Below are 56,763 nucleotides of genomic sequence, written 5' to 3'. Positions count from 1 at the left end.
GTATCACCGAACTAACCGGAATTAGCGCGCACGATTTGGTGGGCGCACCAAGCCTAGCTAGCGTTTTGGAGCGGTTTCGACTATTTTTAGGCGACGCGATTTTCGTAGCGCACAATGTCAAATTTGATTATGGTTTTATCGACGCAAGTATGCAAAAATGCGGGTTTGGCATGCTGCTAAACCGCAAAATTTGCACCGTCGAGCTAGCGCGTCGCACGATAGAGTCGCCTAAATACAATCTCGGCGCACTAAAAGAGCTTTTGGGTATCGAAAACACCCACCACAGGGCTTACAGCGACGCTATTTCGTGCAAGGAAATCTTCGCTCACGCCATAAGCGCACTTCCATGGAGCGTGCAAAGCACGGAGGATTTGATACTATTTTCCCGCACAGCAGGGCTGAAAAATACAACGAGCAAAAATTGTAATTCATAAACAAAAATTTAAATTTGATTTTATAACGATATATTTATAACTTATAGAAATTTTAGACATAAAAAAACGGACAGGCGAACCTGTCCGTGAAATTTGACAAAATTTAGAAAATCAAATCCTAGAATAATCCAAATTTGCCGTCTTTACGTTTGTATAAAACGCGCATTTTAGCGTCCATATCGTTGAAAACTAGGAATTGATCGGTGCTTTCTTTTAATTTATTTAGCGCCTCGTCGATTTCTAGCGGTTTGTAAAGATCTAGCTCTGTTGGGACGATTTCATCGACATTATCGTCTAAATTCGGCTCGCTAGCCTTGATGATTTCATCTACTGCGCTTTGTTTCATATCATCGCGGTTTTTGTGCGAATTTACCTTGTCGTGGTAGCGACGAAGCACTTTTGCAAGGCGATTTGTTGCGTTATCTACCGCTGCGTATAGGTCTTTGTCTTTTTCGCGCACTACGATTGTGTCTTGGTGAGCCAAATTTAGCGAAAAATCCATGACGAAGCCCTTGCGACCTTGTTTTTCATCTGCTGATACGACAGCGCGACCTGATATAATGTCAAGGTTGTATTTTTTTAGACTATCAAACGCTTGTGTGATATAATCCTTAATAGCGTCTGTTAGTTCAAACTGTTTTCCTACTATACTTAAATTCATTCTTTCCTCCATTGAAATTAAGGTTTTTGTATTGTTCTTCTATGGTATCTGATTCTTGGTTCGCCAAGAGCATTGGTAGATGTAACAGTAACATCGATTAATGCTTGATGGCTTTGCACAACTCCACTATTTATTTTATTTCCAGGATTAGCAGGATCATCAATCATAGTGTTTTGTAATGGTATTTGTCCTATGGTATTAAGATTACATGCGCTTCGAAAATTCATATCCAAATAATCTATTCTCACATTTATATTAAACAATGGATTTTGTGCATTTGGATAGGTAATATTTATAGTTTGTAAGCAATTTTCTGTTGCAGCACAAGGAGCAATGCCACTATTACACGCTGGATACTGATGCTTTTGCATAGCCAAAACAGCATACTCTGTCGCACTTTGCGCTAAAAGCACAGCCTGCTCGCGGTTGTGAGCATTATTTGTATCGCGGGCTGTCATCGTAGCGATAGAAAGCGCAGTAATAGCCGTAGTGGCAACTAAAACGATAAAAAATATTGCGGCTATCAAGCCAAAGGCTCTTCTCATCTTTTTCATTAGTACACCACCTGAGATTTACACATAACCATATCTAATTGATTAGGGTCAAAATTTCTACCATTATCTCTCATACATAGTTTCATAGCAATCGATCCCGCCTCATCTCTAAGCCTAAACATAAACACATCCTCGGCCAAAAGTGCATTACTTGTAGTGGCACCATTGTATGTTTCACCAAGCCATGGTCTGTAATTATAAGCCAACATAAGATTGAAATTTTGACTTGCTTGGCCACCATAATTTACATTTGCGGTCCCAGTCGGATAAATCGTGTAAGCAGAATGAACCAAATAATACTGTTCCGAAAATTCTCTATCTCCACTTGCATTTGCAGGATAATTAGTGATAGTTAAAGTTTCATTTGCACCTGCATTTACAGTAGCATCTGCCACAAATATCCTATCAGCCGCCAAATTTGTCCCACTATAACCAAAAGCAGTATTAATCTGGCCACCATAAAAATCACTAGCCACACTTTTAAATATAACCGCGAAATTATTATATCTGCCAGCAGCACACCCTCTTGCGGCGCATGTTAGATTACTAATTATACCGCCTACGCTGGTTAAATTACTTCCTTGGGAATTTATATTGTTGTTGCCAGCAGCCCAAGGTGTTGGGATTGATTGTACATCTACAAATCCACTCCAACCAGGTCTTTGATTATTTATATCCTTAGTCTCTATACTTTGACCAATCCACTCTAAAATATTGTGTGCTGATGTAGTGCTAGGAAGCTCTAAAAATTGATTGATAGGTTGTCCATCTATCCTGCCTATTGTAGTGCCAGGCACACGATATTCCAATCTATTTGTTATCAAAGTTATTGCATTTTGCGTTCTTGATTCTAACTGATTTAAAGCACGGGTATGCAAATATGATCTATATATCTGAGAATACAAGTCTGCACCAAACATAGAGATTATACCCAAAATCACTATGACCATTACTAATTCTATTAAAGTAAAACCCTTTTTCATGTTCAATCCTATCTATAAGCAACGGTTTGGTTTTCTACGCCAATGTTAAAAGTATAGTATCTAAGAACTACACTAGTTCCATCTGCTGCATTTGTCGATGTTACTGAAACCAATTTGACATCAGTAGGATTTCCATTTGCAAAGGTATCACTAAAATTTGCCACTAAATTTTGGCTATTAGCATAATTAGATCCAGCATCTATTGGATCTGCTACATAATCCACTCTAACAGCTGTATTTGTAGTCAATACAAAATCGCCAGTTACCAAATCATCCACATTTAAAACATGAGCAAAACCATTGTAATCATCTACATCGTTGTAGTTAGTAGCATCTCCGAAAGATATCGCATTTGCTCCTGTACCGAAATTGGCGTATGGCGTAGGAGTAGCTAAGCTGATTTTTCTCATACCAGGATCAATACCACCACCAGTGACCGTATTATACCCCTTGTTAATTCCTGGCCTAGCTGCCGCTTCATCAGCTGCTACGGTATGTATCATCGGAGGTAACTTACATGCAGAATCGCTACCACAATCCACTACAATATAATTGCTATCCCACTTCGCTGGCTGGATACGGCTCATCATAGATTTAGCATTATAAACAAGCTCCTGTTGCACGGCAAACATATTCAAATTTACCGTCTGAGCGACTATACGCGGTATGGCCATTGTAGTAATAGCCAAGATTACGATGGTAAAGACCAACTCAATCAGAGTGAAACCCTTTTTCATCTCGCCTTCCTTAAATTTTACTCATGGATACTCAATATCCACTGCTAGACGCATAATTATACAACGCAAAACCTTAAATTTGCTATTTTTACGCATACAAAATGAAATTTTTAAAATTTGAGTGAAATTTTGGTGTATATTTACCTAAATATTATAGAATTGCGGGTTAAAATTTCACAAGGAAAAAATATGCAAAATTTAATCAAATTTCTACTTTGTGCCTTATTTGTCGCATTTATCAGCGGTTGTAGCTCGAAGGGCGATGGCACACTTTTTAACCTCAGCCAAGAAGCATGGTATGCGCAAATCCTAGACGATTTAAACTCGCTTTCATACGATGATGCTGAGACGCACTACACGAGCTTTGCTAGCGAGCACATCGCTTCACCGCTTTTGGAAGAAATGACGCTGATTATGGCACAAGCCTTCGTCGATGACGAAAATTACGAAAAAGCAAACAAATATCTAGACGAATACATCCGCAGATACGGCACCGCGAGAAAAATCGAATATGCAAGATACCTAAAAATCAGAGCAAATTTCGACTCATTTTCACGCCCAGGTCGCAATCAGCGATTAATGCTAAATAGCATAGACGAAATTCGCAAATTTATCATCGAATACCCTCAAAGCCAGTATAGACCGCTATTAGAAACCATGATGACCAAACTTCGCTTAGCCGAACACCAGCTCAATAAAGACATAAAAGACCTTTACGAGCGCACTGGCAAGGACGAATCAGCCAAAATTTATGAAAGTAGAATCGAAAATTCGCCGATGAACAGCACCGAGATTATCAAACCGCAATCCCCATGGTATCGTGCGATATTTGAGTAGGAAATTTCTAATGCAGTTATCACAAAATAAAAAATTTCCCACAGATTTGCCAATTTTGGTCGAGGACGAACTATTTTTATATCCGTTTATGATAACTCCGCTTTTCATAAGCGATGAAAAAAACAAAAGAGCCATCGATCTTGCCATAAAAAATGAATCTATGATAATGGTAGTAAGCTCGACGCCCGAATTTAACGGCGACAGAAGCTTCGGCGGGATTTATCATATCGGCGTAATCGGCACTATCATGCGCACAGTGCCACTTCCTGATGGCAGGGTTAAAATTTTATTCCAAGGCTCTGCAAAGGGCAAAATTCTGCACGAAATTTCGCAAAACCCGCTATTTGCCACTATCGGTATCGTCCATGACGAGCGAGGCGACGAAGCGAAAATCGACGCATCAATCAATGTTTTAAAAGAGAGAGTCAAAGCCCTAAGTAGCCTAACACACTTTTTCCCAAACGATCTGCTTAAAACTATCGAGGAAAACACAGACGCATCGCGAATTTGCGATTTAACACTAAGCGCGCTCAGGGTCAAAAAAGAGATAGCGTATTCGTTTTTTTCGCAGTTAAATTTAGAAAAAAGAATTTTCGATCTCATCGCCTACATTGCCGATGAAATCGAATCTTATCGCCTCGAAAAAGAGATCAAAAGCAAGGTTCATAGCAAAATCGATCAAACCAACAAAGAGTATTTTTTAAAAGAGCAGTTAAAACAAATCCAAAAAGAGCTTGGCTCAGATAGCGACAGAGAGGTCGAAATCGAAGAATATAGAAAAAAACTAGACCTAAAAAAGCCATTTATCAGCGATGAAGCCTACAAAGAGATAAAAAAGCAAATCGACAAATTTGCGCGCCTTCACCCAGACAGCGCAGACGCAGGGCTTTCGCAAAGCTATCTCGACTGGGTTTTGGAAATCCCATTTGAGCAAATAGCAAAGGAAAAACTCTCAATCCAAAGCGTAAGCAAACAGCTAAACAAAGACCATTATTCCCTAGAAAAGCCAAAAGAGCGTATCGAAGAGTATTTCGCACTAAAAGAGCTTTTAGAGCTTCGCGGAAGCGTGGATAAAGAGGGCAAACGCGTGAATAACGGCGCGATTTTGTGCTTTTACGGACCTCCTGGCGTGGGTAAAACCAGCCTAGCAAACTCAATCGCCACTGCGCTAAAACGCAAATTAATCCGTATTGCGCTTGGCGGATTAGAAGATGTCAATGAGCTAAGAGGGCATCGCCGCACCTATGTAGGCGCCATGCCAGGGCGTTTGGTGCAGGGTTTAATCGGCGCAAAACAGATGAATCCAGTCGTCGTGCTAGATGAAATCGACAAGGTATCCACCTCGTATAAAGGCGATCCGACCGCTGTTTTACTCGAAATTTTAGATCCAGAGCAAAATTCAGCATTTAGGGATTATTACCTAAATTTCGATATCGATTTAAGCAAGATTATTTTTATCGCCACAGCGAACGATATTTCCCAAATACCTGCCCCACTTCGCGACAGAATGGAGTTTATCGGGCTTAGCTCATACACCCCGCAAGAGAAATTTCAAATCGCAAAAAACTATCTAATCCCGCAGGAATTAGAGCGACACGGGCTCAAACCAGCCGATATCAGCTTTCACTCTACTGCGCTTGAAAAAATCATCGCCGAATACACCAGAGAGTCAGGTGTGCGTAACCTGCGCCGCCAAATCGCAACGATTTGCCGTAAAATCGCCGTTAGAATTCTAAAAGATAGCGAATTTAAAAAACTTGCCATAACAACCAAAAATTTAGAAGAATTTTTGGATAAAAAGGTTTTTGAAATCGACGCCGTGAAAAAAACGAACCAAATCGGCATTGTAAATGGCCTAGCTTGGACGAGCGTAGGTGGCGATGTCCTAAAAATCGAAGCGATTAAAATCAAGGGTAAGGGTGCGATGACGATTACCGGTCAGCTTGGCGATGTGATGAAGGAATCCGCTCAAATCGCATTTAGCGTGATAAAAGTCCTAATCGATAATGGAAAATTAAAATTTGAAAAAAGCGCAAATTTGGCAAAAGACGAGCAAATTTATAACAAATTTGACCTGCATATCCATGTCCCAGAGGGCGCCACGCCAAAAGACGGCCCAAGTGCTGGAATCACGCTAGCAACGGCGATTGCGTCGATTTTAAGCGAGAAAAAGGTGCGTTTCGATGTGGCGATGACGGGTGAGATTACGCTAAGTGGGGCTGTGCTTGCAATCGGCGGATTAAAGGAAAAATTAATCGCTGCGCACAAGGCCAAAATCACCCACGCCCTAATCCCGCGCAAAAATTTCGAGCGCGATTTGGACGAGATTCCAGATGAAGTCAAAAACGCCATGCAAATCACGCCAGTCGATCACATAGAAGATGTGCTAAAAATCGCATTGGTCTGAATTTAGCCTTTTAAAGGAGATGAAATGATAAGCAAAACTAGAAAAACGAAAGAGACCGACATAAGCTTAGAGCTTGAAATTTACGGCTCAGGCAAGGCTGAGATTAGCACAGGAATTGGCTTTTTTGATCACATGCTAACAGCTTTGTGTAAGCACTCGCTAATGGATATAAAGCTTGTTTGCAAGGGCGATTTGGAAGTGGATTTTCACCACAGCGTCGAAGATTGCGGAATCGTGCTGGGTGAAGCGATAAAAGAAGCGATTTATCCGATTCAAAATGTCGAGCGATACGGCGATAGCGTGGTTGTCATGGACGAAGCAGCGACTAGCTGTGCTTTGGATTTATCAAACAGAGCGTATTTAGTTTATGAAGGTTTGAAAACCGGCAAAATCGGCGAATTTGACGCTGAGTTAATCGCTGAGTTTTTCAGAGCCCTTGCGTTTAACGCTGGTATCACACTACATCTCATAAATTTGCGTGGCGACAACGCTCATCACATAGCAGAAGCGTCGTTTAAGGCATTTGCAGTCGCATTTAGACGAGCCGTCGCCAAAAACTCACGCACAGGAACGCCAAGCACAAAAGGCGTGTTGTAGCGTATGGATACATTACTTTGGCTTTTTGAATTTTTTTGGATACTTTCGTATTCTTTATTTATCCCAATTAGTATAACAATAGTTTTGTTAATCATTTCATTATATGGTTTTATTGAGCTAAAAAGAAGCGATAAAGAAAATTTGGATTATAAAAATTTGAAAAAAGTAGTCTTAAAATTTGCCATTATAACCTGCATTTGTGCAGTTATTACAATTGATTTATATATCACAAATTTAATATTCCAAGAGCCAATTTTTCATATGTAAATTTAGGAAAGTTTTAAAATGGGCGATTTATTTTTTACAATACTTTTATGGGGAATTCCGATTTTATTGCTTGTCGGAGTTGGAATTGTCGATAAAAAAATTAAAGCCTATCTTAATACAAGAGGTGGCTCAAAACTTACCAACACATTGATTTATATAATTTTATCTCTTGTAATTGTAGCGATTGTCCTTATTTCTTCTTTTGTGGTGTTTATGATTTTAATGTCATTGCCCGGTGCTACAATGTAAGGAAAATTTATGAGTGATGAAAAATTTTATAAAATAATCCTTGCGATTTGCGTTATTTGGGCATTTAGCGTGGCTGGGCTAATTGCTTATACTTTTGATTTGCAAAGCAAATGTTCGATTATTTCGTATATCGCAAACGGGAAATGATCCGTGAAAAAATCTCAAATTTTAACAATCATTTCGCTCATTTTAGCGTTTTTGGCGTTTGATTTGGCATTTTATCACGGCATTACCAAACGCTACAAAAACTCCACAAACCCAGAAATGCAGGCAAAATCAATCGAAATTAGCAAATTTTTGCCCTTTGATGAGAATTCACACATTTACAAAACACAGGCAAATTTAAATTTGCAAGGCGACTTGCCAGTTATAGACGGAGCGGCGGCTTTGTTTCCCGTATTTTCAGCTTTTGTGAGTGCGATTTATCCAAAAGAAAGCGTCAAATTTGACGGAGCAAATTTTACCGAGCAAAGCAGACTTCACTACACAAACACTCGTGGTGCTTACAAGGCAGTGGCTGACGGCACGGCTGATATTATCTTTGTCGCAAAGCCCTCAAAATCGCAACTAGAATACGCCAAAAGCAAAGGAGCAAATTTAGAATTTGTCCCAATCGGGCTTGAAGCCTTTGTTTTTATCGTCCATAAAGATAATCCTGTGTCAAATTTAAGCACCACTCAAATCAAGGAAATTTATAGCGGAAAAATCACAAAATGGTCGCAAGTAGGCGGGGCAAATTTATACATTGACGCTGTGCAACGAAACGAAGGCAGCGGTTCGCAAAGTGCGATGAGTGCGTTTATGAAAGATGAAAAAATGAAGCGAAACACGCTTGGATTTTTTGGCTCAGCCATTGGTTTTTCGTTTCGCTACTATGTGGAGAGTTTGGTTGCAAACGGTAAGGTTAAAATACTAAGCTTAAATGGAATTTACCCAAATAAAGAAAATATCAAAAACCGCTCGTATCCGATAATAGGCGAAATTTATGCTGTGTATGACAAAAATAACAAAAACGAAAATATCGCCAAAATTTTAGAGTGGATTTTAAGCAACCAGGGGCAAGAAATCATCGAGCAAAGCGGATATGTGGGGGTAAAATAATAAATTTAACAATTTTAATCCTATCTCGTTTAATAAAATGTCTAAATTTTAGCTATAATCCACGGATTAGATTTTTTAAAAGGGGCGATGATGAGCGAAACTCAATTTTCCAACTCCGTTACCTTGCGCGACAACCGCAATGGCGCGACATACGACTTCCCAATCCTTGATGGCACAATGGGTCCTAGCGTAATTGACATTTCAAATTTTTACAAAGACACTGGAATGTTTACCCTAGATAGGGGATATACCTCCACAGCCATGTGCAAAAGCTCAATCACATATATAGATGGCGAAAAGGGCGAGCTCATGCACCGCGGATACGATATCGCGTGGCTAGCGCAAAACAAACGCTACCTTGATGTCGTGTATCTACTGCTAAATAAAAAACTGCCTAGCAAGGACGAATACAACGCGTTTTTATACGAGCTAAAAACCCGCTCATTTATCAACGAAAAAATCCTAAAACTTTTCGACGCATTTCCAGATCGCGCCCACCCTATGGCGGTTTTGCAGGCATGTATCGCCACGCTTAGCGCGTATTACTCCAAAGATATGAGCTTTGATGATCCTAGCGAATACATGGAAATGGCAAAACGATTAGTAGCCAAAATGCCAACATTAGCAGCATTTTATTATCGCCACTCCAAAGGCTATCCTATCATTTACCCTGATTTGGCGCGCGGATTTACGGAAAATTTCTTGTATATGATGCGAAGCTTCCCACACTCGCATGTCGATCTCAAACCAATCGAGGTCAAAGCCCTAGATAGCGTGCTTATGCTCCACGCTGACCACGAGCAAAACGCCTCAACGACGACTGTGCGCACGGTGGGTTCTACTCACGCTCACCCTTATGCGTGCATAAGCGCAGGTATCGGCGCGCTGTGGGGACACGCGCATGGCGGGGCGAACGAAAGCGTAATTCGCCAGCTAGAAATGATAGGCACACCAGAAAATGTCGATAAATACATCGCCAAAGCCAAGGACAAATCCGATCCGTTCCGCCTAATGGGCTTTGGACACCGCGTCTATAAAAACTACGATCCGCGCGCCAAGGTGCTAAAAGGTCTGCGAAATCAGCTCATCGAAGAGATTGGAATCGATACGAATTTAATCCGTGTGGCAAATAGATTAGAAGAAATCGTGCTAAATGACGAATATTTCGTATCTCGCAACCTCTATCCAAATGTCGATTTCAACTCAGGTCTAATCCTAAAAGCGCTCGGAATTCCGACAGAAATGTTTGCCGTAATCTTCGTAATGGGACGAAGCCCTGGCTGGATGGCGCAATGGATAGAGCTCAAAGAGCAAGAGAGTATCAAAATAGTCCGCCCTCGCCAACTCTACATTGGCCCAGAGCGCATAAACGAATAGCCCAAATTTAGGGCAAATTTTGGGTTAAATTTAAATGCAAAATTTAACCCAAAAATTTTACGATAATTTAAAATTTATTAAAATTTTACGCTATAATCTTGTGTTTTTATGAAAGGGGTAAAAATGAAAAGAAAATTGTTTTTAATATCTTGCGCGGTATTTTGTTTGGGCTCTTTGTCTTACGGGGCACCAGAGCTCACGGTAGAAACCATGCCAGACGCGGCGAATTTGGATTTAGGCGCATATATGACTCCTGCTAATGCAAGCGAAACAAACGCTAATAGCGAGGTCGCAGCCGAGGCAAACGCGACTGCTACCCAACCAAGTGCAGAGGCAAATGCTACTGATGCGGCTGAAACCACAGCTGATACAAACGCAACCGCAGCCGCTCCTGCGCCTAGCGTAAGCCCAGAAGTGGCAGAACAAGGCGCATTGCTGTATAAAACCTGCGTAGCTTGCCACGGCGCAAAAGGCGAAAAAACCTACACAAAAGTCCCACCTATCGTAAATTTATCTAGCGAAGAGAGATTAGAGAAGCTCCACGCCCTAAAAGACGGCACCGCAAACGACGGCAAGGGTTACTATGGTATGGGCGCAGTGATGAGAGGCCAACTTCGCATAAGCGACGATCAAATCGGCGTTTTAAACGCATATATCGAATCGTTTAAAAACTAATTTAACTCAAAATTTTGCTAAATTTGGCCTTTGGCTAAATTTAGCAATCCTAAATTCCTTCAAATTTTAAAATTCGGAGTATTTATGCAAATACGAAGCGCGAAAACCGCAGATTTGGACGCTATCAAAGCCATAGAGGACATTTCATTTCCGCCAAATCAAAGGGTTAGCAAAGAGGCTTTTGGCGAGTTTTTGGTGAAATTCGCTGATGATATTTTCGTAGCCTGCGAAAATAATCAAATCATAGGCGAGATTGTGTCGCTATGCACAAATGAGCGAGATTTCGATGATGATATGTTTTTTGGCACTAAATTTCACGACAAAGACGGCGCGTGGCTAATGGGGCTAAGCCTTGGCGTGGTGCCAGAATTTAGGGGTCGTGAGATCGGCTCTGCGCTGATAGGCACCCTACAAAGACACGCCCTAGCGCGCGCAAAAAGCGGAATCGTGCTAACCTGCGAAGAGCGTTTGGTGAAATTTTACGAAAAATTTGGCTTTGTAGATGAGGGAATTTGCAAATCAAAATTCGGCGATAAAAGCTGGTATCAAATGCGCTGGGAGAGTAAAAAGGGTTAAATTTGGGTAGAAATTTTAGATAGGGAGAACATAAAATTTAGTTAAATTTAACCCTTAAATTCGCGCTAAATCGCGCGTTTTTTGCTTTTTATTAGCGCAATAATGCCAAAAAGTCCAAAAATAATGCCAATCACGCTAAGTAGCCCTTGATATTTCGCAAAGGCTAGCTCATCGTATTTGCTAACGCCGAAATTCTCATCAATATCCACGCTAAATTCGCTTCTGTGCTCGCCGTGATCACTCTGCGCACTTATTTCGACGCGGTATTTCCCGGGCGCAGGTGGCAAAAAGGCTAGTTTGCCGTTTTCGTCCGTCTGTGCGATTTGCATAGCAAGCGCACTTTCCCCTTGGTAAATGCGAACTTTGGCGTTTTTGGCTGGGATAGAAGTGGCAAAATTTGCATTGATTATCACAGCCTCGCCACGCGTGATATTGTAGCTAATACCATGCGCAAACGCCAAAATAGCGCAAAACAAAACGCTGATTAAAACTCTCATTTTCGCTCAAATGTGATTGAGGTTTGGATTAAGAGTTTGTTGGCATTTGGGTCTGAATACTCGCTCCTAGCGCTTTTGGCAGCGATTACATTTAGCCCTTTTTCGACAGGGATTAGCGCGATACCAAATTCGTTTGTGCTAAATTCCCAATCCTCATGCACGCCGACTTCAAATTTGGTTTTTGGCGATGGTTTGCCGTTTTTGAGCACCAAAACAGGGAGTTTGTCGCCGTCTTTTAGCGAAAAAGGATTTGCCAAAGCAACGATTTCGAAATCAAGGCCTATCGGGCTTAGCATTGCTTCGTTCCACGAAAAGTAAGTTTTGCCGATTTTTAGGCTTCTTGAATTTGCAAAAACTGCGCCTTTAACGCTCTTTAATCCGCCTTTGACGAAGCTTCCGCCCTCATCGGTTTCTATCCAATACCCAGCGTCGTAAATTCCGCTCATTACAGCTGGTTTGCTTGCTGTTAGCACGACAGGTGCGGCGTTCGCATCGTCAAATTTATAATCAATTCCTGTTTTGATAGGTTTTAGATTTTCATCGTAGCCGTTAGCTGCGATCAACTGCTCGCTTTCGTATTTTTCATACTCGCCATGAGCCCAAAATTTGACCTCGTATCTGTTCGTGTCGATGTTTTGGATAACGATTTGGTGGGCATTTGCACACATACAAAATGCAACGAAAAGAAGTGCTTTTTTAAACATAAAATTCTCCTTGAATATTATTAAAAATGGATTAGTATTATAGCGACTAAATTTTAATATTAATTGAATTTTGGTGTTACTAATATAAATTTTTTCTTTCGTTGCAATATATACGAATTTTAAGCCCTTTTATGCTAGACTAGTAGGCTATTTCAAAGAAAAGGATATGTTATGTTTCACGAATACAGAGATTTAATCACTGAACTTAAAGGCAAAAATGCACGCTTTGATGCGTTGTTTGAAAAACACGATGATTTAGATCATCAAATCGCAGCCGCAGTCGAGGGCAGAGTGCATATGAGCGATTTAGAAGTGGATTCTCTAAAAAGAGAGAAACTTCGTGTAAAAGATGAAATCGGTATGTTTTTGGCTAAGATTAAAGCTGAAAAAGAGGGCAAATAAAAAGGTTGCGCACTCCGCGCAACCACAAATTTAATATCAAATTTATAAAATTACAAAAATAATTTATCTTCCAGGCTGTGTAAGCGTTGTAATCCGATATCGATGTATTCCATTAATTTTTCGTTGTTTTTGACCAAATCGTCGTAGTAAGCTTTGGCTTTTTCCTTCGCTACGAAGTCAGGTTCGACATATTTTATGCCTGATTTAAACAAACCCTTTGTTTCGACAAAATATGTGCCCCAGATCTTATCACAATGCTCAATGCTAGATTCTGTAAAGCTCACGATCGAATCATACGCGACATTTCCAAGTAACTCTTGCAATTTATTAGCAGGATTTTTCAAAAACGAGTAAAAATCCTTAAACGGAGCAAATACCTGCTCTAAATTTTGCGCTGAGTCCTGATAAATCCCCTTTTTGACGCGAAACATCATCATTTCTTGCGAATTTACAAATCTCTCAACGGCTTTTATAGTATCCGCTTTATTCACTGGAAATTTCCTTTGGTTGAATTAATTAAATCGCTATTATAACACAAATTTATAAAATTTATGTTAAAATACCAGAACAAAAAGGATAATATATACAAAAATAGGAGGTAAGTATGGAAAGACCTGTTCCCATAGATGAACAAATCGAGCTGGATTTCAGCAAAATCATCATCTCAAAGACGGATCCTCGCGGTATCATTACCTATGTCAATGATTATTTTTTGGAGGTTAGTGGGTATAGCGAGGGCGAGCTCATCGGCAAACCACACTCTATCGTCAGACACCCAGATATGCCAAAAATCGCATTTAAGCTAATGTGGGATAGCATTTCTAAGGGCAGACCATTTACGGCTGCGGTGAAAAATCTAGCCAAAGACGGCAGGTATTACTGGGTCATCGCCAAGCTCGATCAAGTCATCGACCCGCATACCAAAAAGGTCGTCGGACACACGGCTATATCGGAGCATACGGCATTTCGCACGCCAGCACCAGCCGAGATAATCCAGCAAATCGAGCCGATTTACAAAAAACTAGTCGAGATCGAAAATAGCTCCGGCATAAAGGCTAGCTATGAGTATTTGGAGGGGTTTTTGCACGCCAACAATACGACTTATGACGAATTTATCGACGGAATCGTCACCAAAAAAGGCTTTTTAGACAAACTCCAAGCCAAATTTGGCAAAATTTTTGGAAGATAAATTTAGGTGAAATTTAGCGTTTGGCGAAATTTTGTAAATTTAAATTGCCAGACGCTAAATTTGTAAATTTTTAAGGTTTTTATTTTGTAGCATTTCACACGCTTCTTCGTTTAATTTATAAAATTCATCGCGAGAATATAAATTCGAAAAATATTTTTCATACATTTTTTCTACATTGCAAATTTCAGGGCGAGTGTCGTAAATATCGCACTCGTGGTCACGCAGATATTTACAAACTCCATCGCCTCTGTCAAATTCGCTAAGCTGGGGAATATTTGCGATATGCCTGCAACACTCCCCACATTTAGAACAATTAAAGCTCATTTTATCTTTGATTTTCTAGTTCGTAAATTTCGTCAGATTGTTCTAACGCCACTCGTTGTGAATCTTGCGTTAATTCGCCTTTTTCGTTTAAAAGTGGAGTATCAAGCACGGCTTTCATAGCCCTTAATACCGCGCTACTCTGGAAGAGAACTTTACGCTCATTGGTATCAAATTTCTCAGAGTCTGCCTTGCCAGTGCTTGGGTCTTTGTATTTTTGGGCTATGGCAAACAACTCCTCGTTTATCGGCATAGCTAGCGCGCCTAGTCTCACAAGAAGCCTATAAAACATATCCGCCCGTCTTCTTATGCCGTCGCACGCCACACTCGCAGTTTTTAGCTCCTGCGCATATTTTTCGGCTTTTGATAAATTTGCATAGGCTTCATCTTTTAGAGCACTTGCTTTTTCACTAGCTATAAATCCAATCACCGCTAGTGCTGGACCAGCTACCAAACCACCAAGTACAGCAGTTCCACCAGCTACTCCTAAGCCACCAGCTGCCAAGCTTCCGCCACCAAAAAATGCCAAAGTAGCGTTTGTAGCAGCCGCGCCACTAAGAGTGCTAATCGCCGTTCCCGTGCTAGCACTAGCTAACAAACCAGTAGCTCCATACGCGCCAAAAGCTGTCAAGGCCCCACCCATAGCACCTGCACCAACTCCGCCTAGTATAGATGAAGCAAAACTACTCATCTCTTTTAAACCATCAAATTCGCCTTTATCTATCTTGAATTTGCTTAACTCTTCAAGTCCTACACTATCTTTAACTTTGATTTTTTCAATCGTATCGACTAAATTTTTTATTTCGTTATTTAAGATAAAAAGTTTTTTCTCGCCCAAATTTTCAAGCGCTTTTCCACTTGCTTTTCTATGAGCTTCGATAAGCTTTTTCGCATCTTCGATAGTTTCGTTTGCTATATCATTTACTTTATTGGCATCTTCGTTATCTTCATAAGCGTCATAGCCTTTTTTAACACCATAAGCAGCACTTCCTAATGCTGCTGCTCCTAATAAAATTGGTATAAATGGTAATGGCATATTTTCTCCTTTATTTTAATGTAGATGAGAGTGAAATTATCTCCGATATGCTATTTTCTAACACAGCTTGATTTTTGTTTAACTCGCTTTCAAAAACTTTCATTTTATCGGAACTCATTTTTGAATTTTTCAAAAATTCCTTTTGCTTTACGATCGCACTCATAGCCTCGGCTGTATCTTCTAGCTCCCTAGCAAAAACTTTATCGATTTTGGCAATTTCGCAATAAATATCGACTAAACCTTGCTCGTATTCAGAATAATCTTTATCGATAAAGCCCATATTTATCAGCGTCCAGAGAAACTGCATATTGCTTTTTTTGTAATCTGCATCTATGCTTTTTTTTGCATACTTTTCAAAAATATCTTCATAATATTTATCATCTGATGATAGAAGTTCTTCGAATATCTCCTCAACCTCATCTATTTCATCAGAATTTAAACCGTATTCTTCGGCAATTTCTGAAAAAAGATTAACTTCTTCATCTTTTACACCATCGATATCCATTGCTAATCGCAATAAAACCATTTTTGGAACTTTGTTATCACTCATAGATGTAGCATATAGAGAATTTAATTTTTGCTCCGCATGCGATAATTTTTTCAAAGAATTATTCATTTCTTTGATTATTTCGTCTAAATCTTCCATATTTTTCCTTTCATTTTAGATTTCAATAATTCCGCCTGAATTAATCAGGTCATTAAATTCATCAAAATTTTTAAATTGCACTTCGCCTCCTAATTTTTGTGTAATACGATTAGCATTTTTTATAAAGCCGTCAGTATCGCCTAGCTTATACATATCGTCCATATTTTTTAACGCTACGCTAAATTCGGCTATATGGTCGCTCAAATACTCATTGATATAGCTCCTAAGTTCGCTTTCATAAATTTGCAATAGTTCTATGATTTTTCCACAAATTCGCTCCATATCAGCTCTATATTGTTTAGCTAACTTGGCATGAAATTTCAAATCATCCAACACAGCCAAACAAAGTCTTGCAACACCTATAAAATTCACACGCAAAATATTTGCTTGTTTGTATGCGTCAGCTAAATCTATGGCAGTAAAAGTTACAGATGAAATACTCAGCATTCGTTTAATCGTGCCGTTATTAAACGGCAAAACAACTTGCCAATCTATTTGTTTTAAGTCTTGTAAATTTTTAATTTCTTTCTCACTTATCTCCATAGCAAAACGGCGAATAAAATAAAACGCCCTAACAACACACTCGTTTATGATTACAGGCACTGCTTGACGAGCAAGTTCATAGGTTACGCCAATTTCGCCCCTTAAATCAAACGGTTTTATGCTCTCTTTTATAATTTTTCCATTTTTATCACGCTCGGAAAATAATGTGCCGTTAAATAATTTTGAAATAAACACAGAAAATTCAGAATTTCCGCTTTCATTTTTAAAATTTTGAAAAATAGGCAAAGATGAAATTTCTTTTAAAAGCGACACAATAGGTCCAGGAAGTCCCGTTCCAGCCCCAGCTGTGGCACTAGAACCAGCCATATCGCTAACCATGTGAAAAAACCAATAAACTACTCCAAAAAGAATTTTTTCATATATATCTTTTCCGATAAGCGTAGTATCTTTTAACGGAACTATCATAAAAGCTCCTGTTGTGTCTGTGCCATACACATTGCCAGTAAATTGCGTAAGCAAAGAAAACATTAGCCCGATTGGCGTAGGGTGGTGTGAAAAATCACGCAAATGGTGCCCTAAGCCACCGCCAAATTCAGCCGTAGCTTTATCGGCAACAATAGGAAATTTATCTTCTAAAAATTTTATAGCACCATCTAATTTATCGCCTTTGTATCCTTGCCACTTAGCTACTTTTTGCACAAAGTCATTGACTTTTTCGCTACCCCACTGCTTACCCCTATTAAAATCAAACGCTCCGACCCAAATTATATCAATAGCCCCCGCAATAGCACCACTAGCAAAAGCAACCATATAATCTAAGCTATCAGCATTATTTTTTAACTTACCATAACGCCTAATTATACTATCTGCTTCAAATTGTAAATCGCTTATTTGTTGCTCCAAAAGTCCTAAATTTTGCAATCTTGCAATTTGTTTTTCACCAGCAAATGAATACTCATAAGGAAATAAATTTGTCATTTTTTCTTCTTTATAAAATTTACTTTTTTAAATTCTTACAATTGCTTTCTTCATTTTGTTGCAATTTTTCTAAACTTTCCTGTTGTTTAGATAATTTTTCTACTAATTGTCTCTTTTGCTTTTTCAAATTTTCATCCAATTTATCATCTGGTGTTATTAATAAACGCATCATCATATGCATATACTTTTCATTTAACATATTTTTCCTCCTACTCCTGCTATCGCACCTACGCCTAAACCTAAGAAAAACTTCCACATTTTTCATCCTTTCGTAAAAATTTATGGTATTTTACGAAATGGCTGCGACAGGGTTTGTCGTTTCTTATAAATTTCCGCCATTTTTTAGATAATCTTGCAAAATTTTTTCAAATTTACTTTGCAAACTCGCTGGTTCGATGATTTTGATATATGGCAGATAGAGTTTTGCGAAATTTAAAATTTCATCTTCAAACGCCGCCGTTACGGCGAGTGTGGCGAATTTGTCATTTTGATTTATGATTTCTTGTTTTATAAAAAATTTCTTGTGTTTTAAAAATCCAAGCGCAGTATTATCCACACGCAATCTCGCATTTATGGGACTAGATGAAAACCAGTGGTTTTTGTTTTCTTTGATTTGGGCTAGTTTTTTGATTTCTGGCGAAAAGGTTTGCTCCAAAACATCTAAATTTGAAATTTTCTCAAATGTAAAAGTCTTTAAAACCCCCATTTCATCGCACAGCACATACCACACCCCAAGACGGAAAATAAAGGCATAAGGCTTTGCGGTGCGCTCCTTGCCCGAGTAAGTGAAATTTAAAATATTGTGATTTTTGATAGCATAGCAAATCTCCTCAAAATCCCTTTTGAGCGTGGAATTTGGGGTAAATTTGTCAAATTTGGCGTCGATTTTATAAACGCCGTTTAGTAGGTCTGTGATTTCCTCGCTTCCAAAGCTAGGGAAAATCTCGCTAACGCCTAAATTTCGCGCTAGACTAAGCGAGCAGGTATCTAGAACCCCCCCCCAACGCAGTTTGCGCGGATTTCGCCACCACTCTTTGCGAACTCAAATCCATGATTTTCCAGCGCCTTTATATCGCGTTTGAGCGTATCTGCGCCCACGCCTAGCTCTTTGCTAAGCTCACCAAGAGTGAAGCTTTGCGCGCTAAGTGCCAAGGTGCAAAATTTCGCCATGCGATAAGCGATATTATCACGGGTTTTGCCTGAGTTTTTTGCGTAAATTTCTAAATTTTTTATCATATTGCTTTCTTTTGGGGTTATAATAAAATCGTTATTATAACCCCCCATTAAATTTGGCTAAATTTATAGCGATGCGTAGCGCACCATGAGGCAAGTGTCTAGTTTAGCGAGCTTTTCGAGGACTGATTTTTGCACCTGAGAATCGACTAAGATCACGGCTAGTGCGTTGCCGTCCTCGCCTCTGCCTAGGCGGAAGTCAGCGATATTGATATTCTCATCGGCTAAAATCGTGCTTATGTTTTTGATGACGCCCGGGACATCGGTGTTTTTGAAGATTATCATCTTGCCTTTTGGCTTGAAGTCAGTTTTAAATCCATTGACATTGACTATGCGACCCTCTTTGCCGTCAAAGACCGTGCCCACGACGCTCGAAGTATCCTTGTCAGTGATAATCGTAACGCCAATCTCATTTTTATAGATACTGCCCACGCACTCTTTATACTCGGTTTCGATACCCTTCTCATCGGCTAGGAATTTCGCATTGACATAATTTAGCGAATCGCCCAAGCTATCGTGTAGTGCGCCCACGATAGCGAAAACTAGCATTGAATTTAGGTATTGTGAAATCTCGCCGCTACCCTCGATTTTGATAGATTTTATCGGGCCTTTGTTGATTTGGGCGGCTAGATATGCCATTTTTGATATCAAATCCACATACGCTTCGATTGAAGCTGGTAAATCCTCGGACTTGATAGGCAAATTTAGCGCATTTGGGTAGCTGATACCGCGTGCTGCGCTGATAGCTTGCTCAGCAGCTTCGACTGCGATATTTCTTTGTGATTCCAAAGTATTTGCGCCAAGGTGCGGAGTAGCGGTTAAATTTTCGATATCTAAAAATTCATGCGAAGTGGCTGGTTCTTTGTCGAAAACATCTATGCCTAGATATGCGATTTTGCCTGATTTTAGGTTTTTTACTAGGGCTGCTTCGTTGTATAATCCACCGCGCGCGCAGTTTATGAGGCGCACGCCGTCTTTCATCTTGGCAATTTGTGGCTCGTCAATCATATTGATAGTTTCGCGGTTTTTTGGTGTGTGGATTGTGATGAAATCGCACGCTAAGATATCGTCGAAATTCGTAGTGTATTTCACGCCTAGTTTCGTGGCCTTTTCTGGATCGATGTATGGATCATACGCGATGACACTCATACCAAAGCCAAGTGCGCGCACACCCACGCGAGAGCCGATATTTCCGAAGCCGATAATACCTAGGCTTTTTTTGTATAGCTCGGTGCCATACCATTTTTCTCGTTTCCAAATGCGATTGATTTTCAAATCATTGCACGAATTTACATATTTGCGGGCGGCATTTAGCAGGTGGCACATAGTCATCTCCACAGCGGCGATTGTGTTTGCCGTAGGGACATTCATAAGGATAATTCCGCGCTTAGAGCAGCCGTCGATATCGCAGTTATCCACGCCCACGCCTGCGCGCACGATAGCTTTGAGATTAGTTCCTGAATTTAAGAATTTCTCATCTACCGCAGTCGAGCTTCTAGTAATTGCTACATCTGCATCGCCAAGCATGCCGTAAAGCTCGTCTTTTGGGACATCGGTAGCGTCGATTACATGGATATCTGATTCTTTTGAGAGAAGTTCAAAACCTATATTGTGGATTGCGTCGCAAACTATTACAGTTTTCATAAATTTCTCCTATTTTGTATGTGGAGTTGCAAGGCAAAACTGCCTTGCAAGCGGGGTTATTTTAGTTGATCTTTAATAAGATCTCCCAAAGTCATTTTTTCGTCATCGCTATTTACTTCGTTTAAAAGCTCGCGCTCTTTTTGGTGAGCTAGTCTGCGAACACTTAGGCGAATACGATTTTTCTTTTCGTCGATAAATGCGATTGCAGCTTCGATTTCATCGCCGATTTTGATCTCATCTGCGCTCTTATCGCCCAAATCCTCTTTGCGAAGTAGCGCATCTACGCCACCTTCTAACTCTACGAAGATTCCGAAATCTTTGATATCGCGAATTTTACCTTTTACGACATCGCCTTGTTTGTGAGATTTCGCATAATCGCTAATCGGGCTATCGCCTAGCTCTTTGCGATTTAGTGAAATTTTTTGTGTGTCGTTGTCGATTTTGATAATTTTGACTTCTAGTTCATCGCCGATTTTGAATAAATTTTTGCATTTTTCATTTCTATCCCAAGAAGCGTCTTCATTGTGCAAAAGACCCTCTACTCCGTCGATTCTAACAAATGCGCCGAAATTTGTGATTGTTGTGATTGCACCTTTTACCACATCGCCGACTTTGTATTTTGCCAAAAATTCATCAAATGGTTTTGGAAGCAAGTTTTTAAGGCTTACTCTTAGTCTTCTTTCATCTGGGTTGATTTCTACGACTTCTACATCGATTTCTTCGCCCTCGCTGATGAAGTCTTTTGGATTTTTGATATTTTTATCCCATGAAATTTCGCTAATGTGCAAAAATCCCTCGATATCGTTGCCTAAATCAACAAATGCGCCATAAGGCTCGATATTGCTGATTTTTACGCGGATTGTGTCGCCGACTTCTAGGCTGTCTTTGATCTCGTTCCAAGGATCTGGCATTGCAGCTTTGATTGAAAGAGATAGGTGTTTTTTGTCGCTATCGTATTTGACGACTTTGACTGGGACTTTGTCGCCGTCTTTGTAAAGCGAGCTAGGATTTACAGGGCCTTTATATGAAATTTCGCTGTAATGAACTAGTCCATCTACGCCGCCTACATCGACAAACATACCATAAGTTGTGATTTTTTTAACAGTGCCTTCAATGACACCCTCAGTAGCTACGATTTTTTCGATGATTTCTTTGCTAGCTTTGCGGTCCTCATCAAGCAATTTTTTGCGTGAAACCACGATACTTAGCTCATCTTCATTTACTTTTAGAACTTTTACTTTAAAAGTCTTGCCGATAGCGCCATTTGGGTTTTTAAGCGCACTTTGAGAGCGTGGCATAAAAAACTCAACATCATCTTCGCTAACGCAAACATAACCGCCTTTGTTAAAAGAGACGATTTTGACATCATATACATTTTCTGCATTTTCATCGTAAGAATCAATAAATGCTTTAACTTTTTCTTTTTTTATAGCTTTTCTATATGATACGACCGGGCGACCACCTCTACTTCCGATTATCGCGACTTTAATGTCATCACCTACTTTTACACACAAGTTTCCTTGGGCGTCGCTCACTTCGGATACATCCAAAACTCCTTCTAGCTTTCTACCCACATCTACGAAAATCTCGTTGTCTTTAACAGCGATAACCTTACCTGTGACTACCTCATCGTGTGATTTTTGGTTGTCATACTCTTCTAACAATTTCGCAAAATCTTCATCTGCGTGATTTTGAACTTTCTCGTTCACCTCGGCCATAAAGCTTCCTTTAAATTTATTTACATTTTTAACAAAAATGCTAAAAACTAAATCTTACCTAAATTTTGCTTTTAATCAACTAAATTTTTTTAAATTTTGATATGTTAAATTTGAGATGAAATTTTAAAATTTTGATATTTTTTCGATTTTTTCAACGACTTTTTTGATAATCCAATCAGGCGTGCTAGCCCCTGCTGAAATCCCGCATAAATTTTTGTTTTTAAACCAAATTTGCTCGATTTCGTCTTCGTTTTCGATCAAATAACTATCCTTGCAAAAGCTTTGCGAAATCAAAAAAAGTTGCTTTGTATTTGATGAATTTTTGCCACCCACGATTATCATAATATCGGCTTTTTTGGCAAGTTTGGCGGCTGCTTCTTGGTTTTCTAGCGTTGCGTTGCAAATTGTGTTAAAAATACGCACCTCGCGCGATTTTTGCATTAAATAATCCACGATTTTGACAAAATTTTCGATTTTTTTCGTAGTCTGCGAAACGACAGCAACCTTCGAATTTAGCTTAATCTCGTCCAATTCACTTGGCTCTAAAACCACAAAAACCCTGCCCTTAGCATAGGATTTTACCCCTTTTACCTCTGGGTGGTTGCTATCGCCAAAAATCACGATATCATACCCCTCATCGCTCATTTTTTCGACGATTTGCTGTGGTTTGGTCACAAAGGGGCAGGTCGCGTCGATGAGTTCTTTATTTTGCTCTCTTAGGCGCGTCAAATCCTCTTTTTGGATACCGTGCGTGCGGATTATGAGCTTTTTTTCATCGCTTACTTCGCTAGCATCTTTTAGGGTTTTAACGCCGAAATTTTGCCTTAGACGGTTGATCTCTTCTGCGTTGTGGATTAGCTCGCCTATCGTCGAGGCTTCGCCTGCGTTTTCTGCGATTTTAATCGCTCTTTTGACCCCGAAGCAAAAGCCGTAGCTTTTGGCCATTTCAATCCTCAACGCTAGCTCCAATTTGTTTTAAAATTTCGCTGAAATTTGGAAAAGATGTCGCGATACATTTGGCATCTTCTATCATCATACCGCATTTAAGCCCCAAAATAGCGAAGCTCATCGCAATTCTGTGATCGCCATGAGGCGTGATGATTGCTGGGCTCATTTCTCCACCGCCCATGATTTCAAAGCCATCTTCTAGCTCGCTAGCTTTCACGCCACACGCCTTTAATCCCTCGACCATGACAGCTATGCGGTCGCACTCTTTGACGCGAAGTTCTTTTGCATTTTTTAGAGTGCTTTTGCCCTGCGCGCAGGCAAACGCCACGGCTAAGGCTGGGGCTTCATCTATCATCCACGGGATATTTTCGCTAACATCTACGGCGTGAAGCGGGGCGTAAGAAATTTCGATATCGCCGATTTCTTCGTAAATTTCATCAGTTTTTTTGTAGCTGATTTTCGCGCCCATTTTCTTTAAAATTTCGTAAGCTTCTATGCGAGTTTTATTTAAAAGCATATTTTTTAGCACGATATGCGAGCCCGGGATTATCGAGGCTGCCACAGCGTAATAAAACGCCGAGCTTGGGTCGTTTGGCACGAAAATTTCAAGCGGTTTAAGTGGCGCGCGTAGTGGCTCTACACGCAGTTCAAGGCCGTTTGTGCTGATGTCAGCTCCCATAGCTTTTAACATTTTTTCACTATGATCACGGCTTAGCTCAGGTTCGCTAAATTTGCAACCATTGCTATTAAGGGCGGCTAAAATCATAGCGGTTTTGACCTGAGCAGATGAAATTTTGCTATCAAATTCGAAATATTCAAGCTTATTTCCCTCGATTGCGATCGGAGCTTTGTTCGCATTATCACGGCCGTAAATTTTCGCCCCTACTTTACTTAGCGGATCACCTATTCTGCGCATTGGGCGTTCGTTTAGATATTTATCGCCACTTAGGACGAAAAATCCCTTAACCGAGCTTAAAAGCCCCATAAAAAGGCGAATCGTAGTGCCAGAATTACCACACTCTAATGGCATATTTGGCTCTTTTATCGCGCCTTTTGGCGTGATTTCGATTTCGGCACCCACTCGCTTCACCTCTGCGCCCAGAGCCTCTACGATTTTTAGCGTATTTAGCGTATCCTCGGCTAGCAAAAAATTTGAAATTTTGCTTGTCCTATCCGATAAAAGCGCGAAAATTGCGCTTCTATGAGAAATCGATTTATCCGAGCCGATATTTGAAATTTCGGCATTTAATGGCGATTTTTGAGCGAAAATTCTCATCGTAATTCTAATCCTAAATTTTGATTTAATGCTTGTAAAATTTTATCCATAAAGCCCGCTACTTCGTCATCTTCAAGGGTTTTGTTATCGTCTTGGAAACTAAATTTAATTGTCAAACTCGCGCTATCTTTTAGGCTTTCGTCTCTGTATAAATCAGTCGGCAAAAATTCCTTCAAAGCGTCGATTTTAAGGGAGCTTATAACCTCTTTAATCTTTTCAAATCTAAGCTCATTTGGCACCAAAATACTTAAATCGCGCGAAATACTAGGGAATTTCGAATAAGCATTTGCCATAATTCTTTCAAATTTTAGCTTTTCAAAATCAATCTCGCACAAATAAGTTTTTTCTAAATCCCGACTTTTTTCCACATCGCCATCTACGCGCCCTATAAAGCCCACAATTTCGCCATTTTGTTCGATTAGGGCTTGTTCAAATTCGCTTAAAAAGCCGATTTTTTGCTCTGGAATTTTCACGCTAAATTTACCAATCACGCTTTGAATTAATCCCGCAAAGTATAGAAAATCCACAGCCGCAGGTTTCGCGCCGTTTGCGATAGAGCTTTCGTTTTTTAGTCCGCTTGCAACAAATCCTAGTTTTTGCGATTGCACGCCCTCAGCGTCAAAAACCGTGCCAAGTTCGAAAAGCTTAACGCTTTTTTTCGAATTTTTCAAATTTCTCTCAGCAGAGGCCAAAAGATGATTTATTAGAGTTGGGCGAAGAGCGTCTAACTCGCTATTGATCGGGTTTAAAATCTCTTTTTTGCACGGCGCAAATCCAAGAGAGGCTAAAATTTTGCTATCGTCAAAGACATAATGCACGCACTCGAAAAATCCCAAAGCAGCCGCTTTTTTGCGCACTTTGCGTGAATTTTGCAAATTTATATAAGTTTCGTTTATGCGTGTTTTTTCCTCAAATTTCATCGGTGCTGAGGCGATATTATCAATGCCTACGATTCGCACGATTTCCTCGCAAATATCGTGTGCATTTAGCACATCGTGCCTAAAATGCGGAACTTTGGCGTTGATAAAATCAGCCTCTATGCTGATATCAAATCCTAGTTTTTTTAGAATTTTTACGATTTGATCGCGCGAAATATCTGCGCCAATCATTTTATTAATCTCTTTGTCGCTAAATCTAATCGTTACAGGCTCATACGCGCTCGAAATTCTTTGCGCACCAGCATACGGCAAAATCGAAGGATTTTCGCCCAAAATGCGAAATAAAAGATCCGTGCCCACGCCTAGGCTTGGCTCGCTACCACGAGATGAGCGATAAACCTGCTCGTCGCCTTTTAGGCTTTTGTTTTCGTTTATGGCTTTTGCGATGACAAGGGGTTTGGTGTAGTTTGCCTCGATGATTGCGATTTTTGTGTTATCGCAGGCTTTGAAATTTTCATCTTGGCAAATTCCAGCGATACTTAGCAGTTTTTCACCGCAATACACGCCAAATTCGCCGTTTTGTAGCTGTTTTATATCAAGTGAAATTTTTTCGCTCCCACCAGCGATTTTTTCGAAATCATACGCCCTTAGCAAAACTCCCGTCGCGTGTGTAACATAAGCTAAATAGTTTTGCACAGCGCAAGAGCCTAGCAAATCGGCAATCGCAAGGCGCAAAATGTGTTTGAAGGAAAGGCCGAAATTTTTCTTTGCTTCAAAGGCGCGAAACGAAAATCTCGCGTTGCTTTCAGCGTTTGTATGGACATTTAAAATTCTGCCGATTCCTGGGGCATTTTCAGGGTCTTTGAACTCGACTTTTTCTTTCAACGCTAAATTTAACCCTGCACTTAGATCTCGCGCGATACCTAAAATACTAAGGCAATCGCCCCTATTTGCAGTAAGCTCGATCTCGATTATGTCATCGTTAAAAATTTCATACTCATTTAACGCCTTGCCAGGGATTAGCTCGCCGATACTTTCGTCTAAAATCATAATCCCGTCAAAGGTCTTAGGAAGCCCAAGCTCGGTAGATGAGCAAATCATACCAAAGCTCTCTTCGCCACGAAGTTTGGCTGGTTTGATCTCCAATCCGCCAGGAAGCTTCGCTCCCACGAGTGCTACTGCTACGAACTGCCCTGCATCGACATTTTTGGCTCCGCACACGATTTGGAGCGTTTTTTCGCCGACATCGACTTCGCAGACATTTAAATGGTCTGAATTTTCGTGGCGTCTTTTGCTTTTGACTAGCCCCACGACGACCAAATTTGGGATATTCATGCGAGTGTGCGCATCGACTTCTAAACCAATCGAATTTAGCGTAAGGGCTAAATTTTCTGATGAAACTTCGCTTAAATCAATCCAATCTTGTAACCAATTTTTCGTTATTATCATTTAAATTGCTCCAATAATCTAATATCGCCTTCAAAAAGTGAGCGCAAATCAGGAATTTTATGAAGTAGCATAGCAAATCTCTCGACCCCAAGCCCAAAGGCATATCCGCTCACATCGCTCCATTTTACCGCTTTAAACACATTTGGATCTACCACGCCACTTCCTAGCACTTCTAGCCAGCCAGTTTGTTTGCAGACGCGACAGCCAGATCCGCCACAGAAAATACAGCTAATATCAACCTCTGTGCTAGGCTCGGTAAATGGGAAAAAGCTAGGGCGAAATCGCACCTTTACATCGCCAAACATATAATGCAAAAAATCCTCTAAAATGTATTTTAAATTTGCAAAGCTCACATTTGCGCCCTTTTCGACGACTAAACCCTCTACTTGGTGAAACATCGGCGTATGTGTCAAATCCATATCGCGTCTAAATACTGCACCTGGGGCTATCATACGCACTGGCGGAGTTTTGAATTTCTCCATTGTGCGGATTTGCACGCCGCTAGTGTGTGTGCGCAAAAGCTCGCCTGAATTTAAATAAAATGTATCTTGCATATCGCGCGCTGGGTGGTATTTCGGTAAATTTAGCGCTTCAAAATTGTGAAAATCATCTTCGATTAGCGGACCAGATTCTACGCTGAAATTTTGCGATACAAAATAATCGATTATCTTATCCATAGTTTCCATTACAGGGTGAAGTGCCCCGCTAGCGACATTTTCGTTAAACAGCGTAACATCGATCGCCTCTTTTTTCATCGCCTCTTTTTGCGCGATTGCCTCCAAGGCTGATTTTTTCGCGCCAATTAGCTCGGAAAAAATATCTCGCTTTTGGTTTGCCTCTTTTGCAAATTCCTTTTTTTGCTCGGCAGGGACGGACTTTAACTGAGCGAAAAGCTCGGTGATAACGCCCTTTTTGCCAAATAATTCAAGGCGGATTTTTTCGATTTCATCTAAGCTAGTGGCTGCTTCGATTTTGGCTTTGATTTCTTGCAAAATTTATCCTTTTTGTAAAAAAATGAATTTTGCGATTTTATTTAAAATTTCATAAAAGCAAGGTAAAAATTCATAAATTTGAAATTTTTAGCTATAATCTAGGCTGAATTTTTAATCAAAAAAGGATACATTATGAATATTTTCGAAAGAATTGTAGCAGGCGAAATTCCATGTAACAAAGTCCTAGAAAACGACGATTTTCTGGCATTTCACGACATTAGCCCAAGGGCGCCAATCCACATTTTGGCAATTCCGAAAAAATGCTATGAAAACTTCCAAGTAACCCCGCCAGAGGTTATGGTCGGTCTTAGCAGTTTTATCAAGGAAGTCGCTGTGAAAATGGGGCTAGATAAGACAGGTTACCGCCTAGTGTGCAACTGCGGCGAAAACAGCGGCCAAGAGGTCATGCACCTGCACTTTCATATCCTTGGTGGAACGAAACTTCCATGGGATAACACAAACGGCGCGAATACGCACGATAAATTCTAAATTTACAAATTTCACAAGTCGCCAAATTTGGCGACTTTTCTGCTTTTTTAAATTTTTTAAATTTTTTAAATTTTGCTTTTTGGTAATTTGGGTTAAATTTTAATAGTGAATTTTAAAGTGTAAAATTTAAAAAAGTCGCCGAATTTGGCGACTTTTATCGAGGTTTGCAAAGATTATTTTGCAAGCATTGCATCAAGCATCCAAAGGCGTTTTTCATATCCGCCAAGTTTGTCTTGTGCGAAATTTGATGTTACGATATCGCCTGCTTCGTCTGCGATTTCGGCTAGTTTTTTGAACTCTTTTAGCAAATATTCATAGGCTTTTTTCACATTTTTTAGCACCTCTTCTGCGCTATAATCGTCTTTTAGATCGATTGGAGCAGAGGCTAGTTTGATTAGCTCTTCGGCTTTGATTACTGGTTTGCCACCGATTTGCAAGGCTCTTTCAGCTGCGTCATCGAAAAGCACGCCAAACTCATCGTAAGCCTCCTCTGTGTAAGAGTGGATTGGCGCGAATTGTAGGCCTTTGATATTCCAGTGATATGCGTGAAATGCGACAAATAGTGCGTGTGCATCTGCTTGGATTTGGTTTAGTTGTTTTGTTACTTTTGACATTTTCATGTCTCCTTTCTTAATTTAAATTCGGCGGTATTATAAACGATAAATTTAAATAAAAAGTATCTAATTAATAAATTTTATTATTTAGAACTCTCAAATTTACAAAATTTACATATAATTAAGACTTTATAACAAAATTTAAAGAGCGAAAATGGTAAAAGTTTTTTTGATCGAAGATGACGCAGAATTTGCTGGATTGATAGCCGAATTTTTAGGTTCGCGGGGCATTAGCGTGGAGGCGTGCGAGGATCCGTTTTTAGCGATTAGCACGGATTTGGCGCAGTTTGATTTGGTTTTATTGGACCTGGGGCTTCCTGGTATGGACGGGCTGGAAGTTTGCAAAGAAATCCGCAAAAAAAGCAAAATCCCGGTTATCGTTTCGAGCGCGCGCGCCTCGACCGTCGATAAGGTAAGCGCTCTGCAAATCGGGGCTGATGATTATCTGCCCAAACCATACGACCCAGACGAGCTATACGCGCGCATAATCTCGCTTTTGCGCAGAGCAAATGATTTCAAAGAAGAGAGCGAAAATTTAGCGTTTAGCGTGGATAAAAATCTAGGCGATGTGCTGTTTAACGGCGTAAATTTGGGACTTACGCTGGCTGAGTTTGAAGTGCTTGGCGAGCTAGTTCGCAACTTCCCAGCCGCTGTCAGCAAGGAGCAAATTTTGCGCGCCTCGCCCTCGATTGTATCGGCAAATGAGAAAAATTTGGAGATGATAATCAGCAAAATTCGAGCCAAAATCAAACCTCACAGCGAGGCAAATCACATAATCTCGCTTCGTGGCAGAGGGTATCGCCTTGCCAAATAACGAGCAAAATTCGGCGCAAAATTCAGCGCAGGGAAATTCTCAAAAATCGGCGCAAACAGATACGCAAAAGGGCGCAAAAATTCCGGCGCAGTATTCAGCACAACCTAGTCTGCAAAACAGCGCGCAAAAGTCCATTTTCAGGCGCATTTTGATACTTTTTTTGGTAGCGTTTTTGGGGATAGTTTTTTTGTGGTTTGGCGTGCATAGCTGGAAGGATTATCGCTACAAAGAGACTTTGCGCCTAAATTTACGGCTAAATTTGCAAAGTTTCCAAGAAGAGCTTTTAAACGCTAGCTTGCCAAGCGATGAAATTTTGGCGCAAAATGGCTTTGTTTTAGCCGAAAATTTCGGCACCAAAAATGCCAAAATCATCGAGAGCTTCGGCGATAAAAACAGCGGTTATCAGATCGTAAAATCAGGGCGCGAGGAGCTGTTTTTCATATACACACCGATTAATTATATGGTTTTGCGCGCCTTGGATAATGACCGAGATTTCGCGGTTTTCGACATTTTTTTCTGCGTTTTGCTAGGTATTTTGGCGCTACTTTTTTTCTTTTTAAATAAGGCTTTGGCGCCACTAAATTTGCTTTATTCAAATTTGCTAAATTTAAAAAACGGCGAGTTTAAAATTTTGGAAATCAAAAGCGATTATAAAGAAATTTCTCGTATCCAAAACGCCTATAATAGCGCGATTTTGCGCATAAAACAGCTTCTTGGCACCAGAGAAATGTTTAACAAAATCTTCATGCACGAGATGAAAACGCCCCTTGCCAAGGGCGCATTTTACCTAAAAAACGCTCCCAGCCCGCAAAATCAGGGCAATTTAGCTAGGCTTTTTGCGCAGATAAACGAGCAGTTAGAAAATTTCAGGCTTCTTGAAAGTCTGGTTAGCTCCGAGGCGGTAGAGTGCGAGCAAATGGGCTTTGGCGAGGTTTTTGAGCGCACACGCGAAAAGCTAAATTTGCGCGAAAATGATAAAATTTGCATTGATTTAGCGCGCGATTTTAAAATTTATGGAAGCACCGAGCTGTGGGAGATTTGTCTGAAAAATTTAATCGAAAATGCGCTGAATTACTCGCCAAATCACGAGATTAAAATTTACGCCACGCATGGCGCGATAGTTTTTGAAAACAGCGGCGAGCCCCTAGCTAAGGACATTTCTAGCGCGAACGGCGAACTGGAACTAAACTGGAAATTGGATAAAAGCGTGCGCCATAAAAGTTCGAGCGGGTATGGATTTGGGCTATTTATCATACAAAAAACAGCGATTTTAAACGGCTACGAAATCGCCTATTCGCACGAAAATAGCGTGAATTTTATAAAATTTATAAAAAAAGCGGAGTAGAATTTGCGTAAATTTGTTAAAAAATTTTTTAAATTTATCGCTATATTGATGGTGATATATTTTTTACCGATAGTTTTGTTATTTTTTAGAGAACCTTTTATTATAAAAGCGATGAAAGATGATTTGATAAATTATGAGTTGTATTATTTAAAAACCCATTATAACGCTAGACTTAAAGCACTAGATAAAAGCGATGATGAGATAGAAAAACTAACAAAAGAGTATGATAAAATTTTGGAAAAACAAAGAACTAAATTTTATAAAATTTGTGAAAAGGAAGTTAGTTATACGCTTTCGCATTTTGATTCTGTATATTTTTATGTTACTTGTAAATTTGATGATGAGACTAAAAAGTTATATTCGGATTTGCAAAAAGTTATTAAAATCAATGATGAATATCGTTTAATTACTAAAAATAAAGCCCACATAATGTTTTCAAATATGCCTGCAATGTATTCTTATGAAGTGCAACAAAAACATTTAAATCACGATGAAGAAATATCATATATGGAAGTTGATAAAGATATGCTTTCGGAAGCTACCGAATTGCTTGATTATTTTGAAGCAAATGAAATGGATAAAAAAATATTTGTTTATGATGAAAAGCAAGAAATTTACTTTAAAATCAAATAAAGGAAACGAATTGCAAACTGCGAATTTAAAATTTTAGTAGTTAGGTGTCGGCTCGCAATGACAGCAAATTTAGCGCAAGGAATTTTATGCTCGTAGATTGCCACGAAACGGCTTGCGCCGTTTCTCGCAATGACAATAGCGAGCATATCGGCGCAGTATTTCAAAACTCCAAATTTATCGTAAATTTCTGCCAAAGTTAGCTTTGGTTAGCAAAGCGTGGGTTTTGGGGTTAGTTTGCGCGCGTATAATCACGCCAACTTTAAAGTAAAGGAGAAAAAATGAAAAAGTTAATTCTATCATTAGCGTGCGCGGTTTTGGCAACTGGGGCTTTCGCACAAGATCCGCAAGGCGGACAAACTCCGCTTCCATGCGCAAACGCAGAGCATAAATGCGCTCCAAATTTAATGCCAAAAATGGGCGGATTTAAGGGCGGTTTCCACGATAGCGCAATGCCGTGCGCTGGCGATATGAAAAACTGCCAGGCAAAAGGGGCAAAATTTGGCCAAGGTATGAAAAAATTCCACAAAATGGGGCACAATGACCGCTACACAGGCGCGATTATGCGCGAGCTTCCACGCCTTGATTTAAGCGACGAGCAATGGGCGAAGGTGCGCAGAATAATGTTTGAAGCAAACGAAGCGCGAATCGCCAAAAAATCAGAGCCACGCGAGAATTTGCTAGAAGATATCGCTAATTTTGACAAAGCAAAATTTATCGAAAATAATAGCAAAAAATTTACCGAGCAAATCAGCGCCGAGGCTGGTGTCATCGAGGCTTTACTTGGTGTGCTAAACGCAGAGCAAAAGTCAAATTTGGCTAAAAATTTAAAAGAGCGCAAGGAAAAAAGAGAGGCGCAAAAAGAGCTTAAAAAAGATAAAAAATAAGCCTTCCTAAAATAATTTCATACTCCCCTAACCCTGCGAATTTCGCGGGGTTTTTTAAATTTATCACTAAATTTAGCACCAAATTTTCAAAACTGCGCAAATTTCAAAATTTAACTCGCACAAAAATATTTCGCTTCGTATTTTAAGTAACAAAAGGGTAAAATTACAAAATTTAGAATTTTTAAGGAGAAGAAATGGGAAAATTTGTGAATAATGTCGATGAATTTTTCAAATTTTGCGAAGAAAACGAAGTTAAATTTGTCGATTTCCGCTTTACGGATATGAAGGGATTTTGGCACTCTATCAGCTACAATATCAAAATCGTCGAACCAGATCAGTTCAAAAACGGTATCCCAATGGACGCTAGCTCGATGGACGGCTGGCAGCCAATCGATCGAAGTGATATGCTAATGATGCCAGATGTCGAAACTGCATTTTTAGATCCATTTACCGCAGACCCTACGGCTGTGGTTTTTAGCGATATTTTCGATATTTACAAGGGCGAACTTTACGAAAAATGCCCTCGCTCAATCGCCAAAAAAGCTATGAAATACCTAAAAGATAGCGGGCTTGGCGATGAGGCGTATTTCGGGGCTGAAAATGAATTTTTTATCTTTGATAATGTCAAAATCGTCGATAGCACAAACTGCGCTATGTATGAGATAGACACCGAAGAGGGCGAGTGGAACGATGATACGAACTTCTCATCAGGATACAATAGCGGCCACCGCCCACGCAAAAAAGGCGGATATTTGATGACTCAGCCGATCGATACAGCCACTGATTTAAGGGCTGAGATGATGCAGGTTTTGGAACAAGTAGGCTTAGATGTCATGCTAGGACACCACGAAGTAGCCCAAGGCCAAAACGAAATCGGCGTGAAATTTGGCAATCTAGTCGAAATGGCTGACAATGTGCAAAAACTCAAATATGTCATCAAAATGGTAGCCCAACTAAACGGCAAAACCGCGACTTTCATGCCAAAACCGCTTTATGGCGACAACGGAAATGGCATGCATGTGCATCAATCAGTCTGGAAAGACGGCAAAAACCTATTTTACGGCGAGGGAAATTACGCGAATTTAAGCGATTTCGCTAGATGGTATATCGGCGGTGTGCTAGCTCACGCAAGAAGCGTCGCAGCCTTTACAAACGCCAGCACGAACAGCTACAAACGCCTAATTCCGGGCTTTGAAGCTCCGTCGATTTTGACATATTCTAGCCAAAACCGCTCAGCCTCTGTGCGAATTCCTTATGGCGCAGGCGAAAAGAGCGTGCGGGCTGAATTTCGCTTCCCAGATAGCACTTCAAATCCATATTTAGCCTTCGCTGCAATGCTAATGGCAGGACTTGATGGCGTGAAAAACAAAATCGAGCCAGCAGGGCCAATGGACGAAAATTTATTTAAACTAACCCTTGATGAGATTCGCGAGCGCGGTATCGAGCAGTTCCCGCACACACTTCGCGGCTCGCTAGAAGCGCTGATCCGCGATAGAGCGTATCTCAAAGATATTATGAGCGACGATTTTATCCAAGCTTATCAACACATGAAATTTAAAACCCAAGTTTGGCCATACGAAGCACGCCCTACTCCGTATGAGTTTAAGATGAATTTTTCGTGCTAAGGGCGCGTGGGCGAAAGTGATTTCGCCCAAATTTCAAAATTTTGAAACTCAAACTCTTTTATAACAAAAAAGAATTTTGCCTATTTTCGCTTTTTATCATTTTGATTTTTGCGCTAAATTTGGCGTTTAAATACCACGAATTTTGCGAATTTAAGGCAAATTCTCGCATATTTTTACAAAGCCAAATTCTAAATTCCTACGACAAAACAAAGGGTAAAGCCCGCACATACACCGTGCTAAAACTAAAATCAGGGAATTTTACGATTTATACCACGACCAAAATCGGGCGAGAATTCCCACGATTCGCGCGCGTGAGTGTGGGTATCATCACGCAAAATTTGAGTTTTTTGGATTTTGTGAAGGCTAGATTTTATGCGCCAAATTTTAAAATTTCTGCCCCGTTTTACGAAAATTCGCCCAAAACCAAAGCCATAAATTTTATTCGTTCTCAGCACGAAAATCAACTCATAGCCGATCTTTACAGCGCGCTGTATTTTGCTACGCCTATGCCTTATGATTTGCGCCAAAACATCACGCACTGGGGGATCGCGCATATTGTCTCGATTAGCGGATTTCATTTAGGCATTATTTTTTCGTCGTTTTTCCTAATCTTTGCGCCGATTTATCGCATTTTGCAAAGACGATTTTTCCCGTGGCGAAATCTCAAATTTGACCTCAGCGTCACGGCGATTTTGCTGATGATTGGCTATCTTTTTGTGCTGGATTTCACGCCTAGTTTTTTACGCTCGCTAGCGATGTGTGTGGTGGGATTTTTCCTTTTGTGGCGCAATTTCGAGCTTTTAAATTTCGCCAATTTATTCCTTAGCATTGCGCTTTTGCTAGCCGTTTTTCCGCATCTAGCTTTTAGCGTGGGGTTTTATTTTTCCTCCCTTGGCGTGCTTTATATTTTTTTGTATTCGCACCATTTTTGGGGCAAATTTAGCACTTTCGCAAATTTGGCACTTTTTAATCTTTATGTCTGGTTTGCGATGAATATCGCGGTGTATTTTTTCTTTCCGCTGGCTTCATTTCAGCAAATTAGCGTGATTATCATTGGGTATATTTTTGTGATTTTTTACCCTCTTAGCGTGGTTTTGCACCTGTGCGGACTGGGCGGGGTTTTTGATGAGGCTTTGATTAGTTTTTTAAATTTCACGCTTCCAAGCTTTAAAGCGCAAATTCCACTTCCACTTTTTGTGCTTGCAAATTTGTGCGCTCTTGGTGCTATTCGCTTTAAAACCTGCGCCTTGATATGCCCTATTTTAGGAATTTTGCCGATATTTTTCATAACTTAAATTTTAAAATTTATTTTGAAATTTAAGCAAAATATACACCCCATCGCTGTATAATAAAAAGTTAAATTTTCATTTCATTTTAAGGGGTAAATTATGTTAAAGATTCCTTATGGCAACACCTTTATCGACTTTGACGAGGGGGACGCAAATGTTTTGCGCTCTAAAATCGACGAGCTTAAAGCCGAGGGTAGCGGCCTAGAAATCGTAAAAAAAGCTATGGCAAACCCAATCGATAGCCCGCGATTGTGCGAGCTTGCCAAAGGCAAGAAAAACTGCGTCATCATCATCTCAGACCACACCCGCCCAGTGCCAAGCAAGGATATTTTGCCAAATATGTTTGCCGAGCTAAAAGAGGGAAATCCCGATATCGAAATCACGCTTTTAGTTTCCACTGGATTTCACCGCCCTACCACAGAGGCCGAGCTTCGCGCCAAACTAGGCGATGAAATTTATGAAAGCTCAAAAATCGTGGTGCATGATTGCTTCGATCCTGATTCAAACACACAAATCGGTATTTTGCCATCGGGTGCGCCTTGCGTCATCGACAAAGTAGCCGTAGAGACCGAGCTTTTGGTATCAGAGGGCTTTATCGAACCGCACTTTTTCGCTGGATTTAGCGGCGGCAGAAAGAGCGTTTTGCCTGGCGTTTGCGACAAAGTAACCGTGCTAGGAAATCACTGCTCGAAATTCATAGATAGCGAATTTGCCCGCACTGGCGTGCTAGATGGCAACCCATTACACACAGATATGCTAGCAGCGGCGAAATTTGCCAAACTCGCCTACATCGTAAATGTCGTAATCGACGAGGATAAAAAAACAGTCGCAGCATTTGCGGGAAATTATGTCACAGCGCACAGAGCGGGTTGCGACTTTTTGCTAAGTTACGCCAAAGTCGAGCCAAAAATGGCAGACATCGTCATCACATCAAACGGCGGCGCACCACTTGATCAAAATCTCTACCAATGCGTCAAATCAATGACCGCGGCTGAGGCTACCTGCAACCCTGGTGGCGTCATCATCGAGTGCTCATACTGTGCCGACGGACACGGTGGCGAGGGATTTTATCGCTCGCTTAAAGATTGCGAAAGCGCGCAAGCCTTTTACGATCAATGTATGGCAACACCACAAGAAAAAACAATCCCAGATCAATGGGAGAGCCAAATTCTCGCGCGCGTTTTGATCAAACACACAGTCATCATAGTAACACGCCCTGAGATCAAAACCATGGTAGAAGATATGAAAATGAAATATGCCGCTAGCCTTGAAGAAGCCCTAGAAATGGCGCATGCGCTAGGCAAAAAGAGCCTAACTGTGATTCCAAACGGAATTTCCGTAATCGTAAAAAAATAAATTTTACTCGGGGGCTTCGCGCCCCCTGATTTTTGCTTTTTTAAAATTCAATCTCTAAAATTTATCAAATTTGTCATTGCGAGGCGACTTGTCGCCAAAGCAAAATGAGCGTAGCGACCCGAGCGAAGCGAAGGGGCATTTCACAGAAACATTTTTGCTTCGCAAAAAGCGCTTCGCTTGTTTTGGACGAGCCGTAGGCGAAGTCAATCTACGACTTTAAAATTCCTTGCGCTAAATTTGCTGTCATTGCGAGCTTTTGCAGAAACAAGAAATTCCCACACCCTTAATTTGTCATTGCGAGAATTTTTGCGAAGCAAAAATTCGTGGCAATCTACGAGTTCAAAATTCCAATCGCAAATTTTGCAAAAACACTGACCTTAAATTTTAAATTCGTAGATTGCTTCGTCACTATTAAAACAGCTCCTCGCAATGACAAATCAAACAAAATTTACACTCAATAGCGCATTATACACACGCCCAAATTCTCGGCGCAGTATTCCCCAACCCTGCCACAAAACAACCAAAATTTCAAAATTTAGCGAAATTTTAAGCGTTATATTAGTTTTATTCGATATAATGCGATTTCTTATTACTTGGACAGGTGGGTGAGCTGGCCGAAACCACACCCCTGCTAAGGGTGCAGCTTCTAACCGGGGCTCGAGGGTTCGAATCCCTCCCTGTCCGCCACCAATCAAAATCCCAAAATCTACCCTTTCATTACCAATTTTCTGTATAATAGGCAAATTTTATGAAAGGTGAAATCATGAAAAATATCAAACAAATCTCACACCCCCTAATCGAGCACAAACTCTCAATCCTGCGAGATAAAAAGACAGATCCGTTTCAGTTTCGTATGCTAATCGACGAGATTAGCTACCTAATGCTTTTTGAGGCAAGCAACGATTTGCGCCTAAAAAACGCGCCGATTACTACGCCTGTGGCAAAAATGACAGCAAAAAGATTAGACGAAAAGATTATGATATGCCCTATTTTGCGCGCTGCGCTTGGTATGCTGGATGCTGTCTTTAAGCTAATTCCAGATGCGAGCGTAGGGTTTTTGGGCTTTCAGCGAAATGAAGAGAGTTTGCAGGCTGAGTTTTTCTACGCAAAACTCCCGACTGACTACAAAGAGCGCACCGCAATCATCATAGATCCGATGTTTGCCACCGGTGGCACGGCGATTGACGCGGTGAAATTCCTCAAAGAAAAGGGCGTGAAAAAGATCAAATTTATCTCTATCATCGCAGCACCTGAGGGACTGAAAAAATTCAGCGAAATCTACCCAGATGTGCCTGTATATACCGCTGCAATCGACGAGAAGCTAAACGAAAACGGCTACATCGTCCCAGGCCTTGGAGATGCTGGGGATAGAGTGTTTAATACGATGAAGTAATTAAATTTTTAGAAGAAATCGTAAATTTTAACTACCAAATCTCTTCAAGCTTTCCTTAAATTTTCAAGGAAAGCTTTATATTTATATTATTTTTGAATAATCGCTAAAATTTTATGCTTATAACCAACTATCTTTCAAAATAGTATCTTTGTATTTCAAAAAATCTGTTATTCGGTGGCGCTCGTTCGTTACTTCGATATAACAATGCCCTCCGAATAATTCTTTAACTTTTTCTACATTATCTACCAAAACTTCGTCGCTTTGGGATACAAAAATACTCATTGCAATCGTAATTGACGGGTTAAATTTATAATTGTAAGTCGCTCGTTCTGTGATGAAATCGTAGTTTTGCGGGTCAAAACACGGATTAAAAAGGACCAATTCGCTGTATTTTTTCTCAGCAAGTGCTCTGGCATAATAGCACCCAAGCGATGAAGCGATTATTTTAAAATCGTCTTTTTCTGGAAGTTGCGCTAATAAATTTTGATAGTTTGTTTCGAAATCCGCCCTGCTATCCCAGCCCAAAACCTCAACCTCAATCCCTAGCTTTTCGATATTTTGCGCGGTTTGTGCGCCTGTCGAATTATATCCGTGGATGTAATAATATTTTGTGATATCGTTTTCTGGCGCACACGCTATGCCTAATTTTATTTTTCGTCTCATTTTTAGATTTTTTACTTTTCTTATCATTTTTAATTCCTTGCGGATAAATTTCACTCTTATCTCGTTTTAAATTGGCAAACTATTTTTCTAACATTTTTACAAAATATCAACCACAATATTCACAATTACTCTATTTATGCTTAAATTTACAAGAAAAACAAATTTAAAAATAAAATTCTTTAATATCGCTCTCTGTATCATCAGCATAATACAGCTTAATTACCACCTTTTTAAAATCACGATCAATGTTTATCATAAAATTATCATTTTCAGAGCCAATACTAAACGGCGGTAAAATTTCGGTATCGGGCAAATCCGTATCTATACCATACATTATTTTACTTATTCCATCGCCATAGCTAAAAAGATGCGAAAAATACAATATATAACGATTGTTGTAATATCTCTTGCTTTCAGGAGATAGCCAAAGTCCAGAATTAGATTTTAGCATATTAATATCACTTTCGGCTTTTGGACTTAATGTTTTGCCAGATATTGTCTTTTTTACCCACTCGTATCTAAAAATTTCGCTTTCATTTCCTCTTTGATTGATATATTTTATCTCAACAAATTTTTCTGGCTGTTTTGCTGTGTGGGCTATGCTTATTTGATCGTTTGGTATAGGTTTTCCAGTATCTTGATAATTTACATCATAAAATCCAGTGCTCACAAATTCGCCTTTTCCGTCAATTCTATAAAAAATTTCAGCAGGTTCATCTTGGATACTAATACCCAAAAAATAACCAGAATTTACATATGTTCTATTAACTTTTATAATATCATTATCAAATTTTATAAGGTCAAGTTCAGCCTTGCGTTCGTTTGCATATTTTATCTGTTCATCTAATTCATCTTTATCGATAAAATATCTAACTAATTTTCCAGCTTGATTTAGTTCGATAAATTTATCGATATAAAGCTTTTCTAATTTTTTGTCGTTAGTTCCCTGTGTTCCTAAAACAGATTTTGAATAGCTTCTTGCTAATTCAAAATATGCAGGGGCAAATTCAGTATGTTCTTTTATAAAATTTTGTAATTTTTCAAGTTTTTTATCGCCGTCTTCTAAAAGAATAAAAGCATATTTATCTGTTATTAACTCACTTTTTTCAAACATATCGTTGTATATCTCTTTGGTTCCAGCCTTTCCTTCTTGAATTTTAAGAAATTTTTGAAATCTCAAATGCGGGTCGAGTTTGTCTGTCTTAAAACTAAAATATTTAACATATGCTCGTCTAGCATTACCATAATCACCATTTAGCTCATAAATTCTTGCATTGTGATAAAATTCTTCGGCAGTTGTAGGGTTTGCTACGATACCGCCTTGTTTGCCTATATTGTCGGTTAGTTTATCTATTTTTTGATCTACGCTTTGCACCGATGATTTTATTTCGGTGGTATCTTTTTTAATATCTTGCGTTGTTTGTTTGATTTGCTCGACATCTTTTTGTATGATACCAAGAGACTTTTGTATCTTTTCGAAAAATGGCACAACACTGGCGACAAAACCACTTTCATCGCCATCTTTACTAGCACTTTGCAAACCAAACATTAACCCAAACACAAAACTAGATATTACAGTAAATACTATAACTGGTAAAATTTTAGTGCGTAAATTTTTAATCGCCAAATACGATAACGCAGATAGAAAAAATATTGCAATGCTTATAAAAAACAGATACTTGCTAAAAGGTGCAAGTGGCTGACATACATCGGCGATAAATCCCATGACACTAGCAAGTGTCCCAGCCCATATTTTATTTTGACTAAAAGCTTCTTTTATATTTGAAGTCATTTTTATCCTTTTTTAAAATTAATTTAGTTTAATAAAATTTAATACTATTTTCTCTTATCAATAAGCAAAATTTAAGACAAATCTAAGCTTCATTATTTGTGTTATATATAAATTTATCCTTTAAATTTGCTAAAATTATTTTATAAAAAATTTAATTTCTCGCCCAAATTTGTAACAAATCCTAAAAACGAACTAATTGCATTTGTAATTTTTATAGTCGTGTCTATATTGGCTTTTTTATTCATCTTATTTTCTTTTTCGGTCAAAGTTTCTTTAACACGACTTAATTTTTCAAATAACTCTTGCTCTTTTTCGCTTAATTTTTTAATCTTCTTTTTTGCTTCAAGTTCTTCTAATTCTTTTAAAAGCATATTTAAAAAATCATTTATTTCTATCTCAACAATTTCTTTATTTAGATGATAATCCAAGGTATTGCTAACTGATTTTTTTAGCTTACTTTCTAAGACTATGCGAATTGCTGGATTTTCCAACACAAACTTGATTTTGCCTTTTTCTATGGTTTCTGTAAATTTAACAAGATTGTCTTTGCAATTATTCAAAAAATTTACAAAAATTTCATCATAATCAGCCTCTTGCCCCATAAATTTAACTAAAATATTTGCCTTAGCCGTTTTGATGCGAGTTTGAGAAATCTTTAAAAGCCTTGAATTTTCAGCATTTGAATTTTTATCAAAAAAGTGATTTTCATCATATTTGTTTATCAGATAAATCAGATAATCATAAATATCATTTTTCGAGTAGGCATAAAGCCCACTCGATTTTATAGTATTCCAAAGTTCGTCTAGTAATTCGGTTGAATTTTTTATTTTTATATCGTTATTCATCATTTTCTGCGCCACTCTCTTTCTTCTATTATTTCACCCTTTTTATTTTTTATTATCATCGTTCCGCTATCATTATCACCACCGCGCATCAAAACACCAATAATACCGCTAATAATAATAAAAAAGCAAAGAATAATGGTCTCTCCTATACCCCATTCTTCTTTTTTCTTTATTTGTTCTGTTTGTTTTTCAGATTGAGAATTTGCTACAACTTCTGTCTGTGCAATCTCTCTTTTTTCGACAGTTTGCAGTGAAGTATCTTGTGGTTGCTTGATAGCTTCTTCTTGTATAGTTTGCTCTTGTTCGACAATTACTGTCTCTTCAATATTTTTTGTTGGTTCTTTTGCGCAATCTTCTACCGAATTTCCTGCCGTAAAATTTTCATAACATAAACAATTCCCGCCGAGTTCGCAAGATTTTTTTAGATATTGAGTGGCAAATTTTGTATCTCCTTGCTTTGCAGCTATCTCGCCCAAAGCTCCGCACGCACTAGCAATGCCCTCTTTGCATAACAACATTAGTTCGTTCAGCTCATTTTTGATAGCTTCTGCCTCTTCAATATTTTGTTCTGGCTCTTTTTCGCAATCTTTTATCGGATTACCTGCCATAAAATTTTCGTAGCACGAACAATCTCCACCAAGTTCGCAAGATTTTTTCAAATATGAAATAGTAAATTTATTGTCTCCTTGACTAGCAGCTATCTCGCCGACAGCCCCACACGCACTAGCCTGCCCATTTTCGCATAACAATATCAACTCGTTTAATCCGTTTTGGATATTTTTACCTTGAAATATATCCGATTTTATGGTAGAAACATCCGTGCTTAATAAAAGCGAAAATGTAAAAAATAAAGCTATCAAAAATCTCATTTTTATTCCTTATCCAAATATTTATTGCAATCAGGAATTGTGTTTTTAAATTGTTCATTTTGGTTTAAAATACAACTGATTTTACCGCCATATTTATCAGCTACACTTGAAAAATCACAAATTTTAGTGCGGTATTCACGAGCTTTCGCCTCATTTCCGGCTTGTAAATACATACACGATGTATAAAGGCAGAAATTTTCACTTACATTTTGTTCGCAAAGCGTAGCACAAGCATTTATTCCTTCGCTTCTGCAATCAGGTTCTGATACGCTCTCTTCTAATGCTTGATTTAATTCTGCACAGCCGTTAAATAACATTACGGCAACAACTAAGATAGAAAATTGAAATAATTTTTTCATAATTTTTCCTTTTTTTAAAAATTTTCCCTAATTCTACCCAATTTTCCCTAAATTTATTCAATTCGAAGTCTATAAATATTCAATACGAATAAAAAAATATTTAAAATTCAAAGAAGTTATTCATTTTGAATATTTAGGACAAAAATGGAAATTTACGAAAAAATCGCCGAAATCGCAAAAGAAAAAAATATCAGCAAAAAAGAGCTTGTCAGGCGGATTTTATCACTCGAACCACACCTCAACTCCACAGGCGAAATCCCTAGCGAACCCGCACTTTACAACTACCTCAACGGCAATCGCGAGCTAAAAGTCGAGCTAATCCCGTTCATCGCCCAAGCGTTAGGCGTTTTCGAGCAAGAGCTTTTCATCTGCAACGAAAACGACAAGGCGAGATTTTACAACCATTTAGCCAAAACCTACGCCACGCTCGACCCCGAATTTAGCGAACTTTTACCCTATGCTTCACCTATTTTGCTAAAACACATAAAGCTACTTTTGCGCGAAAGCAAAGCCCAAACCCAAAATTTAATGCAATAACTCAAAACCCGCAAATTTAAAACCAAATTTCTATCCCAAACTAATCAAATTTTTTCAATCAACTCTAATCAAATTTCGCTACAATTCGCCCCGAAAAAAGCAGGTCTGCTTAACTTATCCAAAAGGCAATTTAATGCCAAAATCAACCATACTTTTTATCATTTCAGGTGCCCTTCTAGGCCTTGGCGGAGCCGCGCTCGTACATTATGGCAACCCCGCGAATATGGGCGTTTGTGCCGCGTGTTTCTTGCGCGATACAGCTGGTGCGCTCGGCTTTCATAGAGTGGCCGTGGTGCAATACATACGCCCAGAAATCATCGGCCTTATCATCGGCGGTTTTATCGCCTCGCTAATTAGCGGCGAGTATCGCACGCTCTCGGCCTCATCGCCATTTACGAGATTTATCTTAGGGATTTTTGCGATGATTGGCTGCTTGGTGTTTTTAGGCTGTCCGTGGAGAGCGTTTTTGCGCCTAGGCGGTGGCGATATGAGCGCAATCGCTGGCGTGGTAGGGCTATTTGCCGGGGTGGCTTGTGGCAGGTTTTTTAAGGCTAGCGGATACGAGACGGAGCGCGAAAACGAGCTTTCAAAACCGCTTGGCGCTATGCCACTTATCATCGGAATTTTGCTTTTGTTAGCACTCATTAGCGGGGTGAAATTTGGCGAAAATGGCGCGATTTTTAGCTCGACTTCTGGTCCTGGCTCACAACATGCGCCGATTTTTATCTCTCTAATCGTAGCCATCATCATCGGCGCGGCTATGCAAAGAAGCAAATTTTGCTCCGTTGGCGCACTTTCGCGCACTTTTAACGGCGATTTTTCTATGTTTTGGGGCATAGTAGCAGTGATCGCGAGTGCCTCAATCGCAAATTTGGCGTTTGGGCAGTATAAATTCGGCTTCGAAGCTCAGCCAATCGCGCATAACGAATTTATCTGGAATTTCGCCGGCATGGCATTGGCGGGGCTGTGCTTTTCGCTGTGCGAAGGCTGTCCTGGCAAACACCTAGTCCAGGCTGGAAGCGGAAACCTAAACTCTGCGATTTTCATCGCTGGCATGGCGTGTGGCGGGGCTATCGCGCATAATTTCTCGCTAGCTAGCTCGGCTAAGGGAATTAGCGAATTCGCGCCGTATGCAGTGGCGCTTGGCTTTGCGTTTTGTGCGTATTTTGGGATTTTTAGTAGGCAAAAAGCCTAAATTTGAAATTTGGCGCGATCTAACACTCGCGCCAAATTTTTAAGAAGTTAAAATTTTAATCAATGCGAATTTCGCGGTGATTACATAGTTAAAAATTGATTGTATAAATCATCTAACAAAAAGTAGTGTTTAGGGACATTTCCGTTATAAAATGGCCCGATTGTCTCATCGTATTTTTTATCAAAATACCCTGCTTGCGAGAGCTCGAAAATCTTTTGATCGACCAATTGTAGCATATCTTTGTTGCCCTTTTGGGTGACGACGCAGTCGAAAAATGTCTCGCCGATTTTTGGAATCGATACTTCGAAATTTAGATCTAGCACCGGCACAGAGGCGACTGAGACGATATTGTGCATATATGCGTCAGCCTCGCCACGATTGACCTTGTCGTAGCAGTCTTTGTTGTTTTGGCATGGCACTGGGGTGATATTAGGGTTTTTGCGCACCCAGACATCTGAGTTGCTCTCGCCGATGACAGCTATTCTTTTGCCCTCTAAATCCTCGATTGATTTGATACCGGCTGATCTTTTCGAAACGGTTGAGAGATTGATAGAAAAATACGGCACCGAAAAATCAGCCACTTGGGCGCGTTTTTCGTTTCTAGTATATGCTGCGATTAGCAAATCGACCTTGTTGTCTTTGACATAGTCTAAGCGCTCTTTTTGAGGCACGCCTACGAACTCTATCCTGCCCTCATCGCCTAAAATAGCCTTTGCGATCTCTTTTGCGAAGTCGATCTCAAAGCCCACAAATGAGCCATCGCTTTGCAATACGCTAAATGGTGCCATGTGCTCGCTCACGCCGATTCTTAAAACCTTGCTAGATTTGATTTGATCTAGCGTGTTTGCGCTGGCTACGCTCATACCCAAGCAAGCTACGCCCGCCAATGAACAAAGAAATTTTTTCATGATTTCCCCTTTTAACGAAATAAAGTGTGATTATAACCCGTGTTCATTAAAGCATTTTAAAATTTAAAACTAAAATTACACTAAAATTATATAAAATATAAAACTTATTGATATTATAAAAATTTAAATAAGAATTTTTAAAAAAATTTAAAAAAGGGGCGTAAATTTAAAATTTACGCCCAAGCAAGGGATTTTGGATCGATTTTTTCTGCGCCAAAATACTTGCCATACACATCGTTGTAGATAATTCCTAAGCACTCTTTAAATCTCGGATCCTCTTCTGCGCTAATCGCGTTTAAAACAGCTGTTTTGACGCTAGCAGGGTTTTTAGGCTCACCGCTTGTGCGAAGCGCGTCCATAAATTTGTCATAAAGCTCGTCAGCATGGACATAGCTCATCAAAAATTTTGCCTTTTGGTAAGCTGATTTTTCAAACGCCATATCGCCGACTAACGAAGGTTTATCTGCGAAAATAAAATTCTCACTTTTTTCAAATTTCTGCTCTTTTAACTTTTGATCTACTAGCCCAAGCGCGCTAGCTAGCCCGTATAAAATGCCAGCTGGGTGCGGAGGACAGCCAGGGATAAAGACATCTACTGGAATTACGCTTTGCGCACCGCCCCACACGGCGTAACTATCGTGGAAGATTCCGCCACTTGAACCGCACGCGCCCAAGGCTACGACGATTTTTGGCTCAGGGATCGCCTCATACGCGCGCAAAAGCGGATAATACATCTGCCTAGTAACAGGTCCAGTTACGAGCAAAATATCGGCGTGGCGCGGGTTTGCGACGAGTTTGAAGCCAAATCTCTCCGGATCCCATTGTGGAGCAAGAGTGGCGAAAATCTCGATTTCGCAACCATTACAGCTACCGCAATCGACACGAAAAACGCTGAAACTTCGCCTAATTTGTTTTAAAAATTTTAATTTATCATCGCCGCTCATCACACAATCCTTTGATAATCATTTTCTCGCATTTTCGCTGCTGTGTTTTCGCGTTTGCAAGCAGGGCAAATTTGCGTATATTCTCTGGCTAGCTTTTTGCGATCATCACTCATATTCGAAGATGCGATTCTACTAAGCGCAGTTTGGACAAAACGCTTCGAAGTAAAGGCCTTGCCACACTGCGAGCAGTTATGCGCCTCCATAATGCCACACACATGCAAATCAGCTCTATTGAAATTAACGCCTAGTTCAAATTTAGAGCTAAGTTTGATAGCCTTTGTAGGGCAGACCTCCTCGCAACGACCACAAAAAATGCACCTGCCAGTATCGTATCGCCACACTACTGACTTTTCATCTTCGATTTTGACGCTGATTGCGTTTGGCGGGCAAGCCACGCCACAAGATGCGCAACCAATGCACAAAGCATAGGTGTATTCTGGGCGACCTCTGAAATTTTCGCTCATTTCATACGGCACTAACGGATAAGGCTTTGTAACAACTCCCTTTTTTTTCACTAAATCAAAAATTTTCATCTAATTTCCTTTTTGGCAAATCGCTTTAAGCTCTTTTCCGGCTAAAATTTTGCTTTTTCCGCTTTTTATATCAACCACGGTTAGCCTTTCGGTGCATGAATAGCACGGATCTAGGCTACATACGATAAGCGCAGCATCAGCGACGGTGTAGCCACGAAGCTGATGAGCTAGGGCTGGCCAGTTGCTAAATGTAGGGGCTTTGACACGCCATCTATATACCTTTTGGCTACCACTTTGCATTATCCAGTGTATATCTTCACCGCGTGGAGCTTCGATATAACCGATTGCGTAGCTGTTTGGCTTAACCCTATAATCGCTACTTACGATGATATCGCCACCTGGCATTATATCAATACACTGCCTAATCACACTAATCGCGTCTTTTGTATCGTGGTAGCGCACCTTGACTCTGCCATAGACATCGCAACTAGTTTCGGTATTTATGTTAAATTTGAGTTTTTTCGTAAATTCATCAGGGTAATCGTAGCGAACATCTCGCTTAAATCCACTAGCCCTGATTGTAGGTCCTACTGAGCCATAATCCCTACCGACCTGCGGATCTAAAACGCCAATTCCCTTCCAGCGAGACATTTGTCTTTCATCATTTATGATGACTTCCCAGACATCTTCAAATTCTTGCTCGATTTTAGAGAGCAAATTTAAAATCTCTTTTATCTCTTTGGCTCTGATATCTCGCCTCATACCGCCTACGGTTACCGTGCCGTAAGTTTTCCTGCCACCTGTTAAAATTTGGGCCAAATCGAGCGTGTATTCACGCACTCTAAATACATGCATAAATGCAGTATAGTTTCCTGTAACCTCGCACGCTAAACCGATATTTAGCAAATTTGAGTGAAGTCTTTCGACCTCTGCGCTCATTATACGGAGTGCCTGCGCGCGTTCAGGGATTTCTAGCCCCATAGCGTTTTCTGTGGCTCTTGCCATAGCGATAGAGTGCGCAAAACCGCAAATTCCGCAAACTCTCTCGGCTAAAAATGCCATTTGAGTGTAGTTCATACGATTTTCGGCTAGTTTTTCCATGCCTCTATGCTCATAATACAGCCTATAATCCGCATCTACAATCGTGTCGCCGTCACAATAAAGCCTAAAATGTCCCGGTTCATCAGCCGTGATATGAAGCGGTCCAAGCGGGATAGCTTGGGTATTTACTCCCTTTGGCTTTTTAAATTCATAATCAGGCTCTATGCTTAGTGGATCTGGACGAAATTTATAATTCATCTCATCTTTTCTAAGCGGATATAAATCTAGTGGCCAATCATCACTCATAGCAAGTCTTCTTGGATCGATTAACCCTTCCGCTCTAAGCCCAAAAAGATCAAAAGCTTCTCTTTCATACCAAACAGCAGCCTTAACGAGTGGCGTAACTGAGGGATAAACAGGATCATCAGCCGGAATTAGAGTTTTAACGGTTATAAAGCATTTCTCTTCTAATTCATCATCTTGGCTAAATTTAGAACCCTCCATAGAAAGCACATAATAAAGCGCAAAATGTTTATTTATAGACCTTTCATCATTTGCTACCATCGTCACCAACCAACCGCCGATACCATAATATAGCTTATTTACCACAGCAGGCAGGTCGTTTCTATCGACCAAAATCGTTATTTGTTTATCGGTTTGTCTAGTGGTTTCAAGTATGTTAAATTCGCTTTCGATTTGACTAATGTATAAATCACCTATCATCTTAAATCCTTTATTAAATTCACGCTCAAATCAAGCAAATTCCAGAAAAACTCAAACTTCCAAAGTCCGAAAGCGATAACAAAAAAGCCCAAAAATATAAGCGGTAAATTTTCAAACAAACTCATCTCTTTATCGTATTTTAACTCGCTTTGGTTTTTGCCAAATGAAGCTAAGAAAAAGTGTGAAAAGTCTGCTATGAAAATAACTGCTAATGCAATCGCAAAAATAATCGCTACGACATATCGCTCTGTCAAAATTGCTTGTGTAAAAGTCATAAATTCGCTTACGAAAATCGCAAAAGCCGGAACTCCAACAAGTGAGCAAATCGAAATTCCAAAAAACACGCAAGTAAGCGGTGCAGTGTATGCTAGACCGCCCATTTTGTGCATATTGTTTGTTTGGTAAATTCTCCAAGTATTTCCCGTGGTAAGGAAAGCTAGGGCTTTTGTAAGGCTGTGAGCTAGGCAATGGAAAAGTGCTGCCGCTACGCCGATTTTCCCGCCAACTCCCAAAGCAAATGCGATAACGCCCATATGAACTACGCTGTGATAAGCAAGCATGCGTTTTACATCGTGTTGAGTTACCAAGAAATACCCAGCCACATAAAGTGTAATCACGCCACTTACAAGCATAGTATCCATTACAAATTCCATGCCGACTGAATTTGCAGCGATAAAATAGTATCTAATGAGAGCTAGCATTGCGACTTTTAGCACTATACCGCTAAGCACAGCAGAAGTCGGAGATGGACCTTGCGCGTGAGCATCAGGAAGCCAAGTATGGGTTGGAACAAGACCTGCTTTTGTGCCAAATCCCACAAGAGCTAGGATAAAAATAACTTTCATCGTAAGCGGATCGATTTTTTTATCAATCAAATCTGTAAATAAAATCCCGCCACTTGAATAAAGCAAAATAGTAGCCAACATAGCAAATGCTAGACCAAGAGAGCAGACCATTACATATTTATAACCGGCTTCTACGATTTGTTTTTTCTTGTTATAAACAACCATAAAAACACTACTTAGCGTTGTCGCTTCGACCGCTGCCCACATAATAGCAATATCATTTGCCACAGCAGATAGTATCATAGCAAATGTCGTGATATAGGCTAAAACTAGCATTTTTTTGATTTTTTTAGGACTTTCATCTCTCCAACCAAGATAAGTAGGAAAATATAGCGTTACCAAAGTCCCTGTAATGCCGATGATTGTCAGATAAATTCCACCCAAGCTATCTAAAAACAGCATTTTATTTAGTGCGAAAAGCGGCGAATATCCTATAAGCGAAATAGCTTTAAAAATAACCGCACAAATAATTAGCGCAAAGACCAAATTCGCGACTTTTATCTTGTTATCAGGCACGAAATAAATCAACGCCGCAAATATTAACGGCAAAATAAGCAATAAACATATTATCATACTCAACCCTTTAACTCGCTGGCTAAATTCGTATTTTGGCTACCAAAGACCTCTTTGTATCTAACCGCCAAAATAGCCATAATCGCAATTCCAAACACAGCGTCGCTTAAAATTCCAAGCTCGACTAGCGAACTAGCATTACAAGCGTTTGTGGCTAAATTTAGATGAACCGCATTTTCTATCAAACAATAAGCCAAAATTTGTTTTAAAAACGACCTTCTTAAAATAAATCCGCAAACCCCAATCCAAAATGTAAAAATCGCAGCGCAAATGACAAATTCATTTTGAATAATTGCAAATTTCATAAAGATTGGCGTCAAAAGATAAGCTAGCCCAATCGAAAAAGCAAAAGCTATCACAGGCGATAAGAAAAATCCTGTGTATGGGTCGTTTTCGTGCTTTTCATCGATTCTAATAAGGGTAAAGAAAAGTATCGCAGGCACCAAAATCACCTTGGTAATGACCGCGATTATCGCCCACGAATACAGCTCGCCAGCTCCAAATTTGGCCGCCATGATAAAAAATAGCGTCACCAAACAAAGGGTATTTAACGCATAAAGAGAAATTGAAATTTTATAATCCCTAAACGAAAATACCGCCAAAGAAATCATCATTAAAAGTATTGCAAACACTTCCATATCAAACCCCCGCAGCAAACAAAATTACGCTTAAAACGCCAAGTCCTAGCATCCACGAAGCGTTTAATTTCAAAGTCGAAAGCATTGCATACCTAGGACCGAAGTTATCGATTAACACAGCAGCCGTTGTGGCAAATTCGACCAAAATCACCGTAAAAATGCAATCTAGTAGTAAATTATTAAACCCAAAAGGGATAAAAATTTTAACAAATAGGCAAATTACGGCAAATTGTTTTAGCATAGCTCCAATGTCGATGAGCGCCAAATCTCTACCGCTAAATTCAGCCACGACGCCTTCTTGAACCTCTTGTTCTGCTTCTGCTATATCAAAAGGCTTTCTTGACATTTCGATATAAACAGACCATAACAATACGATTCCTGCTATTATAAATGAAATTTTAAATCCAACTTCGCCGTTAATGACCGCATTATGAATAGTGGTTAAATTTGTAGTCCCAAACATTACACAAACCACAATCAAACCGCAAATCATAATAGGCTCAGCATAAAGGGCTAGCATATTTTCTCTGTTTGCGCCGATTGCCGCAAATGGGTTAAGGCTATCAAATGCCGCTAAATTTAGAATAACCCTAAATGCGACCAGCAGATACACGATAACAATCAAATCTGAAATGCTCTCACACCTAGCAGCAGTTAGCATTACCAAAAATGCTCCGATTGCCACGAGCAAATACGGCGTCCATTTAAAGACAAAATGGGCTGAATTTGGAGCTGTTCGCTTTCTGCGCAAAAGTTTTAACAAATCATAATAAGTTTGCCAAATCGGCGGTCCTTGGCGAGACTGGATTTTTGCACGCAAACTTCGACAAATACCGTCAAATAGTGGCATCAAGGCAAGAGCTAAAAGTAGTTGTAATATCATAGTTTGCCTCCAAAAAAGTAAAATATTCCCACGCCTAAAATGCCAAGATAAAGCACCATATAAAATGCGTAAGTCGCACTCTTGCCGTTTTGCATAATGGCGATTTTATCGGCTATTTTCATATTTATATCAATTATAGGCTTATAGATATACTCCATAAAAACATCTTTTACGATAATACTATAAGAGCTACCTTTTTTGCGCATTTTTATGCACATAAATTTAGCCAAAACTCGCCTTAAATCACCCACGGCTGTGTTTGAATTTGGCAAGAAATCGTTGCTGAATTTAAATCCGTTCGCCCACGGATCGCTTAGTTTTGGTTTATCAAAAGGCGATTTGAAAACTAGCAAAATCACAAATGGCAAGATTAACATAGCAATCAAACATAGCCAAAGTAGCGAAAATGATAGCGTCGCTCCACTATCTGCCACTGGCATAAATGACCAAATTTTGCTTACAAACATAGGCGATGAAAGAGCCAAAATCACGCAGAAAAGTGCCAAAATCACCATAGGCACGAGCGAGAAAATCGAAGCCTCCCTATACTCGCCTTTGGCTTTGCCACTAAATATTAATCCGTAAAATTTAACAAAGGCAAACGCACAAAGCACGCCAGCTAGCGTCAAACCGATAGTTGAAAGCGCAAAAACTAATCTTGAAATTCCAGGATCTGTTTTTGATAAAAGCGCTTTATATATCAGCCACTCGCTCGCAAAGCCGTTAAATAGCGGAATTGCGACTATGCTTAACACAGCTATTAGCGAACAAAACGCAGTGATTGGCATAAATTTGGCCAAACCACCCAAAGAGTTGATTTTTAGCTTTTTGCTTGCATTGTAGATATTTCCAGCAGCAAAGAACAAAACAGCCTTGAACACGCTGTGATTTAAGCTATGTAAAATCGCACCAGCCAAACCAAAGGCTGCCAAAATATTATTTCCGGTAGCAAGCCCGTAAAGTCCAGCACCAAGTGCTAGCAAAATAATTCCCATATTTTCGACAGAACTATATGCGATTAGTTTTTTATACTCGTTTTGAAGCGCAGCAAAAATGATACCCCAAACAGCACCAAATGCGCCCAAAATCATCATAGCTAAGGCAAAAGAGGCAGGAATTTTGGCAATCAACATAAATTTAATCAAACCAAAAATCGCGACCTTACTCATCGCGGAACTAAATAACGCTGAGACATTTGAATTTGCAAGAGGATATGCTAGTGGGCTCCACACATGAAACGGCGCAAGACCAGCCTTCGTGCCAAATCCGATAAAAAGCAAAATGCAAATAAATAAAGATGAAGTATTGAAATTCCAGTCGCTAAAATGCAAACTTCCAGCACTATGCGCCATAATCAAAAACGCTATAACGATACAAAACGCGCCCACTTGCGCCACGCCAAGATATAGCATAACTGTGAAATTCGAACTTGGAGTGTCGTTGAATTTGAGCATTAGCGCAGAAACTAGCGTCATTAACTCCCATAAAACCACGAATCCAAAGACATCGTTGCTACTAATAACCATTAGCATGCTTAGCATAAAAAAGCTAAAAAGCGCAGATTTTACAGCGAAATTCAGCTTGAAATTTTGCAAATATCCAAGCGAATAAATTGCACTCATCGCGCCTATAAAACATACTATAAAACTAAAAAATGCACCCAAAGGCGTTAGCAAAAAGCTTGGTTCAAACAAAAATCCCCTAAGCACAAATTCGCTACTTCCATGCAGTTGCGATAGGAAATACAACGCGCCCACTACCGAAATAGCGGCATTTGAAATAAATCCAAAATACAAAGCAGTCTTTTGCGAATTATAAAGAGCTAAGCTGATAACGCCTATTAATAAGTATGAAATAAAAATAAATTCAAGCATTGTCATCCTTATTATCGTTAGATTTCAAATTCGGATTTTTTGCCCCTTTGCTCTCTTTTTTCGGTTTAGAGGCTACTTTTTGCGGTTTTATCTCATCACTAGGCTTAGCTTCTACTTTTGGCTCAGCTTTTGGCTCAGCTTTTGGCTCAGCTTTTGCTTCGACCTTTTGAGGAGCCGGTTTTTGAGCTACTTTCTCAGCTGGCGCAGGAGTTAGGGCAGGAGCTGTTTGTGGGGCTAGTTTTTCAGCCAGTTTTTGGACTGGCGCACTCTGTGGCGCAGAAGCCGTATCAGGAGCCGCTTTTTCAGCCACTTTTTCAGCTGGTTTTTCAGCCACGCTCGCTTCTGGCGCAGGTTTTGGCGCAGGTGGAGCCACGAACTCGCTTAAATCAACATCTCTATCGCTGATAGCCTTGATGAAATTTTGCATATTTTCCGTATTTTTGAGTTTTTTTCCGATTTTATGCTCTAAATTTGAATCTAGCATTATAATCGCACCTTTTGGACAGGCTTCGACACAGGCCGAGCCCTCTTGCCTACCATCACAAATATCGCATTTGACAGCGAGACTTGGAAATCCCGGTTGGCTAAGATAGTTCGCGTCTTTTTCGACTCCAAAAACACTAGTGCTATCTAATGAGACGGCGCCATACGGACAGGCTACGGTGCAAAGCCCACAGCCGACGCATAAATGCTCATTGAGATGGACAAAATCTGTTAAATTTTGCAAAGCACCGCTTGGGCAAACTACGGCACATGGAGCATCGTCGCATTGGCGACATTGGTTTGTAGCAGAAGTTTTTTCTACTTTGAATACTCTAATGCGTGTAATTCCTAGTTTGCCGCGTTTTATAGATTCTTTAACACAAGCCTTCTCGCACGCCTTACAACCTATGCAAAGCTCCGGATTTGTGATTACAATTTGATGAATTTTACTCACACGACAGCCTTTCAAAGAAATCTGATAATTGACATGTAAATTTATCAAAATTCGTCTAAATTTAGGTTGAAAAATTTATTTATTATTAAAATTTTATTAATATGAAACTAAAATTTAATTTTAAATTTTTTATACATTTTTATATTTTTTATTTCATATAAACAGATGCGATACTAAAAATGAAACAGATTAAAATCACAATACCCATAACATTGCAAAATTTTAAATTTTTAAAACTATATGTTTTTAAATGGAAAAATTTACTATGATTTTATTTCGATAAATTCGCCTTAAATTTAAAATTTCAAGCTATGGGCTAAATTTAAAATTTAACCCATAGCCTAAATTTGGAAATTTGAGAATTTTGCAGAATTTATAAATTCTAAATTCTTTATTCGCTCACAGCTTTTTTGATTTTTTTAGCTTCATCTGCCATATCTTTTACTTTTTTGGCTTTTTTAGCTGTATCGGTGCTCGCGGCTTTGTCTTTTAGATTTACGACCTCTTTTTTGACCTTTTTATCAGCCTTTTTTGTGGCTTTTTCTTTTTCTTTTTTCGCGGTAGATTTTAGATCGCTAGTATCTGTCTTGCCAGTAAGCGTTAGGTCGTCCTTGATAGCCTCGAAGCGTTTATCGCCGATGCCTTTGATGTTTTTAATCTCGTCGATTGAGTTAAATTTGTTGTTTTTTCTGTATTCGATGATAGCCTCAGCCTTGGCCTCGCCGATGCCAGGAAGCGCCATTAGCTCGTCTTTTGTGGCGGTATTTAGGTTGATCCCAGCGAAAGCTAGGCTTGCAAAGATTGCGGTTGTTGATAGGATTTTAAAGATTTTCATTTTTTCTCCTTTGGGTTAAATTTGAGAAATAATTCTAAATTTAAGCCACTTAAAATTTAATAATTTTTTTAAATTTCGATAAGAATAATTTAAAATTTAGCGATAAAGTTAAATTTGCAAAGTGAAATTTTAAATTTAAAGATAAAATTTTGCCTATTAAACCGAAAAAATCATAGAATTTTATAGTAAATTTTCTAAAATTTCAGATTTTAAATTTAAAAGAGAACATCCGCCCATTTCACTCCCATCATTTAACTCAATATAGTGCTCTAAAATTTTTTTGCGCATTGACACAGAAGAGTTATCATACATGTTATCATCAAAAAAATCATAAGGACCAAATAATTCACGATAGTCACTACTGTATTTAGCGCGAAGTTTGGCTTCTATATCTTCTATAATTTTGTTTTTTGTCATTTTTGATAAAACTTCAATAGCTACTTGTTTGGAACCATAAAGGCGCTCTAAAAATAAAGCAAATCCGACATCTTCCCACTGCTCGGCTTGGTATGAATTTGAATTTCTAAAATCAATAATTGATTTGTAGATAAGTTTGCAAAGCTCTTCTTTTTGAATTTTTATTCTCAATCGCTCGAATTTTTCATATTTTGAATTTTCATTGTCAATATTTCGATCATCAGAAATTATAAAATTTTCTCCGTCGTAATCAAAATACCAATAACTGCCCTCTTCATCGCATTGAAATTCTTCATATAGACCTAAATATATATTTTCAGCCCATTTTACCAAATCACATGGGCTTTCACAGAGATCGCTAAAACAATATTCTAATTTGACATTACCATAAATAATCTCAAAATATATCCAACCCACTTCTGCTCTAAGGAATTTAATTTTTAATTCTTGCATTTTTTATATCCTTGATTTATTTTTAAAATTATATAAAAATATTTTGACATATTTTGTCAATATTTTAAATATAAAATTCTAAAAACTTTGAAATTTAAAATTTCAAAACTATAAGCTAAATTACTAAGATTAAATTTTAAATGATTTAAAAAAGCATAAAGAATAAAACAAAGTCCGCAACGACCTACTTTCCCAACATCCGAGTAACGGAGAGTATCATCAGCCATGATGAGCTTAGCTTCTTGGTTCGGTATGGAGCAAGGCGTTTCCTCATCTGTATAGTCACGGACAGTGTTAATTAAAAAAATTATTTCGTCTTTTTTCGCTATGCTTTGTTAGATTTCGCTTCGCACCGCAGTCACGAACCAAAGTTCGCTCCTTTGTGCTTGCTCATCTGCCTCGCCTAGCAAAAAAATACTTTATAATTTTAGAAATTGCAAATTCACAAATTCTAAATTATAAAATTTGATATTTTCTTAATTAACACTGCAAAAGTCATCAAGCTTAATAAAATCTTTTACCATATTGTTAAAGGATTTCTAATACCTTTAACAAGGAAGTAATGCTTAAAAAGATAAGCAAACGAGCTATTAGTACCGGTCAGCTAAATGACTTTCATCACTTACACATCCGGCCTATCAAACAGA

The 56,763-nt window shown here is 39.4% G+C and carries 62 protein-coding genes, 1 tRNA gene and 1 rRNA gene (1 of these 64 only partly in view); 25 read left to right on the top strand and 39 right to left on the bottom strand.

Annotated elements, in window-relative coordinates:
* A protein-coding gene (locus OFO12_RS05170) for a 3'-5' exonuclease (protein WP_270869729.1) crosses the window boundary here: on the top strand, positions 1-434 show its 3' portion. Its footprint begins 364 nt before the window's first position; 434 of the gene's 798 nt are visible here — the last part of the coding sequence; its start codon lies off the left edge, out of view; the stop codon is at positions 432-434.
* Between the two features lie 118 nt (positions 435-552).
* Here the strand turns inward: OFO12_RS05170 and hpf are convergent, their stop codons facing one another.
* From hpf to OFO12_RS05150, 4 genes are read right to left on the bottom strand one after another with little or no spacing between them, the layout of a single operon-like run.
* A complete protein-coding gene (gene hpf, locus OFO12_RS05165; RefSeq protein ID WP_270859340.1) occupies positions 553-1,095 on the bottom strand; it encodes a ribosome hibernation-promoting factor, HPF/YfiA family in 543 nt (180 codons plus the stop codon).
* A 17-nt stretch (positions 1,096-1,112) separates the two neighbouring features.
* Entirely contained in the window at positions 1,113-1,649 is a 537-nt protein-coding gene (locus tag OFO12_RS05160) for a type II secretion system protein (protein ID WP_270869728.1), read from the bottom strand.
* Positions 1,649-2,632 carry a type II secretion system protein gene (locus OFO12_RS05155; RefSeq protein WP_270862293.1) on the bottom strand — a complete coding sequence of 328 codons (984 nt, stop codon included), beginning with the start codon at positions 2,630-2,632 and terminating at the stop codon, positions 1,649-1,651. The genes OFO12_RS05160 and OFO12_RS05155 overlap by 1 nt, the downstream gene beginning before the upstream one ends.
* A gap of 8 nt (positions 2,633-2,640) precedes the next feature.
* Positions 2,641-3,369, bottom strand: coding sequence for a type II secretion system protein (locus OFO12_RS05150; RefSeq protein WP_270869727.1), 729 nt, complete (start codon positions 3,367-3,369; stop codon positions 2,641-2,643).
* A gap of 189 nt (positions 3,370-3,558) precedes the next feature.
* On the opposite strand from OFO12_RS05150, the gene OFO12_RS05145 reads away from it, so the two are divergent.
* The 10 genes from OFO12_RS05145 (at position 3,559) to OFO12_RS05100 (ending at position 11,455) form a co-directional block, all read left to right on the top strand.
* Positions 3,559-4,206 (top strand): outer membrane protein assembly factor BamD, encoded by a 648-nt coding sequence (locus tag OFO12_RS05145; protein WP_270869726.1) that lies wholly within the window; start codon positions 3,559-3,561, stop codon positions 4,204-4,206.
* A gap of 10 nt (positions 4,207-4,216) precedes the next feature.
* Entirely contained in the window at positions 4,217-6,613 is a 2,397-nt protein-coding gene (lon, locus tag OFO12_RS05140) for an endopeptidase La (protein ID WP_270869725.1), read from the top strand.
* 24 nt (positions 6,614-6,637) lie between these two features.
* On the top strand, positions 6,638-7,210 hold the full coding sequence (gene hisB / locus OFO12_RS05135; protein ID WP_270869724.1) for an imidazoleglycerol-phosphate dehydratase HisB: 573 nt from the start codon (positions 6,638-6,640) through the stop codon (positions 7,208-7,210).
* Between the two features lie 3 nt (positions 7,211-7,213).
* The gene (locus tag OFO12_RS05130; RefSeq protein WP_270869723.1) at positions 7,214-7,477 is read left to right on the top strand and encodes a hypothetical protein; all 264 of its coding nucleotides are present in this window, start codon (positions 7,214-7,216) and stop codon (positions 7,475-7,477) included.
* An 18-nt stretch (positions 7,478-7,495) separates the two neighbouring features.
* Positions 7,496-7,726: a hypothetical protein gene (locus OFO12_RS05125; protein WP_270869722.1), complete on the top strand. Its 231-nt coding sequence runs from the start codon at positions 7,496-7,498 to the stop codon at positions 7,724-7,726.
* Positions 7,727-7,735: 9 nt separating this feature from the next.
* Positions 7,736-7,873, top strand: coding sequence for a hypothetical protein (locus OFO12_RS05120; protein WP_270859331.1), 138 nt, complete (start codon positions 7,736-7,738; stop codon positions 7,871-7,873).
* Positions 7,874-7,876: 3 nt separating this feature from the next.
* The gene (locus OFO12_RS05115) at positions 7,877-8,827 is read left to right on the top strand and encodes a PstS family phosphate ABC transporter substrate-binding protein (protein WP_270869721.1); all 951 of its coding nucleotides are present in this window, start codon (positions 7,877-7,879) and stop codon (positions 8,825-8,827) included.
* Positions 8,828-8,917: 90 nt separating this feature from the next.
* Positions 8,918-10,204: a citrate synthase gene (locus tag OFO12_RS05110; RefSeq protein ID WP_270858317.1), complete on the top strand. Its 1,287-nt coding sequence runs from the start codon at positions 8,918-8,920 to the stop codon at positions 10,202-10,204.
* Positions 10,205-10,327: 123 nt separating this feature from the next.
* Positions 10,328-10,879: a c-type cytochrome gene (locus OFO12_RS05105; protein WP_270869720.1), complete on the top strand. Its 552-nt coding sequence runs from the start codon at positions 10,328-10,330 to the stop codon at positions 10,877-10,879.
* Between the two features lie 84 nt (positions 10,880-10,963).
* Positions 10,964-11,455 (top strand): GNAT family N-acetyltransferase, encoded by a 492-nt coding sequence (locus OFO12_RS05100; protein WP_270869719.1) that lies wholly within the window; start codon positions 10,964-10,966, stop codon positions 11,453-11,455.
* A 65-nt stretch (positions 11,456-11,520) separates the two neighbouring features.
* Here OFO12_RS05100 and OFO12_RS05095 read toward each other — a convergent pair whose 3' ends face one another.
* Positions 11,521-11,952, bottom strand: coding sequence for a carboxypeptidase-like regulatory domain-containing protein (locus OFO12_RS05095; protein WP_270869718.1), 432 nt, complete (start codon positions 11,950-11,952; stop codon positions 11,521-11,523).
* Positions 11,949-12,656, bottom strand: coding sequence for a DUF4198 domain-containing protein (locus tag OFO12_RS05090; RefSeq protein WP_270869717.1), 708 nt, complete (start codon positions 12,654-12,656; stop codon positions 11,949-11,951). Before OFO12_RS05090 ends, OFO12_RS05095 begins: the two co-directional genes overlap by 4 nt.
* A 171-nt stretch (positions 12,657-12,827) precedes the next feature.
* Here OFO12_RS05090 and OFO12_RS05085 point away from each other — a divergent pair, with 171 nt between their 5' ends.
* Positions 12,828-13,058, top strand: a complete 231-nt coding sequence (locus tag OFO12_RS05085; RefSeq protein ID WP_270858312.1) for a YdcH family protein — start codon at positions 12,828-12,830, stop codon at positions 13,056-13,058.
* A 50-nt stretch (positions 13,059-13,108) separates the two neighbouring features.
* On the opposite strand, the gene OFO12_RS05080 is transcribed toward OFO12_RS05085, so the two are convergent.
* Positions 13,109-13,549 carry a hypothetical protein gene (locus OFO12_RS05080; protein WP_270858311.1) on the bottom strand — a complete coding sequence of 147 codons (441 nt, stop codon included), beginning with the start codon at positions 13,547-13,549 and terminating at the stop codon, positions 13,109-13,111.
* A gap of 113 nt (positions 13,550-13,662) precedes the next feature.
* Between OFO12_RS05080 and OFO12_RS05075 the strand changes: the two genes are divergently transcribed.
* Entirely contained in the window at positions 13,663-14,247 is a 585-nt protein-coding gene (locus OFO12_RS05075; protein WP_270862277.1) for a PAS domain-containing protein, read from the top strand.
* Between the two features lie 54 nt (positions 14,248-14,301).
* Here the strand turns inward: OFO12_RS05075 and OFO12_RS05070 are convergent, their stop codons facing one another.
* From OFO12_RS05070 to pheS, 13 genes are all read right to left on the bottom strand, one after another.
* The gene (locus tag OFO12_RS05070; RefSeq protein WP_270869716.1) at positions 14,302-14,571 is read right to left on the bottom strand and encodes a YkgJ family cysteine cluster protein; all 270 of its coding nucleotides are present in this window, start codon (positions 14,569-14,571) and stop codon (positions 14,302-14,304) included.
* A gap of 1 nt (position 14,572) precedes the next feature.
* A complete protein-coding gene (locus OFO12_RS05065; RefSeq protein ID WP_270869715.1) occupies positions 14,573-15,604 on the bottom strand; it encodes a hypothetical protein in 1,032 nt (343 codons plus the stop codon).
* Between the two features lie 10 nt (positions 15,605-15,614).
* The gene (locus OFO12_RS05060; RefSeq protein WP_270865923.1) at positions 15,615-16,250 is read right to left on the bottom strand and encodes a hypothetical protein; all 636 of its coding nucleotides are present in this window, start codon (positions 16,248-16,250) and stop codon (positions 15,615-15,617) included.
* A 15-nt stretch (positions 16,251-16,265) separates the two neighbouring features.
* On the bottom strand, positions 16,266-17,732 hold the full coding sequence (locus tag OFO12_RS05055; protein ID WP_270869714.1) for a hypothetical protein: 1,467 nt from the start codon (positions 17,730-17,732) through the stop codon (positions 16,266-16,268).
* Positions 17,733-17,751: 19 nt separating this feature from the next.
* Complete coding sequence (locus OFO12_RS05050; RefSeq protein WP_270862272.1) at positions 17,752-17,931, bottom strand: hypothetical protein; 180 nt, start codon at positions 17,929-17,931, stop codon at positions 17,752-17,754.
* A gap of 123 nt (positions 17,932-18,054) precedes the next feature.
* Entirely contained in the window at positions 18,055-18,558 is a 504-nt protein-coding gene (locus OFO12_RS05045; protein ID WP_270869832.1) for a WYL domain-containing protein, read from the bottom strand.
* Between the two features lie 161 nt (positions 18,559-18,719).
* The gene (locus OFO12_RS05040; protein WP_270869713.1) at positions 18,720-19,016 is read right to left on the bottom strand and encodes an HTH domain-containing protein; all 297 of its coding nucleotides are present in this window, start codon (positions 19,014-19,016) and stop codon (positions 18,720-18,722) included.
* Positions 19,017-19,031: 15 nt separating this feature from the next.
* On the bottom strand, positions 19,032-20,609 hold the full coding sequence (gene serA, locus OFO12_RS05035; protein WP_270869712.1) for a phosphoglycerate dehydrogenase: 1,578 nt from the start codon (positions 20,607-20,609) through the stop codon (positions 19,032-19,034).
* Positions 20,610-20,665: 56 nt separating this feature from the next.
* On the bottom strand, positions 20,666-22,327 hold the full coding sequence (locus OFO12_RS05030) for a 30S ribosomal protein S1 (protein WP_270858329.1): 1,662 nt from the start codon (positions 22,325-22,327) through the stop codon (positions 20,666-20,668).
* Positions 22,328-22,450: 123 nt separating this feature from the next.
* Positions 22,451-23,284: a 4-hydroxy-3-methylbut-2-enyl diphosphate reductase gene (locus OFO12_RS05025; protein ID WP_270869711.1), complete on the bottom strand. Its 834-nt coding sequence runs from the start codon at positions 23,282-23,284 to the stop codon at positions 22,451-22,453.
* Entirely contained in the window at positions 23,274-24,551 is a 1,278-nt protein-coding gene (aroA, locus tag OFO12_RS05020; protein ID WP_270869710.1) for a 3-phosphoshikimate 1-carboxyvinyltransferase, read from the bottom strand. The genes OFO12_RS05025 and aroA overlap by 11 nt, the downstream gene beginning before the upstream one ends.
* Positions 24,548-26,878: a phenylalanine--tRNA ligase subunit beta gene (pheT, locus tag OFO12_RS05015; protein ID WP_270869709.1), complete on the bottom strand. Its 2,331-nt coding sequence runs from the start codon at positions 26,876-26,878 to the stop codon at positions 24,548-24,550. Before pheT ends, aroA begins: the two co-directional genes overlap by 4 nt.
* Complete coding sequence (gene pheS, locus OFO12_RS05010) at positions 26,875-27,870, bottom strand: phenylalanine--tRNA ligase subunit alpha (protein ID WP_270868429.1); 996 nt, start codon at positions 27,868-27,870, stop codon at positions 26,875-26,877. The genes pheT and pheS overlap by 4 nt, the downstream gene beginning before the upstream one ends.
* A gap of 132 nt (positions 27,871-28,002) precedes the next feature.
* Between pheS and OFO12_RS05005 the strand changes: the two genes are divergently transcribed.
* On the top strand, positions 28,003-28,359 hold the full coding sequence (locus OFO12_RS05005; RefSeq protein ID WP_270869708.1) for a histidine triad nucleotide-binding protein: 357 nt from the start codon (positions 28,003-28,005) through the stop codon (positions 28,357-28,359).
* A 173-nt stretch (positions 28,360-28,532) separates the two neighbouring features.
* On the opposite strand, the gene OFO12_RS05000 is transcribed toward OFO12_RS05005, so the two are convergent.
* Positions 28,533-28,973 carry a Dps family protein gene (locus OFO12_RS05000; protein ID WP_270858336.1) on the bottom strand — a complete coding sequence of 147 codons (441 nt, stop codon included), beginning with the start codon at positions 28,971-28,973 and terminating at the stop codon, positions 28,533-28,535.
* Between the two features lie 154 nt (positions 28,974-29,127).
* Between OFO12_RS05000 and OFO12_RS04995 the strand changes: the two genes are divergently transcribed.
* The 3 genes from OFO12_RS04995 to OFO12_RS04985 all read left to right on the top strand — a co-directional run bounded on the left by OFO12_RS04995 (position 29,128) and on the right by OFO12_RS04985 (position 31,765).
* On the top strand, positions 29,128-29,787 hold the full coding sequence (locus OFO12_RS04995; RefSeq protein ID WP_270862263.1) for a response regulator transcription factor: 660 nt from the start codon (positions 29,128-29,130) through the stop codon (positions 29,785-29,787).
* On the top strand, positions 29,759-31,132 hold the full coding sequence (locus OFO12_RS04990) for a hypothetical protein (protein WP_270869707.1): 1,374 nt from the start codon (positions 29,759-29,761) through the stop codon (positions 31,130-31,132). Before OFO12_RS04995 ends, OFO12_RS04990 begins: the two co-directional genes overlap by 29 nt.
* A gap of 111 nt (positions 31,133-31,243) precedes the next feature.
* Positions 31,244-31,765, top strand: coding sequence for a hypothetical protein (locus OFO12_RS04985; protein ID WP_270869706.1), 522 nt, complete (start codon positions 31,244-31,246; stop codon positions 31,763-31,765).
* Here OFO12_RS04985 and OFO12_RS04980 read toward each other — a convergent pair.
* A complete protein-coding gene (locus OFO12_RS04980; protein ID WP_270868431.1) occupies positions 31,747-31,959 on the bottom strand; it encodes a hypothetical protein in 213 nt (70 codons plus the stop codon). The genes OFO12_RS04985 and OFO12_RS04980 overlap by 19 nt on opposite strands.
* Before the next feature lie 84 nt (positions 31,960-32,043).
* On the opposite strand from OFO12_RS04980, the gene OFO12_RS04975 reads away from it, so the two are divergent.
* The 6 genes from OFO12_RS04975 to upp all read left to right on the top strand — a co-directional run bounded on the left by OFO12_RS04975 (position 32,044) and on the right by upp (position 38,312).
* Complete coding sequence (locus OFO12_RS04975; RefSeq protein ID WP_270869705.1) at positions 32,044-32,649, top strand: hypothetical protein; 606 nt, start codon at positions 32,044-32,046, stop codon at positions 32,647-32,649.
* Positions 32,650-32,843: 194 nt separating this feature from the next.
* The gene (glnA, locus tag OFO12_RS04970) at positions 32,844-34,274 is read left to right on the top strand and encodes a type I glutamate--ammonia ligase (protein WP_270869704.1); all 1,431 of its coding nucleotides are present in this window, start codon (positions 32,844-32,846) and stop codon (positions 34,272-34,274) included.
* A gap of 41 nt (positions 34,275-34,315) precedes the next feature.
* The gene (locus OFO12_RS04965) at positions 34,316-35,569 is read left to right on the top strand and encodes a ComEC/Rec2 family competence protein (RefSeq protein WP_270869703.1); all 1,254 of its coding nucleotides are present in this window, start codon (positions 34,316-34,318) and stop codon (positions 35,567-35,569) included.
* Positions 35,570-35,662: 93 nt separating this feature from the next.
* Positions 35,663-36,919, top strand: coding sequence for a nickel-dependent lactate racemase (larA, locus tag OFO12_RS04960; protein WP_270869702.1), 1,257 nt, complete (start codon positions 35,663-35,665; stop codon positions 36,917-36,919).
* A 595-nt stretch (positions 36,920-37,514) separates the two neighbouring features.
* Positions 37,515-37,606: transfer RNA gene (locus tag OFO12_RS04955), tRNA-Ser, on the top strand.
* 76 nt (positions 37,607-37,682) lie between these two features.
* The gene (gene upp / locus OFO12_RS04950) at positions 37,683-38,312 is read left to right on the top strand and encodes a uracil phosphoribosyltransferase (protein ID WP_270869831.1); all 630 of its coding nucleotides are present in this window, start codon (positions 37,683-37,685) and stop codon (positions 38,310-38,312) included.
* Positions 38,313-38,429: 117 nt separating this feature from the next.
* Here the strand turns inward: upp and OFO12_RS04945 are convergent, their stop codons facing one another.
* From OFO12_RS04945 to OFO12_RS04925, 5 genes are all read right to left on the bottom strand, one after another.
* Positions 38,430-39,002 carry a YqiA/YcfP family alpha/beta fold hydrolase gene (locus OFO12_RS04945; RefSeq protein WP_270869701.1) on the bottom strand — a complete coding sequence of 191 codons (573 nt, stop codon included), beginning with the start codon at positions 39,000-39,002 and terminating at the stop codon, positions 38,430-38,432.
* Positions 39,003-39,138: 136 nt separating this feature from the next.
* Positions 39,139-40,767, bottom strand: a complete 1,629-nt coding sequence (locus OFO12_RS04940) for a hypothetical protein (protein WP_270869700.1) — start codon at positions 40,765-40,767, stop codon at positions 39,139-39,141.
* Between the two features lie 140 nt (positions 40,768-40,907).
* Positions 40,908-41,612, bottom strand: a complete 705-nt coding sequence (locus OFO12_RS04935; protein WP_270869699.1) for a hypothetical protein — start codon at positions 41,610-41,612, stop codon at positions 40,908-40,910.
* The gene (locus tag OFO12_RS04930; RefSeq protein ID WP_270869698.1) at positions 41,612-42,481 is read right to left on the bottom strand and encodes a hypothetical protein; all 870 of its coding nucleotides are present in this window, start codon (positions 42,479-42,481) and stop codon (positions 41,612-41,614) included. The genes OFO12_RS04935 and OFO12_RS04930 overlap by 1 nt, the downstream gene beginning before the upstream one ends.
* Positions 42,482-42,483: 2 nt before the next feature.
* Positions 42,484-42,840, bottom strand: coding sequence for a hypothetical protein (locus tag OFO12_RS04925; RefSeq protein ID WP_270869697.1), 357 nt, complete (start codon positions 42,838-42,840; stop codon positions 42,484-42,486).
* 144 nt (positions 42,841-42,984) lie between these two features.
* On the opposite strand from OFO12_RS04925, the gene OFO12_RS04920 reads away from it, so the two are divergent.
* Both OFO12_RS04920 and yedE read left to right on the top strand, forming a co-directional pair.
* Positions 42,985-43,377: a helix-turn-helix domain-containing protein gene (locus OFO12_RS04920; RefSeq protein WP_270869696.1), complete on the top strand. Its 393-nt coding sequence runs from the start codon at positions 42,985-42,987 to the stop codon at positions 43,375-43,377.
* Between the two features lie 133 nt (positions 43,378-43,510).
* Complete coding sequence (yedE, locus tag OFO12_RS04915; protein ID WP_270869695.1) at positions 43,511-44,572, top strand: YedE family putative selenium transporter; 1,062 nt, start codon at positions 43,511-43,513, stop codon at positions 44,570-44,572.
* Between the two features lie 80 nt (positions 44,573-44,652).
* Here yedE and OFO12_RS04910 read toward each other — a convergent pair whose 3' ends face one another.
* The 12 genes from OFO12_RS04910 to rrf all read right to left on the bottom strand — a co-directional run bounded on the left by OFO12_RS04910 (position 44,653) and on the right by rrf (position 56,406).
* Positions 44,653-45,480 (bottom strand): transporter substrate-binding domain-containing protein, encoded by an 828-nt coding sequence (locus OFO12_RS04910; RefSeq protein ID WP_270869694.1) that lies wholly within the window; start codon positions 45,478-45,480, stop codon positions 44,653-44,655.
* A 173-nt stretch (positions 45,481-45,653) separates the two neighbouring features.
* Positions 45,654-46,424 (bottom strand): NADH-quinone oxidoreductase subunit B family protein, encoded by a 771-nt coding sequence (locus tag OFO12_RS04905; protein ID WP_270868439.1) that lies wholly within the window; start codon positions 46,422-46,424, stop codon positions 45,654-45,656.
* On the bottom strand, positions 46,424-46,957 hold the full coding sequence (locus OFO12_RS04900) for a 4Fe-4S dicluster domain-containing protein (RefSeq protein WP_270869693.1): 534 nt from the start codon (positions 46,955-46,957) through the stop codon (positions 46,424-46,426). The genes OFO12_RS04905 and OFO12_RS04900 overlap by 1 nt, the downstream gene beginning before the upstream one ends.
* Entirely contained in the window at positions 46,958-48,661 is a 1,704-nt protein-coding gene (locus OFO12_RS04895; protein ID WP_270869692.1) for an NADH-quinone oxidoreductase subunit C, read from the bottom strand.
* Positions 48,658-50,079, bottom strand: a complete 1,422-nt coding sequence (locus OFO12_RS04890; RefSeq protein WP_270862243.1) for a proton-conducting transporter transmembrane domain-containing protein — start codon at positions 50,077-50,079, stop codon at positions 48,658-48,660. The genes OFO12_RS04895 and OFO12_RS04890 overlap by 4 nt, the downstream gene beginning before the upstream one ends.
* A 2-nt stretch (positions 50,080-50,081) precedes the next feature.
* Positions 50,082-50,717, bottom strand: coding sequence for a hydrogenase 4 membrane subunit (gene hyfE / locus OFO12_RS04885; protein ID WP_270858356.1), 636 nt, complete (start codon positions 50,715-50,717; stop codon positions 50,082-50,084).
* Position 50,718: 1 nt separating this feature from the next.
* A complete protein-coding gene (locus OFO12_RS04880) occupies positions 50,719-51,600 on the bottom strand; it encodes a respiratory chain complex I subunit 1 family protein (RefSeq protein ID WP_270869691.1) in 882 nt (293 codons plus the stop codon).
* Positions 51,597-53,474 carry a proton-conducting transporter transmembrane domain-containing protein gene (locus OFO12_RS04875; RefSeq protein ID WP_270869690.1) on the bottom strand — a complete coding sequence of 626 codons (1,878 nt, stop codon included), beginning with the start codon at positions 53,472-53,474 and terminating at the stop codon, positions 51,597-51,599. Before OFO12_RS04875 ends, OFO12_RS04880 begins: the two co-directional genes overlap by 4 nt.
* Positions 53,467-54,411: a 4Fe-4S dicluster domain-containing protein gene (locus OFO12_RS04870; RefSeq protein ID WP_270869689.1), complete on the bottom strand. Its 945-nt coding sequence runs from the start codon at positions 54,409-54,411 to the stop codon at positions 53,467-53,469. The genes OFO12_RS04875 and OFO12_RS04870 overlap by 8 nt, the downstream gene beginning before the upstream one ends.
* 391 nt (positions 54,412-54,802) lie before the next feature.
* Positions 54,803-55,246 carry a ComEA family DNA-binding protein gene (locus OFO12_RS08075; RefSeq protein WP_442868086.1) on the bottom strand — a complete coding sequence of 148 codons (444 nt, stop codon included), beginning with the start codon at positions 55,244-55,246 and terminating at the stop codon, positions 54,803-54,805.
* Positions 55,247-55,426: 180 nt separating this feature from the next.
* Positions 55,427-56,116, bottom strand: coding sequence for a hypothetical protein (locus tag OFO12_RS04860; protein ID WP_270869688.1), 690 nt, complete (start codon positions 56,114-56,116; stop codon positions 55,427-55,429).
* A 171-nt stretch (positions 56,117-56,287) separates the two neighbouring features.
* A 5S ribosomal RNA gene (rrf, locus tag OFO12_RS04855) occupies positions 56,288-56,406 on the bottom strand.
* Positions 56,407-56,763: the final 357 nt, after the last annotated feature.

The organism is Campylobacter sp. JMF_04 NA10 (assembly GCF_027737655.1).
Lineage (GTDB): Bacteria > Campylobacterota > Campylobacteria > Campylobacterales > Campylobacteraceae > Campylobacter_B.
Note: the sequence above shows the minus strand (reverse complement) of the source record. Positions and strands in the feature narration are given on the sequence as shown.

What these genes read in the sequence shown, in the direction of transcription:
- hpf (WP_270859340.1), bottom strand. Translation starts at nt 1,095, where the DNA reads ATGAATTTAAGTATAGTAGGAAAACAGTTTGAACTAACAGACGCTATT.
- OFO12_RS05160 (WP_270869728.1), bottom strand. Translation starts at nt 1,649, where the DNA reads ATGAAAAAGATGAGAAGAGCCTTTGGCTTGATAGCCGCAATATTTTTT.
- OFO12_RS05155 (WP_270862293.1), bottom strand. Translation starts at nt 2,632, where the DNA reads ATGAAAAAGGGTTTTACTTTAATAGAATTAGTAATGGTCATAGTGATT.
- OFO12_RS05150 (WP_270869727.1), bottom strand. Translation starts at nt 3,369, where the DNA reads ATGAAAAAGGGTTTCACTCTGATTGAGTTGGTCTTTACCATCGTAATC.
- OFO12_RS05145 (WP_270869726.1), top strand. Translation starts at nt 3,559, where the DNA reads ATGCAAAATTTAATCAAATTTCTACTTTGTGCCTTATTTGTCGCATTT.
- lon (WP_270869725.1), top strand. Translation starts at nt 4,217, where the DNA reads ATGCAGTTATCACAAAATAAAAAATTTCCCACAGATTTGCCAATTTTG.
- hisB (WP_270869724.1), top strand. Translation starts at nt 6,638, where the DNA reads ATGATAAGCAAAACTAGAAAAACGAAAGAGACCGACATAAGCTTAGAG.
- OFO12_RS05130 (WP_270869723.1), top strand. Translation starts at nt 7,214, where the DNA reads ATGGATACATTACTTTGGCTTTTTGAATTTTTTTGGATACTTTCGTAT.
- OFO12_RS05125 (WP_270869722.1), top strand. Translation starts at nt 7,496, where the DNA reads ATGGGCGATTTATTTTTTACAATACTTTTATGGGGAATTCCGATTTTA.
- OFO12_RS05120 (WP_270859331.1), top strand. Translation starts at nt 7,736, where the DNA reads ATGAGTGATGAAAAATTTTATAAAATAATCCTTGCGATTTGCGTTATT.
- OFO12_RS05110 (WP_270858317.1), top strand. Translation starts at nt 8,918, where the DNA reads ATGAGCGAAACTCAATTTTCCAACTCCGTTACCTTGCGCGACAACCGC.
- OFO12_RS05105 (WP_270869720.1), top strand. Translation starts at nt 10,328, where the DNA reads ATGAAAAGAAAATTGTTTTTAATATCTTGCGCGGTATTTTGTTTGGGC.
- OFO12_RS05100 (WP_270869719.1), top strand. Translation starts at nt 10,964, where the DNA reads ATGCAAATACGAAGCGCGAAAACCGCAGATTTGGACGCTATCAAAGCC.
- OFO12_RS05095 (WP_270869718.1), bottom strand. Translation starts at nt 11,952, where the DNA reads ATGAGAGTTTTAATCAGCGTTTTGTTTTGCGCTATTTTGGCGTTTGCG.
- OFO12_RS05090 (WP_270869717.1), bottom strand. Translation starts at nt 12,656, where the DNA reads ATGTTTAAAAAAGCACTTCTTTTCGTTGCATTTTGTATGTGTGCAAAT.
- OFO12_RS05085 (WP_270858312.1), top strand. Translation starts at nt 12,828, where the DNA reads ATGTTTCACGAATACAGAGATTTAATCACTGAACTTAAAGGCAAAAAT.
- OFO12_RS05075 (WP_270862277.1), top strand. Translation starts at nt 13,663, where the DNA reads ATGGAAAGACCTGTTCCCATAGATGAACAAATCGAGCTGGATTTCAGC.
- OFO12_RS05070 (WP_270869716.1), bottom strand. Translation starts at nt 14,571, where the DNA reads ATGAGCTTTAATTGTTCTAAATGTGGGGAGTGTTGCAGGCATATCGCA.
- OFO12_RS05065 (WP_270869715.1), bottom strand. Translation starts at nt 15,604, where the DNA reads ATGCCATTACCATTTATACCAATTTTATTAGGAGCAGCAGCATTAGGA.
- OFO12_RS05060 (WP_270865923.1), bottom strand. Translation starts at nt 16,250, where the DNA reads ATGGAAGATTTAGACGAAATAATCAAAGAAATGAATAATTCTTTGAAA.
- OFO12_RS05055 (WP_270869714.1), bottom strand. Translation starts at nt 17,732, where the DNA reads ATGACAAATTTATTTCCTTATGAGTATTCATTTGCTGGTGAAAAACAA.
- OFO12_RS05050 (WP_270862272.1), bottom strand. Translation starts at nt 17,931, where the DNA reads ATGTTAAATGAAAAGTATATGCATATGATGATGCGTTTATTAATAACA.
- OFO12_RS05040 (WP_270869713.1), bottom strand. Translation starts at nt 19,016, where the DNA reads ATGGGGGGTTATAATAACGATTTTATTATAACCCCAAAAGAAAGCAAT.
- serA (WP_270869712.1), bottom strand. Translation starts at nt 20,609, where the DNA reads ATGAAAACTGTAATAGTTTGCGACGCAATCCACAATATAGGTTTTGAA.
- OFO12_RS05030 (WP_270858329.1), bottom strand. Translation starts at nt 22,327, where the DNA reads ATGGCCGAGGTGAACGAGAAAGTTCAAAATCACGCAGATGAAGATTTT.
- aroA (WP_270869710.1), bottom strand. Translation starts at nt 24,551, where the DNA reads ATGAGAATTTTCGCTCAAAAATCGCCATTAAATGCCGAAATTTCAAAT.
- pheT (WP_270869709.1), bottom strand. Translation starts at nt 26,878, where the DNA reads ATGATAATAACGAAAAATTGGTTACAAGATTGGATTGATTTAAGCGAA.
- OFO12_RS05005 (WP_270869708.1), top strand. Translation starts at nt 28,003, where the DNA reads ATGAATATTTTCGAAAGAATTGTAGCAGGCGAAATTCCATGTAACAAA.
- OFO12_RS05000 (WP_270858336.1), bottom strand. Translation starts at nt 28,973, where the DNA reads ATGTCAAAAGTAACAAAACAACTAAACCAAATCCAAGCAGATGCACAC.
- OFO12_RS04995 (WP_270862263.1), top strand. Translation starts at nt 29,128, where the DNA reads ATGGTAAAAGTTTTTTTGATCGAAGATGACGCAGAATTTGCTGGATTG.
- OFO12_RS04985 (WP_270869706.1), top strand. Translation starts at nt 31,244, where the DNA reads ATGAAAGATGATTTGATAAATTATGAGTTGTATTATTTAAAAACCCAT.
- OFO12_RS04975 (WP_270869705.1), top strand. Translation starts at nt 32,044, where the DNA reads ATGAAAAAGTTAATTCTATCATTAGCGTGCGCGGTTTTGGCAACTGGG.
- glnA (WP_270869704.1), top strand. Translation starts at nt 32,844, where the DNA reads ATGGGAAAATTTGTGAATAATGTCGATGAATTTTTCAAATTTTGCGAA.
- larA (WP_270869702.1), top strand. Translation starts at nt 35,663, where the DNA reads ATGTTAAAGATTCCTTATGGCAACACCTTTATCGACTTTGACGAGGGG.
- upp (WP_270869831.1), top strand. Translation starts at nt 37,683, where the DNA reads ATGAAAAATATCAAACAAATCTCACACCCCCTAATCGAGCACAAACTC.
- OFO12_RS04945 (WP_270869701.1), bottom strand. Translation starts at nt 39,002, where the DNA reads ATGATAAGAAAAGTAAAAAATCTAAAAATGAGACGAAAAATAAAATTA.
- OFO12_RS04940 (WP_270869700.1), bottom strand. Translation starts at nt 40,767, where the DNA reads ATGACTTCAAATATAAAAGAAGCTTTTAGTCAAAATAAAATATGGGCT.
- OFO12_RS04935 (WP_270869699.1), bottom strand. Translation starts at nt 41,612, where the DNA reads ATGAATAACGATATAAAAATAAAAAATTCAACCGAATTACTAGACGAA.
- OFO12_RS04930 (WP_270869698.1), bottom strand. Translation starts at nt 42,481, where the DNA reads ATGAGATTTTTGATAGCTTTATTTTTTACATTTTCGCTTTTATTAAGC.
- OFO12_RS04925 (WP_270869697.1), bottom strand. Translation starts at nt 42,840, where the DNA reads ATGAAAAAATTATTTCAATTTTCTATCTTAGTTGTTGCCGTAATGTTA.
- OFO12_RS04920 (WP_270869696.1), top strand. Translation starts at nt 42,985, where the DNA reads ATGGAAATTTACGAAAAAATCGCCGAAATCGCAAAAGAAAAAAATATC.
- yedE (WP_270869695.1), top strand. Translation starts at nt 43,511, where the DNA reads ATGCCAAAATCAACCATACTTTTTATCATTTCAGGTGCCCTTCTAGGC.
- OFO12_RS04910 (WP_270869694.1), bottom strand. Translation starts at nt 45,480, where the DNA reads ATGAAAAAATTTCTTTGTTCATTGGCGGGCGTAGCTTGCTTGGGTATG.
- OFO12_RS04905 (WP_270868439.1), bottom strand. Translation starts at nt 46,424, where the DNA reads ATGAGCGGCGATGATAAATTAAAATTTTTAAAACAAATTAGGCGAAGT.
- OFO12_RS04900 (WP_270869693.1), bottom strand. Translation starts at nt 46,957, where the DNA reads ATGAAAATTTTTGATTTAGTGAAAAAAAAGGGAGTTGTTACAAAGCCT.
- OFO12_RS04895 (WP_270869692.1), bottom strand. Translation starts at nt 48,661, where the DNA reads ATGATAGGTGATTTATACATTAGTCAAATCGAAAGCGAATTTAACATA.
- OFO12_RS04890 (WP_270862243.1), bottom strand. Translation starts at nt 50,079, where the DNA reads ATGATAATATGTTTATTGCTTATTTTGCCGTTAATATTTGCGGCGTTG.
- hyfE (WP_270858356.1), bottom strand. Translation starts at nt 50,717, where the DNA reads ATGGAAGTGTTTGCAATACTTTTAATGATGATTTCTTTGGCGGTATTT.
- OFO12_RS04880 (WP_270869691.1), bottom strand. Translation starts at nt 51,600, where the DNA reads ATGATATTACAACTACTTTTAGCTCTTGCCTTGATGCCACTATTTGAC.
- OFO12_RS04875 (WP_270869690.1), bottom strand. Translation starts at nt 53,474, where the DNA reads ATGCTTGAATTTATTTTTATTTCATACTTATTAATAGGCGTTATCAGC.
- OFO12_RS08075 (WP_442868086.1), bottom strand. Translation starts at nt 55,246, where the DNA reads ATGAAAATCTTTAAAATCCTATCAACAACCGCAATCTTTGCAAGCCTA.
- OFO12_RS04860 (WP_270869688.1), bottom strand. Translation starts at nt 56,116, where the DNA reads ATGCAAGAATTAAAAATTAAATTCCTTAGAGCAGAAGTGGGTTGGATA.